Raw genomic sequence first — 57,524 nt, forward strand, 5'->3', positions numbered from 1 at the left:
GCGGTGGATCAGTCAGAGCATTCGGCACTGAAAGACCGCATTCGCGAGCAAGCCCGCTCCCACATTCAGATCTTCACATGCCAGGGACTCAGCGTTGTGCGCGAAGACGCTCGGCCGCACTGCGCAACAGTGCCTCGGTGCCGTCCCAGCCCAGGCAGCCATCGGTCACCGACACGCCGTATTTCATCGACGGGCTCAGCGGCTGGCAACCTTCGAACAGGTGGCTTTCGAGCATCATGCCGACCAGCGTGGTGTCGCCTTGCAGGCGCTGTTCCAGCACGTCGTTGAACACCGCCGGTTGACGCAGCGGGTCCTTGCCACTGTTGGCGTGGCTGCAATCGACCATGATGCGTGCCGCGACCTTGGACTTGGCCAGGTCGTGCTTCACCTGGGCCACGCTTTGCGCATCGTAGTTCGGCCCACGGTGGCCGCCACGCAGCACCAGGTGAGTATCTGGATTGCCCGGCGTCTGGATGATGGCCGGGTGGCCCTGGCTGTCGACGCCGAAGTGGCGGTGCGGGTGGGAGGCCGAGCGCATGGCGTCACAGGCAATGCCTACGCCGCCGTCGGTGCCGTTCTTGAAGCCCACGGGCATGCCCAGGCCGCTGGCCATTTCGCGGTGGATCTGGGATTCGGTGGTGCGTGCGCCGATTGCGACCCAACTGAGCAGGTCATCGAAGTAGCCGGCGGCCATGGGCTGCAGCAGCTCGGTGGCCACGGGCAGGCCCAGGCGCAGCATTTCGCGCATCAGGGTGCGGGACAGACCGAGGCCGGCGGCCATGTCATCGCTGCCATCCAGGTGCGGGTCGTACGCGAGGCCTTTCCAGCCGATGGTGGTGCGGGGCTTTTCGACGTAGGCGCGGATCACCAGCAGCATCTGGTCGCTGACTTCCAGCGCGAGCTTCTTCAGGTTGCGTGCGTATTCCATGGCCGATTCGGGATCGTGGATCGAGCACGGACCGACAATCACCAGCAAGCGGGAATCTTCGCCATTGAGGATGGCACGCACGGCTTGGCGATGAGCGTGGACTTGCTCGTTGAGGAACGGGCTGAGGGGCAACTGGTGCTTGAGCTCAAGGGAGCTGGGCAGGCGCTGGGTCAGGGTTTCATTGGCGCTGGTCAGGGCGGAAACGGGCAAAGCGGCGACGGAGGAGTTCATATTCAAGGCTTCCTGGGCAAGCGGCGGGTGATTCCCGCGCGCTTGGCCTACTGGGGTGTTCGACAATGGGCCGTATGGGCTGCGTGTGTTGGCTTGCCACCAAGGGGTGACCGATCGGAGGCGGCAGGCTGTCCCGAGCGGATCTGGCTAAATCGCCATGCGGTGCAGATGTCGTAGCGGTAATAGGTGGTGAAGTTCATGTCGTGATTCCTTTTAGTGTTCTTGCAAAAATTTCATGAAGACCTGAAAAAACAAAACCCCCGGTCGGGGAGCCGACCGGGGGTTAGATTTCTCTGGTAGGCGACCCCTTGAACAGTGGGCGCCGATTTCAGGTATCAGGCGCGCCAGTGGCTAAACCAATACCCAAAATAAAAGCTGGCAGTTGCGCTCGAACCGTTCACACGGGTAGCCGGCGCCGACCGCAAGGCGCTGGCAGCAGGGCAAACCTGAGTGTGGATGAGTGGCAACATGCGTGTGTCTCCAAATGATGGGGGGAGCTTACTTGAGGCACACAGGCGGTTTCAATCAGTAATTTCTATCGCGTGGGGGGACCGGCGGCTATCGGGCGAGATATGCTGATGACACCTTGATAGAAATTGCCTGGATGCGCCCATGACTGCCTTGACCCTTGCTGCTGCCCAATCCATATCCATCGCGGGTGACGTGCCGGCCAATATCGAACGGCATCTGGCGTTCATGCGTGCGGCGGCGCAGCAGGGTGTGCAGTTGCTGGTGTTCCCGGAACTGTCGCTGACGGGGTATGAACCTTCGCTGGCCGCAGCCTTGGCGATTGCGCCCGACGACCCTGTGCTGGCGCCGTTGCGTGCAACCGCCCGGGAGTTGGGCCTGACTGCCGTCGTGGGGATGCCGTTGCGGTTGACCCCTGAGGCAGGTGTGACGATTGGGGCATTGGTACTGGGGGCGGAGGGGTCCCTGGCGGTCTACACCAAGCAGCACCTGCATCCTGGCGAGGAGTCGGCGTTTGTCCCGGGGCAGGGCGGCGCGGCACTCCAATGGGGGGATGACCGGATTGCTCTTGCGGTCTGCGCGGACTTTTCCCACGCCAGTCACCCGCGGGCGGCGGCTGAGGCGGGGGCGAATATCTACGCAGCCGGTGTATTGATCAGCGAGGGCGGGTATGCAGCCGACAGCGCCTTGCTTCAAGGGTACGCCGCCGAACACGGCCTGCTGGTACTGATGGCCAACCATGGTGGCCCGTCGGGCGGCTGGGCCTGTGCCGGCCGCAGTGCCCTCTGGGCTGGAGAGGGGCATCTGCTTGCGACGGTGCCCGGTATCGGCGAGGCCTTGGTGATTGGACGTCGCGAGGGTGAGCACTGGGCTGGCAGTGTGGTGGCTGTCTAGATGGCCTTTCACCTGCGTGCGGCCACGGACCAGGATTTGCCCTTCGCCCGGACGCTGACCCATGAGGCCATGCGCCATTACTACAGACAGTACAGTCTGCTGTGGTCCGACGAAGGCTTTGACATCGCGTGGGCGGGGCGCGAGAACTGGCTGATCTGCCGGGATGACATCGTCATGGGGTTCATCAGCCTGAGTCGCGACAGCAAGGCGCTCTATATCCGCGAATTGCACATGCTCGAGCACTCGCGCAAACAGGGGGCGGGCAGTTGGGTGCTGGAGCAGATGGCGCTCAAGGCACGCGAGCAGGGGCGCGGGTTGCTGCGATTGACGGTCTTCAAGACCAATCCCGCGCGGCGCCTGTACCAGCGCCTGGGCTTGAGCATCGTAGGCGAAGAGGACTGCTTCTGGCGCATGGAGCGTGACTGTCAGGGCTCGTAGATGCCGTGATGCTGGCAAACTCTATATATATGACGCTTGCTGCTAGGTCTGCACCGTGGTTTTTTGCTAAGGTGTTCAGCAACCTATAAGACCATATCGCGAGGTGTCTGCTTGATTAGGGTGCTAGTAGTCGATGACCATGATCTCGTTCGTACAGGCATTACACGAATGCTGGCTGACATCGACGGCCTGCAAGTAGTCGGCCAGGCCGAATCGGGGGAAGAATCCCTGATCAAGGCCCGGGAGTTGAAACCCGATGTGGTGTTGATGGACGTCAAGATGCCCGGGATCGGCGGGTTGGGGGCGACCACCAAGTTGCTGCGCAGCCATCCGGACATCAAGGTCGTGGTGGTGACGGTGTGCGAGGAAGATCCTTTTCCGACACGGCTTCTGCAGGCTGGAGCCGCCGGTTACCTGACCAAGGGGGCGGGGCTGGCCGAGATGGTGCAAGCCATTCGCCTGGTGTTTGCCGGCCAGCGTTACATCAGCCCGCAGATTGCCCAGCAACTGGCGATCAAATCCTTCCAGCCCACCAGTGACTCGCCCTTCGATGCGCTGTCGGAGCGGGAAATCCAGATCGCCCTGATGATTGTCGGTTGCCAGAAAGTGCAGACCATCTCCGACAAGCTGTGCCTGTCACCCAAGACCGTCAATACCTACCGCTATCGCATTTTCGAGAAGCTCGCCATCAGCAGTGATGTTGAACTGACCCTGCTCGCAGTGCGCCACGGCATGGTGGACGCCAGCGCCTGACATGACCACGCCGTTTGATCCGAGTGCCTTTCTCTCGACCTGCAGTGGCCGCCCCGGCGTGTACCGCATGTTCGACAGCGAGGCCCGCCTGCTTTATGTGGGCAAAGCCAAGAACCTGAAGAACCGCCTGGCGAGCTACTTTCGCAAGACCGGTCTCGCGCCGAAAACCGCCGCACTGGTGGGGCGCATCGCCCAGGTCGAAACCACGATCACCGCCAACGAAACCGAGGCGCTGCTCCTTGAGCAGACGCTGATCAAGGAATGGCGGCCGCCCTATAACATCCTGCTGCGTGATGATAAGTCCTACCCCTATGTGTATTTGTCTGACGGCAACTTCCCGCGCCTGAGCATTCACCGCGGAGCGAAGAAGCTGAAGGGCAAGTATTTCGGCCCCTACCCGAGCGCCGGTGCGATCCGCGAAAGCCTGAGCCTGCTGCAAAAGACCTTTTTTGTGCGCCAGTGCGAAGACAGCTTCTACAAGAACCGCACCCGGCCTTGCCTGCAATACCAGATCAAACGTTGCAAGGCGCCCTGCGTGGGGTTGGTGGAGCCGGCGGAGTACGCCGAGGATGTGCGGCATTCGGTGATGTTTCTCGAAGGACGCAGCAATGCCCTCACCGATGAGCTCTCCAGTGCCATGGAGCAGGCCGCCAGTACCCTGGACTTCGAGCGGGCCGCCGAACTGCGGGACCAGATCTCATTGCTGCGCCGGGTGCAGGACCAGCAAAGCATGGAAGGCGGCAGCGGCGACGTGGATGTAATCGCGGCGTTCGTCAACCCGGGCGGGGCCTGTGTGCACCTGATCAGCGTGCGCGGCGGGCGAGTATTGGGCAGCAAGAACTTCTTCCCGCAGACCGGTATCGACGAAGACGTGGCCGAGGTCATGGCTGCGTTCCTGGGCCAGTACTACGTCAGCAGCCCCGAGCGCGACCTGCCGTCGGAACTGATCGTCAACGTAGTGCATGAAGACTTCCCCACGCTGATCGAGGCCATCCACGAACTGCGTGGCCGCGAGCTGGACATCAGCCACCGCGTGCGCGGCACCCGTGCCCGCTGGCAGCAACTGGCGGTGACCAACGCCGAGCAGGCCCTGGGCGCACGCTTGGCCAATCGACAGCACGTGGCTGCGCGCTTCGATGCCCTGGCTGAAGTCCTCAACCTGGATGAGCCGCCCCAGCGCCTGGAGTGCTATGACATCAGTCACTCCAGCGGCGAGGCCACGGTGGCGTCCTGCGTGGTGTTCGGGCCGGAAGGGCCGATCAAGTCCGATTACCGTCGCTATAACATCGAGGGAGTGACCGCAGGCGATGACTATGCGGCCATGCACCAGGCGCTGACCCGACGCTTCAGCAAACTGAAGGATGGCGAGGGCAAGTTGCCGGACATCCTGCTGGTGGACGGCGGCAAGGGCCAGTTGTCCATGGCCCGTGACGTGCTCAACGAACTGGCCGTGCCCGACCTGATCCTGCTCGGCGTGGCCAAGGGCACCACGCGCAAGGCCGGTTTCGAGACGTTGTATTTGAACGATGCCGCCCATGAGTTCACCTTGAAGGGCGACTCGCCCGCGCTGCACCTGATCCAGCAGATTCGCGATGAAGCCCACCGTTTCGCCATCACCGGTCACCGCGCCCGGCGCGGCAAAACCCGGCGAACCTCAACCCTGGAAGGGGTGGCGGGGGTCGGCCCGACACGGCGTCGCGACTTGCTTAAACATTTTGGTGGCTTGCAGGAGCTGTCCCGTGCCAGCATTGACGAAATAGCCAAAGCACCCGGTATCAGTAAAAAGCTCGCTGAGCTGATTTATGCGAACCTGCACAGCGAATAGAATGCCTTTCCACCTCGTAGCCAGTTGTGCCGATGAATATCCCTAATCTGATCACCGTTCTACGCGTCCTGCTTATTCCGATTTTCATTCTGTTGTTCTATTTGCCGTACGAATGGAGTTACGCCGCCTCAAGTTCCGTATTCGCCTTTGCGGCTGCCACCGACTGGCTCGACGGCTACCTGGCGCGCCGTCTGGAACAAAGCACGCCCTTCGGCGCGTTTCTTGACCCAGTGGCCGACAAACTCATGGTGGCAGTGGCTCTGGTCCTGCTGGTGCAGGAGCACGGCAACTTGTGGTTGACCTTGCCGGCGGCGGTGATCATCGGCCGTGAGATCGTTGTTTCGGCCCTGCGCGAATGGATGGCCGAAATCGGCGCTCGCGCCCATGTAGCCGTGTCCAATCTGGGCAAATGGAAAACCGCCGCACAAATGCTGGCGCTGGTGATTCTGCTGGCCAACCCGTCGGACTTTTCCTTCTGGGTATTGTTGGGCTACACCTTGCTGCTCATCGCCGCCGGCCTGACCCTATGGTCGATGCTCCAATATTTGCGTGCCGCCTGGCCCCATCTGCGCACTACGGTTGAAAAGAAATAAAACTTTTTTGAATCAAGGGGTTGACGGGTGGTGAGGATTCTATAGAATGCGCATCACCAAGACGCGGGAATAGCTCAGTTGGTAGAGCACGACCTTGCCAAGGTCGGGGTCGCGAGTTCGAGTCTCGTTTCCCGCTCCAAACATTAAAAAAAGCCACTCTAACGAGTGGCTTTTTTTTGCCTGAAATTTATCAAATAGACGCCAAGGCCAACGCCAGTCAGTTAAGCGCAGCACAGGATGGCGTCGTCTTTCCTTAACCGAATGGCATACCGTTTCTGACCCGCTTCCCGCCAGCCGTGTATCGAACAACGAGCTGTTTTCAAAGGCAGGCAAAGATTGATAGCCTATGGCCACTTTTTTTGAGTGCCCGTAATGTCTCGTTCTCATGACTTAAGGGTCGTGCTGGGCCTTGTTTTGATGCTGTCGAGCACGATCAGCCTGGCTGCCAATACGCCTTGCTCAGGCCGCAAGGGTGGAATTGCGGGCTGTGATGGTGATGTGTTCCTGTGTAACGACGGGTCCATCAGTGCCTCGAAAAAAAGTTGCACGGCCTACTTCGGCAATCGGCAGGCGCAGCCCGCGTTGCAACCACTGCAAGGCCTGACGGACAACTGCGGCTGCGGCAGTGGTACCTACTGCACCGGCCCGCGTGGCGGGGTTTACTGCCTCACGCCCTCCGGACAAAAAAGCTACCGGCGTCGTTGACTTCACGATGTGCGCGCGTTTATCGAATCCAGCCTGAGCCCCTGCCAGGTGCTCAGCCGCTGCGCGCAGGGAGTGAGTGCCAGCTCAAGGCTGACCGTCCTGGTCTCCAGAGGTGCCCAAGCCGATAGCCGGATGCGTTTTTGCCTGCATGTCAGCCCGGGCGAAGTCAATGAATGCCCTTAGCGAAGCAGGCATATGCCGACGGCTGGGATAGTACAAATGCAGGCCGGGATAAAAGGGGCACCACTGCGCCAGCACCTGAACCAGTCGGCCAGTCGCCAAGTGTTCCGCCACCATGTCCTCAAACACATAAGCCAGGCCCACGCCCTCCAGTGCCGGGCCGACCATCAGGCCCACGTCACTCAATGTCAGAGGCCCGTTGACTTCGATTTCCTGTGCGATCGCGCCACGCTCGAATTCCCAGCGATACATTGACCCGCTGGGGAATCGATGGCGAATGCAGGGGATGCCGTGCAAGTCCTCGGGTTTTTGAGGTGTGCCATGGCGTGAGAAAAACGCCGGAGCCCCGACCACCACCGAGCGCAGGTTCGGCCCTATCGGCAGCGACACCATATCGGCCTCCAGGCGATTGCCGAAACGCACCCCCGCATCAAAACCACCGGCTACGACGTCTACAAGTGCATCGCTTTCGATCAGGTCAAGTTTGATGTCCGGGTATTGCTTTAGAAACCGGCTTGCGATCGGCAGTACCACCAGCTCGCATGCCTGGCGTCCTGCGGTGATGCGCAGGTTGCCCGAGGGTTTGTCACGAAAGCTGTTGAGGTCCTCGAGTGCATCTTCAATGTCTCTGAAGGCGGGGCGCAGGCGGGTGTAGAGGCGTTCTCCGGCTTCAGTCAACGCAACGCTGCGCGTAGTGCGGTTGAACAGACGCACGCCAAGGCGATTCTCCAGCGCACGCAGCGAGTGGCTCAACGCCGACGGCGTGAGGCCCAGTTCCACGGCGGCACGGCTGAAATTGAGATGGACGGCAATGCACAGAAATATCGACAGGTCGGCGGTGGTGGGGGACTTCATTTGTGAATACCGTTCATAAGGTATAGAAGAATTGTTGGTATTATCACATGAGTCGCAGGGATTTAGAGTGGCATCAACTCAACGCGAGCCTCCGCAATAGTGCAGGAGCCGCTGACAGGAGGAGTTGATATGCGTACTTGGTTCATTACTGGCGCTTCCCGTGGTTTTGGCACGCTGATTGCGGAACACGCGCTGCGTGCAGGCGACGCCGTTATTGCGACTGCCCGTAAACCCCAGGACATCACTGACCGCTTGGGCGACCACCCCAACTTGCTCGTCGTTCGCCTGGATGTGACCCGCGAAGAAGAGGCGCACCGTGCGGTTGCAGAGGGCATCAAGCGTTTTGGTCGCATCGATGTCGCGGTCAACAACGCCGGGTTTGGCGTGCTGGGGGCGGTGGAAGAAACCAGTGCCGGCGAAACGGAGCGCCTCTTCGCGACCAATGTGTTCGGCGTGCTGAATGTCACCCGCGCAGTGCTGCCACATATGCGGCACCAGCGTAGCGGCCATATCATCAATATTTCTTCCATCGGCGGGTATCAGGCTTACATGGGCTGGGGTGTCTACGGCTCCACCAAGTTCGCGGTGGAAGGCATCACCGAAGCGCTTCACCAGGAGCTGGCGCCGCTGGGGATTCACGCAACCGTCGTCGAACCGGGTTTCTTCCGTACTGACTTTCTGGATGATCAGTCGCTGGTGAAGACGCAGCTGGAACTGGCTGACTACGATGAGACGGTGGGCGCAATGCGACAGTTTGCCGAGTCCGCCAACCATGCGCAGCCGGGTGATCCGGTGAAATTTGCCGAGGCTATCCTGGCGCTGGCCAATGCGCCAAAACCTCCGCAACGCCTGGCGCTGGGCAGCGACACGGTGGCGCGTATCCGGGAGAAACACCGTTTTGTGGAAGCGGAGCTGGCGCAATGGAGTGAGTTGGCGTTGTCCACCGACTTCAAGGAGTGATCGGCGCATTGGAAAAACGCCGATGAAACCGGGACTCACCGGCTTCATCGGCGGTCGATCAAGTGTAAGGCGTTTCCCAGCTCCGGTCTCCAGTACGCCATGGACTATGAACCGTTGGTTCATAGGTCATGGGCTTTTTCAGGGCTTATTCATCCCTAACCCTACCGGTAGAGTTCACAGCCAGCGTGCGTTAATCGCCAGCGCACAGCAGTGGGTGTCTGGTCCTTCAAGGCTGGCGCGCGCTTTTTCTTTTTTGCTTATGAAGATGCCCGGCCCATGTCGTTCGCGCCCGCTTTTTTTCCTGTCGCCTCGCCTGCGCGAAATGATCACTGAAGTGGCCATCACCGGCGCCGACTTACCGCGTTTGCTCCCTGGTCTGCTGCCGCGCCTGTGGGCATTCGCCTTGCGGATTTCGGGTGATCGGCATGACGCCGAAGACCTGGTCCAGCGCGCTTGTGTCCATGCCCTCGAGCGCTCCCATCACCTGCGTTCCGGTTCGTCGCCACTGCCCTGGATGTTTTCGATCATCCACTCGCTCTGGATCAGCGAGATTCGCTCGCGCAACGTGCGCCGCCGTTCCCGCGAAGACTGGACCGACAGCCTTGTCGACAGCATCGCTGACCCTTTGACGCCGCAGCCTGAAGACGACCTGATGCATCGGCAACTGATTGCTGCGGTGCATCAACTGCCCGATGGTCAGCGTGAAGTCATGCTGCTCGTGGCGGCGGAAGGCTTCAGCTACAAGGAGGCTGCGCAGATTCTGGAGGTGCCTCTGGGCACGGTCATGAGTCGGATGTCGCGCGCAAGACAGTCGATTGCCGTATTGCTGAAGGTCCAACGGAAGGTTGCCTGACCTGCGCCCTCAGTCACCCAATACCGTGCGGGCTTCCTGCAGGATCTCCTCGGAAAGCGCCGGATCATCCACCGCGCGGGCCAGGATGATCGCACCGACCATGGTCGTCATTTGGTGGATGGCGTGGCGCCGGGTGTTGCGTTTTTTCGCGGCAGCGAACGGGCGCGCCATGATTTCGATCATGCCTTTGACGTGACGGGTGAAGGCCGGTCGCGCCGTGGGCTCGCGCGCCACCTCCGCGCCCAGCGCCGCCATCAGGCAGCCGACGCCCAGGTTATCGCGGTGGGCGTCGGTCAAGTAATCCTGCACGTAGGCCTGCATCAGCCCGACGGAAGCCTTGGCATCTTGCATGCCGGCCAGCGCTTTGGACGACGCGTCGCTCAGGCTCTCGGCGATCAGCGCATCCTTCGATTCGAAGTGGTGATAAAACGTGCCGTGGGTCAGCCCCGTGGCTTTCATGATTTCACTGACACTCACCCCCGCGAAGCCGCGCTCGCGAAACAGGATCGAGGCCTGCTGGAGGATTTGTCGGTGCTTTTCGGCTGTTTCTTCAGGCGGATAGCGCATGTCGGCTCTCAGACCCCATGGAGATTATGTGCGATGGCGACGAGTCTACTCAGGGCGCTGTTCGATTGCATCCGGCTCAAAGCGTGCGCGACGCTTTGAGTCGGATGGCTGCGGTCAGCTCAACAGGGCGCGGTGCTCGGCGATAAACGCGGCAGGTGTTTGCAGCGGCCCGCCGATGATGGCCGTGCCGAGGGTGTCCAGGCCTTCCAGGCGTTTTTCCTGCTGGTCGATTCTGACTGCCTTGAAGTGGCTCAAGTAGGCGGGGTCGGTGTCCAGCCCCAGCAGCTTGACGAATGCTTCCGGTGAAACCTGCTCGAACAGAATCTCTTTGCCCAGGGTATCGGCGACGACACCGGCCAGTTCCCGGTGACTGTATTCGATCGGCCCGTTCAATACGTATGTCTGGTTGGCGTGGGTTTCAGGGTGGGTCAGCACCGCCGTGATGATTTTGCCGATATCGCTGGTGGCGATGGGCGCAAAACGGCTGTCGGCATCGAAGGGCGTAAGGTAGCGACCACTGCGAATCAATGGCGCGATGTAGAGCATCCACTGGGCGAAGAACGTGATGCGCAGGTGGGTGGTCGGCACGCCGGACCAGGTGAACACCTGCTCCGACAGCCAATGACTGAGGGTGGTCTGGCTGCGCGCGTCGGGCCGCGATTGCTTGTGGGACATATTGGCAATGATCTTCACGCCCGCTTCCTTCGCCGCCTGGGCAAACACAGCAGCGGCTTCAACCAGGCCATCGGCGATGGGGTACACGAAGTACGCGCCGTCGACGCCCTGCATCGCCGGGCGCAGCTCTTTGAGCTTCAGCGCATCACCGACAAACACCGTGGCGCCCAAGGCTTCCAGGCGCTGCGAACGCTCGTCTTCACGGTGCACAAACGCGTGCACGCGGTGGCCTTGTTCAAGCAGGTATTTGACCGTAACAGCACCGGTAGTGCCGGTTGCGCCTGAGACCAGGTAAGTGCTCATAAGCTTCTCCTGAGGTTTTTTGACCAATGAATATGGGGTTTAAGGCGGTAGGTTGAATAGGTTTCGACGCTGGCGTCGTAGCATTCAAGCAGTATCATTATACTGTTTGAATGGCTGAAGCATGATGGTCGTAATGTTTGAAGTCAACAGGTCTCGTACAACAAAAAAGTCTGCACGGTTGAGAGGAGCTGTTGCTGTGACAACCGAGCTTGCGGTGATAATCCAGCTTTTTTTGTAGTGAGCGGGCTTGTCGAATCGTCGCACCGCCCGCGCGGGTCTGCGCAGCAGACCCAACAAAGCCGCCGCGTTTTTCCAGGTAGATTGAGACAGCCGCTTTTGGGGCCGCTTCGCGCCCCGGCGCAGGACAAGCCTGCTCACCACAAGGTCAGCGGCGCTGATTTACCACAGCATGCCCGCTAGCCACAAAAAAGCCCGCTCACCCAGGCAGTCGGGGAGCGGGCTTGTTGGTTCAAGCGTTCTGCTACTTCGCCACAGGCATGGCGAAGTCAGCACCGTGGTCGATGCTTTCCGGCCAGCGTTGCATGATGGATTTCTGCTTGGTGTAGAACCGCACACCCTCCACGCCATAGGCATTCATGTCGCCGAACAGGCTCTTCTTCCAGCCGCCAAAACCATGCCAGGCCATCGGCACCGGGATCGGTACGTTGATGCCGACCATGCCCACCTGGATGCGCCGTGAGAAGTCACGCGCGGTATTGCCGTCCCGGGTAAAGCAACTGACGCCGTTGCCGAACTCGTGGGCGTTGACCAGGTTGACCGCTTCGTTGAAGTCCTTGACCCGCACGCAGGCGAGCACCGGGCCGAAGATTTCTTCGAGATAGATGCTCATGTCGGGAGTGACGTGATCGAATAGCGTGGCTCCCAGCCAGAAACCGTCCTGCAACTGCGCCTCTGCCGGCACGAAGTCACGCCCGTCGACCAGCAGTGTCGCGCCGGACGCCACGCCCTGGGCGATGCAGCCGTTGATACGGTCACGCGCCGCGCGGGACACGATGGGGCCCATTTCAGCCTTGAGGTCGCGACCGTCGGTGATGAACAGTTCGCGGGCGCGCCGGGTCAGTTCGGGGATGATTCTGTCGGCCACATTGCCCACCAGGACCGCCACCGAGATCGCCATGCAACGTTCACCGGCACTGCCGTAAGCCGCGCCGATCAGCGCATCCACGGTTTTTTCGATATCGGCATCGGGCATCACCACCATGTGGTTCTTTGCCCCGCCCAACGCCTGCACGCGTTTGCCGTGACGGGCGCCGGTTTCATAGATGTGCTGGGCAATCGGCGTGGAACCGACAAAGCTCACGGCTTTCACGTCCGGGTGTTCCATCAGCGCATCCACCGACTCCTTGTCACCCTGCACCACGTTGAACACGCCTTTGGGCAGGCCGGCTTCTCGCAGCAGTTCGGCCATCAGCAGCGACGCGCTCGGGTCGGTGGGGCTCGGCTTGAGCACGAAGGTATTACCGGCCGCGATGGCGACGGGGTACATCCACATGGGCACCATCACCGGGAAGTTGAACGGAGTGATACCGGCCACTACGCCCAAAGGCTGGCGCATCGTCCAGTTGTCGATACCTCGGGAGACCTGGTCGCTGTGCTCGCCCTTGAGCAATTGCGGGATGCCGCAAGCGAACTCGAGGATATCGATGCCACGCGCCACTTCACCCTGGGCGTCAGTGAAAACCTTGCCGTGTTCCGCCGTAATGATGCGCGCCAGGTCATCCTTGCGCTCCTCCAGCAAACGCAGGTACTGGAACAACACGCGGGCACGGCGGATGGGCGGGGTTTCGCTCCACGACTCGAACGCGGCCTGGGCGGCGGCGACGGCTTCGTCGACGGTCTGGCGGCTGGCCAGCGCGACCCGGCCGGTCACTTCGCCGGTCGCCGGGTTATACACGTCCTGGTAGCGGTCGTCGCGCAGGACCTGTTGGTCATTGATGTAGTGGGAAATGGTAGGCGTCATGGTCGTTGGCTCCAGTCAGAGGCAGATCCGGCGGCAGGCCCGGGAGTTCGGGGCAGGGACCCACGATAGTCTTCCTATTTGTTCTTAACGAGAGCAAAGTACCGAAATCATTGTCCAGCACAGAGAACAATCAATCGATGGAAAAGGTCGAGATCGAAGGGCTGTGGACCCACATCCACTGGCTGTCCGTGCTGGAAGAGCAGGGCACCTACACGGCGGCGGCAGCGCGTCTGGGCGTCAGCAAGTCGCTGGTCAGCCAGCGCATCAGCGACCTGGAAAAAGCCACCGGCACCCGGCTGGTCATCCGCACCACCCGCAGTGTGCGGCTCACCGAGCCGGGGCGGGCGTTGACCCGCGACGTCCGCGGCGCCTACGAACGCATCGCCCAAGGCTTCGCCCGGGCGCGTGACTCGGCCGGCGCCATTCGCGGCCTGATACGCCTGACCGCGCCCGTGGCCTTTGCGCGCCAGCAATTGGTGCCGCATCTGGCGGGCTTCCTGCACGAGCATCCGCAAGTGCGTGTGCAGCTGGATGTCTCCGACGCCCTGAGTTCCCTCGCCGCCGAAGGCTACGACCTCGCCGTGCGCCACAGCTTTCAGGTGCCCGACACCCACGTGGCCTGGAAGCTCTGCAATACCGGCTCGGTACTGGTGGCCACGCGGGATTACCTTGCGCGCCACGGCAACCCCGAATCCCCCGCCGATCTGGGCGGGCACAACTGCCTGTATTACCCGCGTGGCACCGACGCACCGGCCTGGACCTTCGAGCGCGCCAAGCGTGGCCAGCCCGAGCCGCAACGGCTGACGGTGCCGATCACCGGCAGCTTCGCCACCAACAACAGCGAAGCCTTGCGCGATTCAGCCCTCAACCACCTGGGCATCGCCTTGCTGCCCGACTTCAGCGCCCAGGCCGCACTGGCCGACGGACGCCTGATCCGCGTCCTGCCGGACTGGTCACTGACCGGCGCGTTCGCCGACGAAATCTACCTGATCCGACCTTATTCGCCCCACGTGCCCAAATCGGTCAGCGCCTTGGTGAACTACCTGCGCGAACGTTTGAACGAGGGGTTTGAGGTGCGATGATGGGCGCTGCTGGCATACGCAGGGAGATATCGACGTGAAGTACTACTGGCTAAGACAACAAATCGGCATCCCCGGTAAATGGGTGCTGGGGAATGTGCGGCATGTCGATAACTGGCATTTTCGCAACCCTCCGGTGAACTTCATGGAGCCGGGACGCTACACCCTGGACGTGCTGTCCGACGGGTTGGAAATGGACTATTCACTGGCCGGTTATGCCAGTGTCCCGGTGCTCAGTGCCAAGGCGGTTGCCGCGCTGGCCGGCTTGCCCGAGGTGGATGAACCCTACTACCACGTGGTCCTGGAGCCCGTGACGATCGAGGGCAAGGCGGTCGGGCAGGATTACTGCGTGATGGTGATTGAAACCCAGCTGGACTGCGTCCACGAGTCGCGTTCGGCGTGTGAGAAGTTTATTGAGAACGACCCCGTCAGGCCGGACCTGGCGGGTGAGTATCGAGGCTTCTTCAAAATGGTCGTCGACCCGACGCGCATCCAGGGGCAGCACATCTTCCGAGTGAAGAAATTCCTCGGGGCCATCATTGTCAGCGAAGAGGTCAAGCGCCGTTTCGAGCGCGCCGGCGTGACCGGCGCGCTGTTCGAATCGGTGAATGCCGAGGATTACCCGGCCGCGTAAGCGCAGGCGCGCGCTAAGCGTTCAACTGCACCCGTCGCAACCGGCCGCTCAAGGGCACGACCTGCTGGTCCGGCGTGGGCAGGGGGCGGCCCACCAGCCCCATGCCTTCGCTCACCAGCACCGCGTCCTGCACCCGGCACAGGTTCGACGGCGTGTCCAGGTCACGGGCCAGCACGCTGACCTGGCCGCTGCGCAGGTTGCAACTCAGCAATCGCCCGCTGAAGCGGGTAAAGCCCCCGTGCAGCGGCTCGCCGTTCCAGTCGGGCGGCAAGGGTTGTTGCAGGCGGTCGCAGAGCTCCAGCACCAGCAGGTTGCCGTCCGGGCCCCAGGCCAGTCCGGTCGGCAATTGCAGGCCATCGATGACCACGTCGATCTGCCCGCTAGCCGGCTGCACGCGAATCACCTGGCCGGCCTTGTCGACAAAATCGATGCCTTTGCGGGCCTGGTCAGCGTGCAACTCCCCGGAGAACAGGCTGATCAGCACCGCCTCCGTTGCGGGTTCATATACGAGGGTCACCGGTACGGCTTCCTGGCCCTGGGCCAGGTCCGGCAGCTGTATCAGCACGCGCTCGTTCCGGGCGTCGCTGAACTCCACCAGTTGGTTGGTATCCGGCTTGACCGCCAGCCAACTACGGCGGGTGGGGTGATAGCACAGCGCATTCAGGTTGCCCTGGCTGCGAAAGACCGGCTCGGGCGGGCTGTAACTCAAGTCGAGCAGCCGGGAGCCTTCGACATAGTCGGTCTGGCTGGCCAGGCAGCGCCCGTCACCGCAGGCGATGTCCGACAGCCCCATGATTTCGTCCCGGCGCATGCGCGCCTGCATGTTCATGGCGCGAAAGCCCTGGGCAAGGGGGCCACCGCTCAGGTAGGCCCCCGGGCGTTGCGGGTCGGGGTGCAGGCGGCTGATGCGGCCGCTGAACGTCTGGTCCGCCAGGCCGGAGCCGGCCTCCACCAGCAGCAGGCTGCCGTCGGCCAGGGCACAGACGCCACGCGGGTTGAGCAAGCCTTCGGCAATGAATGTGCTGGGGCACAGGGCCTCATCGGGTCGCGAAGGGATATGCAGGGTCATAGGGTCTCTCCGTGAGCAAAGGGCAGGCAACTACTGCTGCGGCGGTTGCCACGGCGTGCCGGTAAGGTAGGCCCGCAGGAGCGCGCGCTGGCTGGGCGACATCGAGCGCACCACCGGCATGAACAGCGTGGTGCCTTTGTAGGCATCCGAGGTGCGCGCCAGAATGGCGCTCTTGGCGGCCATGATCGCGTCGGGCTGGTTCAGCGGCACGTAGCGCGACATGGCCGGGAACGCCAGGTAGTGAAAGCGCAGCACGTTCGGGTACACCTGCTGCCAGCTCACGATGCTGCCCCTGGGGATGCCGAAGTCGGTCTGGGCGTACTTGCGGAAGTTGGTGAAGAACGCACCGGCTGCCACGCCATTGGCGGTGCAGGTCAGTTGGGTGAAACCGGCCTGGGCGTTACTGCCCGGCTTGAGGTTGACCGGGAAACTCACGCTTTGCTGGCCGGCCTTCACGGTCAAGGAGGGCGGAAAGGTGAGGAAGTCCCAGTACTTGGGCAATTTGTAGGTTTGCGGCGGGCCGGCCTGGAGGCTGACCTGGGTGTTCTGGGGCACCGGCCCGCCGAGGTAACGCACTTGCAGGGTGATCGACAGCCCCTGGGGGTAGTCTTCCAGGTACAGGTTGCGCGGGTCGGCGTACACCCGATAGGTCGATTCGATGGCTTTGAGCTGGGTGTTGGCCACGGTGTTGGGCGCGCTGATGGTCAGCGGTGTGGTCCTGACGGCCTGTTGCTGGCTGCCGTTGAGCGCCACGTCGACGATACCGCCGTACTTGTAGTAATCGACCAACGGGCTGCCGGTGGGATTGAGGGTGATCAGCGGCACGCTGCCGGCGGCAATGGTCACGGGGCCGTAGTTGGCGTTCGGGCCGATGGGGCTGGTGATATCGGTGCGCACTGCGCGGAAGGTCTGCTTGGGTATCACGTTGACCATGTCGAGGCTCAGCAGGCCGTTCTTGCCCAGCTCTACGTACGCCGCGTTGTCCGTGGCCTGGTTGACCAGTTGCCGGCCCGGCTGGCACGTCAGCGGTTCGCCGGGAAAGGCCGGCGCCAACGTGCCGATGACCCGCCCGATGCTCGGGTTGGGGGTGAATTTGCCGGCGGCGTAATCGGCGTCCAGTTGTGGGGTGGTCATGGTCGGGCACATCTCGAACATCACGAAGCGCAACACGATGCCGGTGGCGCCGGGTGCCTGGATGATCGACTTGAGCCCGGCGCTGTTCTTGTTCCAGCTGACGATGCTGCTCAGCGGGAAGGTCAGCTGGAACGTGCCGCTGGCGTGAAACGAGCCCGGTGCGTCCATTTTCTGCGGCTCCAGCACACGCCCGCTCACGTCGTAACTGCTGCACACCGCGTTGTTGCGGATCAGCAACTGGATATTGGTGTTGTCGCCAATTTGCAGGCCGCCGACGAAGATCTGCGTGGTGGTCGATGCAGTGGGGTCCAGGTCCACCATCATCGGGCCGGACACCGGACCCTGGCCGGTCACCGGGTCCACCGAGCCGAGCAGGTACACCGGCTGGCCGACCAGGTCGCCGGTGGTGCTGATATTGCCCGGGTTGCCCTGGGAACTGATCAGCGCGTTCTGCATATCCACCACGTGCTGGCCGTAATGGTTCCAGCCGCCGGCGGTGTAGTAGTTACCGGTGGGCGTGTTGATCATGTTGTTCAACTGGTCGTCGGTATACGACTGCGCGCCCGGTTCCAGGGTCGAGGTGGTCAGGTCGAAGAGCGGCCAATCCTTTTTGCCATTGAACGGAATGGTCGGCGAATTGTTCGGCACGCTGACGTCGGTGCGGATGCCGCCCCAGAAATTCAAGCGGGGTCCATTGAGAATGCTCATGGTCTATTCCTTGTCCGTGGCATGGGGGTTGACGGGGCTGTTGGCGAATTTGAACAGGTACGAGAAGTCCGACTTGAACGGGCTCTTCACCGGCGTCGCCATGGAATGGCAGTTCATGCAACTGCTGTTGGGCTGGATGTAGCTTTCCATGGTCACGTTGGCCGACAGCGCGGGTGTCGGCTGGCCCAGCGGGTTGCTCGGGTTGTTGGGCATCAGCGGACGCTGGGTGGTGATCAACTGGTAGTACTTCAACACGCTTTGCTGCACCCCGGGGTTGGCCTGGTAGTTGGCGTTCACCCACAGGGTGGCGTCGGCGATCGGCGTCACGCGGTTCAGCGGGTTGGGCGTCTGGAACGTGGTACCGGGCTTGGGCACGCAGACCAGTTGCGTGCCCTGGGTCTGCCAGTTGCACGGCGACTGGTTGAACGACGCCACGGGCGCCAGCGGGTTGTAGTAGGAGTAGTTCGTGCCGGAGACCGGCTGGTCGACCCACTGGCCATTGAGCTTGGCCTTGGGCGGCACGTTCTCGATCTGCTCGAAGGTCGACCAGATCCACTGCGGGTAGCCATTGACCTTGGTGATGATATGCAGCCCCACCAGGCCCAGGTACGCCTCACCGACCCCGATGGGCTGGCCCTGGCTATTGAAGCGCGCCACCCGCGCGAACTGGGTGAGGTAATGGCTGGCGTTGTCCTGGGGCGTGAGGATGCGCCAGCTGGACTTGATCTCGATGACCCCGTTGGGGAAGTTGATGTTGTTGGCCCTGGACACTACGTTCGCGTTGTAGAACTGATTGTTCACGATGTAGTTGTACGAGGCCTGGTTGGCCGAGATGTCGTAGTAGGTCGGGTTGCCCCGCTGATCGATCAGCCAGCCACCCACGGCCTGGTCGATCGAGTTGACCAGCGAGCTGTTCTTCAGCGCCGCAATGTTGATGATGCCCAGGCTCCTGGCGGTCAGCGGGGTGTTCCACGGCCCGGGGTTGGTGGCGTTGGGCAGGAATATTTCGCTGACGGTCTTGTAGGTCTGCCACACGGTATAACCCGGGGCGCCGAGCGGCTTGCTGCAATTGGGCACGCCGCGCTGGCGGTCCTGGGCGGGCCAGTTCAGGGCGATGAACATCTGCCAGCTGTACTGATCGAACTGGTCCTGGCTGGCATTGGCGGCTGGCGCAGTACTGGGCGGTTGGCAATTGAGCCCGGCGGCCAGGGTGGCCGGCTCGGGCGCTTCGCGGGCCTGGCTGGACAAGCTGGCCAGGCCCAGCAACAACAGGGAAAAACGCATCAGGGTGTGCATGGCGATCCCTCCTTGGGGTCAGGGTTTGCGCTGCATGAGCTTGTTCCACTGGGCTTTCTGGCCGTTGGCCTGTGAGGCCGGCGGCTCGAACAGTTGGCACGGCGGCGGGTTCGAAGGGCACATCGCGGCCACCTGGTTCCAGGTTTTCGCCGGGTCGGGTCTGGCGATGCGAAAGTTGGTGTAGTTCTGGCTCACGATGGGCGCATTGGCGACGCTGGTGTCCCCCGAAAAGAAGAACGACTGCGGCAGTCGGTAGGGTGGTTGCCCCGTGGCTTTCTTGTTGAAGGCATACCCGAACAGAATCGGCCCCGCCGGTGAGTCCAGGTCCAGGGCATACGCCTGCACACTGGCGCCGAGGTTCTGGCTGCGCGTGGCGCTGTAGGGCAGGTGCTGGATGAAGTCCTGGCGAGGCGGGTGGTTCATCGGCGAAAACATGCAGCAGGCCGGCATGTCTTTCGGACGGTCCTGCGGGTAGGTGAGGAAATACGCCTTGTTGCCCAGGGACACGAACGAGCAGGTGTAGTTGTTGTTCTTGATCGGGAAGATCGGCAGGCAGTACTTCTCGTAGTGCTCCATCATTGCGCCGAAACCGTCGCCATCCGCCGGAATATAAGTGGTGTCGTAATAGCTGGTGCCCCGCGACACGGTGTAGTCCGCAGGTTTCAGGGTGGACGGCGGGCTGCTGTAGGGCGGCGGGTTGTTCTCGTAGTTGTGCATTACCCGGTACATGGTCCAGTCGCTGATCCATTGCGCGGGAAAGAACGGGTCGGACGGCTCGCCCGGCAAGCGCTTGGCGATGCAATTGCCATTCTGTTCATTGCAGCCCAGGGTGTTGTGCACCCCGTTGGTGAAGTACACGGCGCCGCTGTCGTCCCCGGCGAAAGCGCCGGGGCTGAGCAGCAGGATCAACAGCAACAGTCGGCTCAAGAGGCTGATGTTCATGTGACACTCCTGTGTGAACCGAGTGGCGGGTACGCCACCCGGTAGTCCTGTGTGTGGCTCAGTTGTAATCGCTCATCGTCAGTTCCACGGGCGGGTAGTTACGCTTCACCAGCGCCTGCGCCCACAGCTCCAGCACCGCTCGGCGGCTTTGTGGCATGTCGCGGGTAATGGGCATCGCCAGGGTGCTTTCCTCCTGGTATTCCTTGCTGATCAGCACGATCAACTGGTCGATGGCACCTTCGATGCGCGGCAGGGAGTTGAGCGGCATGTACTTGCTCATGATCGGGTAGAGGTAATAGAACGGCTGGAAGATTTTCGGGTAGATGAACGTCTCCCAGATCACTTCACCCGCATCGTCCTGCTGACAGATCTTGTTCCAGGCGTCGACGAAATCCTGCTGCATCTGCGGTTCCTGTGGCAGTACCCGCAGCGGGGCGAGGAAGTCGGTGTAGGCCTGCGACAGCTTGAAGCTGAACGGAATAGCGCTTTCCTGTGCGCTGTCCGGCACGAAGAAACGCAAGGTCGGGAAGCCGGGTGCGACGGCCTTGACCTTCAGCAGTGCGATACCGTTGGCGTCGGTCTGGATCTGCGCCACGCTGTACTGCACGCGGCTATACGGTGAGTCCCGCAGGGTGCCTTCCATTGGCACGGCATTATCGAACGACAGGCACGGGCGCAGAGCGACCGAGCCGGGTGTGGTCAGGTACTGCAGGTAGTTCACCGGTTTGCCAGTGTCAGTGGCTTGGGCGGCGCGCGTCGCGGTCAATCGGCGTCCCGTCCCCTCGGTCACGTCGCGCTGCAGGGGCGCGGTGTCGTCGAATTGCGGCAGGCTGGCGGTGTTGTCGGCCCGATGGTCAGGGTGATCGGTGAACAGCACAAAGTCGACCGGCTGGCTGGGTGCCAGGTAGTAATCGGTGGTGCACATCATGTAGGCGTTGCCATATTCGGCCACGTGCAACACGGTACCGGCCGGCGCCGGCAGGCCGTCGTATTGCACCATGATCTGCAACGTCTTGCTGTCACCCACGTCGATGAAGCTTGCGCTCTCGACCACTTCGGCGGTCCACATCTGCTGGGTGGCGGCCTGCACCGCCGGGCTGCCTTGCCGTTGCAACTCCAGGGCGCCGGCTTGCAATTGTTGTTGCGCGTCGGCGCTCAGGGGCAGGTCCAGGATGCCGGAGCGTTTGTCGAACGCAGCCTGCTGATATTCCTTGAAGCCGAAGCTGGCCAGCGGCGTGAACTGACCGCCATTGCGGATGCCCAGCTGATAGGTGCCGGCATCGAATTTTTCGCCCACCGGGATCGCGGCGCTCTTGTCGAGGGGGTAGCACGGGAAGGTGTTGCCCAGGTCCAGCGACAAGGTATCGCCATGGGTCTGTGCCGAGATCACGCCCAGGGTCATGTCCGGCGTCTGCACGCCGGGTCGGCTTAGCGGCACAGCGTTGGTGGGCACCAGGCGCCGTCCTGCGGGAGCGGTGGGGAACTCGTGGTCCAGCCACAGGCCCAGGGTACCGACGGTACGGCTGTAGGCCGGGTTGAAGAAAATACTGCCGACATTGTCCAGGCCCTTCTGGTACATCGTCTGTACGTTGGCCAGGTCCAGCGGGGCGGTGGAGCGGGTGTTGATGGGCGGATAGTCGTTGAAGATGCCGTTCTTGTCGTAGCAGGTCAGGTAGGTGGAAAAGCGGAACATCAGGCCCTGGGCGTTCTGTTGCTCCATCTGTTCCTGAAGGTTCTGCAACAAGGCCGAATTGCCGATGGCCCAGGTCAGGTGGTCTTTGGGGAAGCAGGTTTGCCAGGTGGTGGTCACATAGACCAGCCCCCCAAGGTTGGCCCAATTGAAGTTCAGGAAACGGTCGAGCATGCGGTACTGACGCTTGGCGACCAGGCCGCACTGGTCGTTGCCCAGTACCAGCTTGTCGAAGTACAGCGCCGTGAACGTGTTCTGCCAGGGGCTCACGTCGACGAAGCGCGCCGGGGTCGGGCCGGGGCCGCCGAAAGGGTTGCCGAGCAGGTTGTAGCCCTGGTTGATCAGGGCATCCTGGTCCACATACCCACCCGTGGGAAGCTCGCCGCCGACGATGACCGATTGGGTTTGCTGGTAGCTCACGGTGCCGCAGGCGTTGTCGCCGAACAGGTTCCATTCCCCCGGGATCATGATCGGCGGATTCTGCTGCACATTACCCGGTACCTGGGTGACGTAGTCGGGCGCCTCGTGCAGCACCCGGGGAGTGATCGCCCAGGGCATCAGGTTGTCAGCGGCATTCTGCGGCGTGATGTTGTAGTACTTGAGGAATCGCCAGTTCATCTCCATCTTCACCGCGTCGTAGAGCGGGTACATGTCGTTGTTGTTGCCGGTCGGCGGGTTCCAGAACATATGGCCGCCCAGGTAGATACGCGGGAAATTCAATACGCTCATGTGAAGCTCCTTAGCGTTGCCACTGGGCGCGTTTGAGCGACCAGACAAAATCCAGTTTTTTATAGCCAACGAAATCGCTGGCCGGCAGCTCGGCGGTGGGGTAGGCAATGCCGCCGTCTTTCTTCAGGGCGAAGTTGAAATAGCCCTGCTTCGGGGAGTACGCGGCGGTACCGTGGCAGGCGAAACACGACGACTCGTTCTGGAACGCCGACTCCAGCTGGGAGTTGGCGAGCAAGGTCGGGTTGGTGTTCGATTGCACGCCGATCAGCTCGTATTGCGCCAGGTTCGGGAATTGCGCCTGGAAAGTGGCGTTCACCGGTTGCGCCGCCGCCGTGGGCCCGGTGCTGTTGCTCATGGGCGTGGGCGGAATCGCATTGGTCACGGTGTACTTGCCGTTGTTGCGGTTTTCGAAGGTGGTCCACACCCAGTCCGGGTTGAGCTTGTTGATCACGTGCAGGCCGCTCAACGCCGCATAACCCACCACATAATCAGTGCCTTTCTGGTAGTAGGTCTGGGCGATGTAATAACCGTCCTGCTCCAGCTGTTGCTGATAGGTCTTGTCGTCGCCGATCCACAGCCAGGCCGCCTTGAGTTCCCAGGCGGTGGACGGGAAGTTCAGGTCGCTGGTGAGGGCCGCCTGTCCGTTCACGTTGTAGACCTTCTGCTGCACGATGTAGTTGAAGGTGTCTTCGCCCATCAGCAGTTGAAAGCGTACCGCCTGGCCTTGTTCGGCCTGGGGCACCTGGCCGCCCATTTCCAGGATCAGCCCGTCCACCTGTTGGGTGGCGTTGAGGTTGTGAAACAGCCGGCTGGTGTCCATGCCCAGCTTTGTGGCCTCGGTCAGCACTGCGGCGGGCACGGGCGTGCGCTGGGCGTAAGGCAAGGGTTGGGCACCTTTGGCCAGGTAGACCTGATCCGAGGGTTTCAAGGTCTCCCAAACCCGGTCCGGGCTTTGCGCCGCTGCCGGCTGGTTAAGGCAGGCGAACCAGTTCCAGGCCAGGGTCTCCGGGCTTTGGGTGAAGGTGGTGCGGGTCTTGTCGACGTTGCCTCCAAATTGCAGGAAACCCGTGCAGTCGAAGGGTGTGGGGGCCTGGGCATGGGCGAATCCGGCCCATGCACTCAGAACAGTGATAGAGATGGCGCGCCGCATGGAAGCTCCTTGGCATTGGCCGGTGAGGTCGATGGATGCCCCAGGAAATGTTCCAGGAGCAGCTGTTTCACCGCCGTCGCCGCCAGGGTGGGCGGTAACGGCAGATCACAATTGGTGATCAGCAGCGGGCCGGTCTGCGCGCTGTCGGGCAGGCGGCCATGGCTGCCACGGACCAGGCGGGTGTCCAGCGGTATCAGGTCCATGTAGTAGCGAAAGCCGAGTTTCTTTTGCAGCAGGCGACGCGCCACTTTCAGCAGCGGAAACCGGATGGCCGGGTCGATGAACAGCTCGACCGGGTCGTATCCGGGCTTGCGGTGGATGTCCACGGTGCGCGCAAAGTCCGGCGCCTTGCGGTCATCCAGCCAGTAGTAGTAATCGAACCAGCAGCCCTTGGCGGCCACGGCCACCAGCTCGCCGCTGCGCGGATGGTCGAGTTGCCAGGCGCGCTGCTCCACCGTATCGAGCACCTGTTCGATGCCCGGCTGACGCTGCAACAGTGCCTTGACGCGCGGGATATCCCGGGCCTGTTTCACATACACATGGGCGATCTGATGGTCGGCCACCGCAAAGGCGACGCTGGCGCCGGGGTCGAGCAGTTCCCAGCTCAGGGACTGACGCACCTGCAACAGGCCTTCGGCGCGCAGGATGCGGTTGATCGAAACCGATCGGTCGACCGCTTCGATGCCATATTCGGAGAGCAACATGACCGCCGCGCCCTGCGCTTCGGCAAACGCCAGCAAACGCCCGACTTCATGGTCGATCGCCCGCACCTCGTCCGGGATCGACGGGTGATCGGGCCCCACGCGTTGCAGGCTGTAGTCCAGGTGGGGCAGGTAGATCAATTGCAGGTGTGGCCGGTTGATGCGGAATTCGGCCATGGCGCAATCGACAATCCAGCGGCTGGACGCAATGCCCGCCGAGGGCCCCCAGAAACCCGGGAACGGGAACTCGCCGATCTGCGCTTCGATCTGCTCATGCAGCCCGACCGGAGACGAATACAGCCCGAACTGCTTGCGTCCGTCGGCCGGGTAGTGCGGGCGCGGCGTGATGGAAGCGTCCACGTCGGCGTACATGTTGTACCACCAGAACAACTGGCTGCAGCGAAAGCCCGGGATCTCGCGCTTGAGCGTGTGCCAGACCTTTTCACCCTGGATCAGCGCATTGGGTTGCAGCCAGAAACGTACTTCGGCCTGATCGCGAAAGTACCAGCCGTTGCCGACAATGCCGTGGGCCGACGGCGGCGTGCCGGTGAGGATCGACGCCTGCACCGACGAGGTGACGGCGGGGAACACCGGTTGCAGGCTGGCCATTTTAGCGGTCTTGAGCAACGCGTTGATGTGCGGTGTTGCCTCGCCCAGCAACGATGGGGTCAGCCCCACCACATTGATCAGCAGCAGCGGTTGCTCAGAGGGCATCGGCGTACGCCTCCCGCGCCAGGCGGTGCAGCAGGTTGCGTTGGCGCAGCTGGTCTTCGACCCAATCCAGTTCGGCGGCGATGCCTTCCAGTTGCGCCAGCGCGTTGGCCGGACGCAGTTTCTCGGGCAGCACGCCCCAACTGTAGGTTTCCACCTCCAGCACCGGGCGGAAATCGCCATGGGCCGCCAGGTAATCGAAGGTTTGCGCGAGGGCCACCTGGCTGCCGCTGAGTTCGGGCAACAGCAGGTGTTCGCTGAACAGCGGAATATGGAAATGAATGCGCAGCTCGCGAAACCCCGCGCAGTCGGCGAGGGCGGCGGGCAGATCCGGCCACGCTACCACGCGGCCCTGGGCATCCAGGGCCTTGACCTGATGCAGGTACGTGGCTTCGACGAAGGTGCGCAAGGTGTCGAGTACCTGCGCCCGGCGCGCATCGTCCTGCAACGGCAGGCGGCAGATCATGGCGTTGGACAGCTGGATCTTGCCCACCGGCACCCGCGCTGCACGCAGGCGGCCCAGGGACTGATAACAATCCTCGAACATCACCGCCTGGTGGCACACATCAAAACACAGCGCCAGGTAGCGGTGGTTGGGGTCGCGGCTACGCCGGTGCTGAAAAAACGCGATGGCCTGGTCGGTGGTTTCCAGCACGCAGTCGGGTTCCATTTCCAGGCAGAACACGATCTGCTTGCCGGTTTCCCGGTGCAGTTGCTCAAGGGCTGCGGTGAGCTGGTCAAGGTGTGCGTCGGCCAGTGCCTGGCGTGCCGGCGTCCATGTCGCGGCGTAGCCCAGCGGCACGCTGGAAATCACTCCGCGCGCGCAGCCTGCGGGCAAGGCGTGGGCGAGGACCCGCGCCAGGTCCAGGCTGTAGGTCAACCGCTGCGGGTCGGCCCAGTCGGGCAGGTAGACCTCGGCTTTCACCGCGCCCTGGTGGAATTCACCATAGGGAAACCCGTTCAGCGAGGTCAGGCGCAGCCCGCTGCGGTGCAACAGCTCGATGAACGCCGCGCGCGCCGCCGGCTGCTGCAACTCGGTGGCCGCACGTGCGCAGATCCACAGGCCGCTGTCCTGTTCGTCCAGCCCCCGCAGGCGGCGCACACCCTGGAAGTGCTGTTCGATGGACGCGCGCAGCCCGGCCAGATCGCGGGTCGGGTGCACGTTGCTGCAATAGCCGACTTGCGCTGCCGCCCACTGGGTGCCGGCACTCATTTGACCACCGGTTCCTGGCCGCGCAGGGCCGAGTTTTCCTGCCACTGCTTGCGCTGGTCGATCGGCAACGGGGTGCTGACCAGGGCCTTGTCCAGCTGGCCGCTCTGGGCGAAGAAGTCCACCGGGTTGTGGAACAGCACCTGCTCGACCTGGGCCTGGGTAAAGCCGGCAGCGAGCATGGCCTGGCCGGTTTTGGGGACCTTGAGCGGGTCGCTGATGCCCCAATCCGCCGCACTGTTGACCACCATTTTTTCGCTGCCGTACTGCTGGAGCAGCGCGACCATGCGTTGCTCGGACATCTTGGTATTCGGGTAGATCGAGTGACCGCGCCAGCAGTCGCTGTCGAGCACCAGCGGCAGGGTCAGTTCGTTGAGGTGGTCGATGATCACCAGGTTTTCGGCAATCCCCACTTCACGGATCACCGCCAGGGTGCGCTTGGTGCCGCCGATCTTGTCGCGGTGCGGCGTATGCACCAGCACCGGCAGTTGGAATTGCTTGGCCAGCTCAAGCTGGGCGGCGAGGAAACGATCCTCCTCGGGGGTGATGTCGTCGTAGCCGATTTCACCCACTGCCACCACGCCGTCCTTCACCAGGTAGCGTGGCAGGATCTCCAGCACTTCATGGGCGATGGACAGGTCATTGGCCTCCTTGGGGTTGAGGCCGATGGTGCAGAAGTGATGGATACCGAACATGCTCGCGCGAAACCGCTCCCAGCCCAGCAAGGTGTCGAAGTAGTCGACGAAACTGCCGACGCTGGTACGGGCCTGACCCTGCCAGAACGCCGGTTCGATCACCCCGGTGATGCCGGCGGCCGCCATGTTCTGGTAGTCGTCGGTGGTACGGCTGACCATGTGGATATGCGGATCGAAGTACTTGGGCATGGTGAATCCTCGTCAAGGGAAGACAGGCGTGATGCATCAGTTCAGGTAGGCGTGCCACTCCGGCGGCAGGCGCAAGTTGCCCAGGCGCTGGCGTTGCGCCGGGCTGAGCAGGGGGAACGCGATGACGTTGGGCAGGCCCGGAGACACAGGCCGGTCGGCGGCGAGTTGTTCACTCAACAGATCCAGCGCCAGTTGGTTGAGGGTGACGCCGTGGCGTTGTTCGAGGCCGATCACACGCCCTACATCCAGGCCCATGCCGAGGGCCTTGAGCACCAGTTGGTGAAACGCCCGCTCGGCGTAATGCCGGGATGGGTAGGCCGTGTCGAGGGCCAGGGCGGCGAACACCTGGGGGTTACTGGTGCGTCCGGCCTGCAACGCCAGCTCCACGCATTTGCCATCGCTGTCGAGCCAGTCGAGGGCGGCGAGGGTGGCGATCTTTTCCTGGTCGTCGCCCCACAGAAACAGCTGGCGTAGCAACGCTGGGCGCGTCTCGGCGGCGTGCTGGTCCAGCACCTGGGCCAACAGCAAGCCCCGAGCCAGCGCGACCGCCGCCGTCGGCAACCGGCGCTTGCATTGGCCGCTCAACAGCGCGGCGGTGTTGGCGTCCGGCTGCTTGGCCAGTTGCTGTTGCGCTTGTTGCCACCAGTGCAACTCGTGGGCTGCCAGTTGTTGGCCCAGACGTTGATGGAGTTCGGCGAGGCAATCCTGGCGCATGTTCATGTCGGTTTGATCCAGCGCTGAAAGTGAGGGAGCAGGAAAAACACCAGCACGCACAACAGGCTGCCCAGCGGTTGGTTGGCCACGGCCAGTACCAGCGCGTCGAACAGCGGCAGTGCCGCGAGGCCCGCGCCGATAAATGCGCGCACCTGGCGCTGGCGGGGACGGGCCAGGTGATGCCAGTAATGCCAGCCGAGCCAGCCGATCCACAGCAGCAACACGGGCCAGAACCACAGGTTGGTCGAATGGATCGCCAGCACCAGCGGGCTGAGCATCAGCAGCAGCGGCAGGCGGCTGAGCAACTGGTTGTTGTGCTCGTGACGAGCGAGGTAAGTGAGCCCGCTGATATACACCCCCAGCAACAGCGCACACAGCCAGATCGGCTCCGGGGGCAACGCCAGACTGGCGGCGGCGGTGAGGTACAGCGCCGACCGGCACGCGCCCATCAGCCACACGCTGTGGGCGTATTTCTTGTGCAGCAGGTTGTAGCCGAGGATGCAGCCCACCAGCAGGGCGACGCTGGCGAGCAACCAGTGGGGGTCATCGATCAGCCGACTGAGGCCGAGCACCGCGAGTGCGGCCAGTGCCAGCAACAGCGCGGTGGCCAGGCCCACTTGCTGGCGGCTGACCAGGCCCAGGATGATCGGGCGCGGGTTGTGGTGCTGCCGGTCCCAGTCGGCGTCGATCAGGTCGTTGAGCAGCATGCCGGCCAGGTACAGCAACGACAGCGTGACGAGCAGCAATACCCACACCAGCGACGACGGTGGCGCCAGCGCGCCGGCGCTGCTGGCGAGCAGGGCCGCGGCCAGGGTATTGGTCCACACCGTGGGCAGGTTGGACACCCGGCCCAGGGTCAGCCAGGTTTTCAGGTGCCGGGGTGTCTGGCTCATTTGGCAAAACCCTCGTCCAGGGACAGGCTTGCGTCGCGGTAGCCGATGAGTCGGAGCAGTGCCCGTTCCATGCGCGCATCGTCGATGGCATGCAGGTCCACCGACTGGCCGATGCGGTTGAGCATCGGGATCGACAACTGCCCGCCCAGGTGCTGGCGGAACTCCTCCAGCCCGATCAGCACTTGGGAGCGGCCTTGGGCGTCTTTCAAGCCCAGCTCCGGCGGGCACAGGTTGAAACCGAGCGTGTGCAACAGCTGGATCAGCCGTTCGCAGTCGGTATCGCTCAACAAGCCCTGGGCATTGGCGTACAACCCGTCCAGGGCCATGCCCACCGCGACTGCTTCGCCGTGGCGCAGACGATGGTGGCTGAGGTTTTCCAGTTTGTGCGCGGCCCAGTGTCCGTAGTCCAGAGGACGACCGTTGCCCCGCTCGAAGGGGTCGCCGGCGCCGGTGATATGCCCCAGGTGCAGTTCGGCGCAACGGCGAATCGCGTAGCGACTGGCGGCGTGATCGAAGCGGGCGAGGTCGTCGGCGTGCTGCTCCATCCACTCGAAGAACGCCTGGTCCTTGATCAACGCGACTTTCACCGCCTCGGCCAGCCCGGCGATCTGGTCGCGGCGGGTCAGGCTGGTGAGCAACTGGAAGTCATTGATGACCGCCGTGGCCGGGCAGAAGGTGCCCAGCAGGTTTTTCTGGCCGAAGGCGTTGATGCCGTTTTTCACGCCGATACCGGCGTCGTTCTGCGCCAGCACGGTGGTGGGAATGCGGATCAGGCGAATGCCCCGGTGAAAGGTGGCGCAGGCGTAACCGACCGCATCCAGCACCGCGCCGCCGCCCAGGGCCAGCACATAGCAATGCCGGTCCAGGCCGTGTTGCAGCAAGTCGTTGTAGAGCTGTTGCAGCACCTGTGCCGTTTTGCTCGACTCGCCGGCGGGGACGGCAATGGGCGCGGTTTGCAGGTGCAGGTCGGTGTGGGCGGTGAAATACGCGTCGATCTGTTCCAGCAACTGCGGATTGCTGAGCAGCAACTGTTCATCGGCGAAGGCCATCACTGTTACCGGGCCGTGTTGCTGCGTGGTGAGTTGGCGATGCAGGCAGGGGTTGAGCGGGTCGAACAGGTGATCGGTGAACAGCACCGGGTAGTCATAGTTGACCGCGAAACGTCCACGCAAAGATTGCTCGGTGCCGCGTTTGCGCAAGGCCTTGAACAGGCTGTAGCCGGCGATGAACAGCGCCGGCAGCACCATGCTCGCGAGCAGGGTCACCAGCAGCGCGTTCTGTTCGACCAGGAACGTGCCAATCGTGGTGTAGGCCAGCGCCAGCCCGGCGTTGGCCAGGGTGGTCACCAGCAGAAAGGCGCGCAGCGGGTAACGTTGCATCCCGGCGGCGACCACCGAGGTTTCTGCCAGCACGGGTATGCCGCGCAGGCAGATCAACGACAGCGTACCCAGGCGGTACGCCAACTGTCCGGGCTGGCGCTGGTGCAGACCCAGTCGGCCGGACAGCAGGCGAAAATACCCGGCGCCCAGCGCATATCCGAGCCCGGCACCCAGGCACAACCCGATAAAGATCACCAGGTAACCGCCCAGGCTGCCCAGCATCGCCACCGCCAGCAGTGCGACCAGGCTCGACGGCACGGGCAATACCACATCCAGCGCGAGCAAGGCGATCAGCAGCAGGGCCAGGTTGAATGTCTGGGTGGGGGTGGCGGGCTGGTAGAAATCCAGGTGGGTGAGAAACGCTTGAATCTGTTGTTCGAACAACACAAAGCTGGCGATCACCAGCCCGGCGAAACACAACAACGACAGCCAGAAGTGCCCGGCCGGACCTTTTTGCGTGAACACGCGATACCACTGGCTGCGTTTCATCGAGCATCCCTTCTGAAGATAAAGACTGAGTTCCGTTTCAGTACTTAAAGCGAGATCGGGTGTTTTTCAGCGCGACAGAATCCTCCGCCGGAATGACCGGTGTTAAGTGCCCTTGAGTTCACGTGTTAAAGGTATTCATGAACGTAGCCGGTTGTGGTTTTTTTGCAAGTTCGCGCGGTTGCATCTGACTGAAGACAGACTTCGACCAATGAAATCGGGCGGATGAGGCGGTGGGGGAGGCGGATGTTTACTGCGTAATTACAATTAGTTGTATGGCTTTTTGCGTGGCGTCAATAACCCGTTGAGGCGCGGTCTGCAAGTAACAAGTTGGCCGGAAAGTACCTGGCAAGTGCCGTTACTCATTCAATGCCATATGACATATGGCTATATGCCATTTGCGGGAATTAGTTGTCGAGAACGATTCCGGATAAGTGGCGCTGGCGCATTCACAAGTTACCCTTCAACGGGGTCGCAGGTTTGGCGCTGCAATCGCTACTCAGGCCTCGTGTGATAAACCGTGTGGCGGGTGGGCATTGTTTAATCCGCCTTCAAAGCCTTTGCGGGAAGTCGATATGGCGTTGCCAGGGGGCGCGGGTTTTTATGGGGGCCGGTATCGGTATCCCAAAATAACTCGAAAATCCGGCCTGCCTTCCGGGACGGCCCGGATGGAGACGCCCATGAGACTTCTAACATCCGTGACGGTTGCCGCTCTTTTGTCGCTGCACACCGCCCTGTCATACGCTGCGATCGACGCCGCACCAGCCGGGCCCAAAGGCAGGATTTTGCTGGTGGCCTCCAGCGCCAACGTCCTCACCTTCAAGGAGGGCACACCGCACCCGACCGGCTACTTTGTCGACGAGCTGGCCGTACCGGCCCAAGCCTTTATCAAGGCCGGCTACGAAGTGGTGGTGGCCACGCCGGACGGTAACACTCCGGCCCTCGACGGGCGCTCGATTTCCAAGGAGTTCTTCAACAATGACGCGGCGCAGCTCGACCAGGCCCTGCGTTTTGTACTCACCAGCCCGGCGATGCAAAAACCGCAAACCCTGAGTCGTGTGGTGAAGGCCGGCCTGGACGGGTTCGATGCCCTTTACCTGCCCGGGGGCCAGGCGCCCATGGTTGATCTGATGCAGGACAAGGACCTCGGCACCGCGTTGCGCTACTTTCACGACCATCAGAAAGTCACGGCGCTGTTGTGCCACGCCCCCATCGCCCTCAGCGCCGCCACTCGCGATCCGGTGGCGTTTCGCAAGGCCATGGTGGCCGGCGACCTGGCCCGCGCCACGGCCCTCGCAGTGGCCTGGCCCTATGCCGGTTACCACATGACGGTACTGTCCAACGCCGAGGAAATCCCCACCGAAGCCGACATCGGCGGGCACTTGCAGTTCTACATGGCGGATGCATTGCAAGCCGCCGGTGCCCGCGTAACGGCGGCACCAATCTGGCAACCCTACGTCGTGTCCGACCGCGAGCTGATCACCGGCCAGAACCCGTTTTCGGATCATCAATTGGCCGAGGCGGTGCTGGCGGCGCTGGACAAGCAGGCCCGGCAGAAGACCGCTGTGCGTTGATGGGCCGAATCAAACCGCCACTCGTTCGAGTGGTGGTTTGTGGTGCGGTGATATCGCGCTCCTGACGGCATCACGCGATTCAGTCATAGGGCATCGTCATAAAATTTGCGGGTTGGAAACCATACCCTTGCAGGAAAGTTGAAATATCGGAGATTTGTTGAGGGGTAAGCGCAGGTGTCAACGAGATGACATTGAACACCTGAACGCCACCTGCGAAACAATGCCACTCGACCAGTGCGAAGTCGTCCGCCCAAACGTAGCGTGACGGGATGTTGATACCCCCGAATCCAAAAGGAGCGGCCCCGGGGCTCGGAGCAACGATATTGACGATCAAATCAGTGGCAATCAGGTTCAAGGGAATGGCTTGCACCTCGTACCATTTGCCGGAGGGTTTGGGGCCATACACGTCGACGGTGCCCACTGCCAGGGAAAACAGCGCAAACAGGCTTGGGAATGTCACCCTGGGCTGAGTAGCCAACAGCTGGGATTGCTCTGTGGCGGGGGTGCCACCATTCACCTTCTGGTAAACCCAGCGGTAGTAGGCGGCGTTTCCAAAGGGCAGATAAACCCTGAAACCCTGGGGCAAGCCTTTCAACGTGTTGACGATATGGGAGAGAGAAGCGATGGGCGGAGGGGGCGTGCAAGCCCCGTCACTGATAGCCGGGTCATTCCAGGCAAGGGGTTGGGCCGATACGAATGAAGTCATGGCGACAGCGAAAAGGCCGGCGAGCAAGCGGCGCATATTCATGTTTACCTCTGCGACCAACAGGACTGGTCTGCGAGATTAGCGGATCAGTGAATAGCTGTGACCTGTCAAAATTGACAGGTCATTGGTGCTTTTTCCAGACGGTGGCAGGGCTGACCGGAGGAGGGAACAACTTTTTCACCCAGCTCGGCCTGATGGTTCTGGTGGGGTGTCGGTCAGGAACGCGATCCTGATCGTCGAGTTTGCCCACACCCTGGCGCTCGAGTAACCGCGGGACATGTGCAATCTTTGCCGCGACCCGCCATTCGCCGCTGGACTTGCACCGCACAGACTAGGGAGAATGGTTTTTTGTGGCGTAAATGGAAGCTCCCATGACCGACAGTGCCCAGCGTGCCGCCAGCGACATCGACCTGATGACGGAAGTGGCCATGCTTTATTACCTCGACAACATCACACAGGAAGCCATCGCCAAGCGCTTCGACCTGTCCCGGGTCAAGGTCAGCCGGCTGCTCAAGCGCGCTCGTGATGAAGGGGTGGTGGAAGTACGGGTGTTGCAGCATCCGGCCTTGAATACGGAGCTGGAGCAGGCGCTGGTGTCGCGGTTCCAGCTGGACCGGGCACTGATCGCGGTCGATCACGCAGACCCCGACACCCAGCGCTCGGCGGTGGCCAGCCTGGTGGCCAACTACCTGAACCGCACGCTCGGCGATGGCATGATCGTCGCGGTCGGCATGGGCCGCAACGTCGGCGCCGTGGCCGACAACGTGTTTTTGCCGGTCACGCGCAACTGCACCTTTGTCTGCGCCATCGGCGGTTCGCTCAAGGCCGGCGAATACATGAACCCCGACCACATCTGCCGCCGCCTCGCGCTGCGCTTCGGCGCCGAAAGCGAAACCCTCTATGCCCCGGCACTGGTGGCCAACCACGAGTTGCACGGCATCCTGATGAACAACGACACCGTGCGCTCGACCCTCGACCGCGCTCGCCGCGCCGATATCGCCTTGATCGGCATCGGCGACATGAGCGAGAACAGCAACATGGTGCGAATGGGCTGGTTCTCGCCCCAGGAAATCGCCCAGGCGCGGGTGTCCGGCACGGTCGGCGACATGATGGGCTACGACTTCATCGACATTCACGGGCAGCCGGCGGTGAACGCCATACAGGGGCGGGTGATTGGCCTCACCGTGCCGGAGTTGGTGCGCATTCCCGATGTGGTGGCGATCGCCAGCGAGAACACCAAGGCGGCTGCCACGCTGGGGGCCTTGCGCTCAGGCGTGATCAACACCCTGGCGACGACGGTGTCGAACGCCTACACGATCCTTGCCCTGGATGACGCCACGCGCCGTTAGGGTCGCGACCTGAAGCTGTTCGGTTGAACGCCCGCAATGGTCATTGCCGACTGAAATTTTTTCAGCGGCGGCAGGAGGCTTTTTGTGGTGAGCAGGCTTGTCCTGCGCTGGGGCGCGAAGCGGCCCTGAGGCTTGAGAACCCGATTTACCTGTAGAAACGCGGGGGTCTTGTTGGGGCTGCTGCGCAGCCCGGCGCGGGACAAGCCCGCTCACTACAAGGACATCCGCGATTATGCTATCAGCCGGGCCTCGATTGATTCGGCGAGGTCGGTGAGGATCAGGCAGCAGGAGACCGCGCCGGCATCCAGCACCCCCAGGGAGCGCTCCCCAAGGCGGCTGGCGCGGCCGATTTTCGCCACCAGGTCGCGGGTGGAATCGCGGCCTTGGGACGCGGCGCTCTTCATCTGGCGCAAGGCTTCGCGGAATGACGCGCCGCCGGCCTGGGCCTGTTCAAAGGCCTCGACCGCCGGTATCAGCGTGTCCATCAGGCACTTGTCGCCCACGCCCGCATCACTGATGTCCTGCAATGAGGTGAGGCCGCCGCGCAGCAGCCTGGCGAAGGTCGCCGCGTCGATGGTGTCGCGGCCTCGCACTTCGTCGGCCATGCCGATGAACAGGCTGCCGTACAGTGGGCCCATCGAGCCGCCGATGCCTTCCATCAGCGCCAGGGTCAGCTCGTCCAGCGCGTCGGCCAGGGACAGCTCACGGCCCTCCAGGCTTTTGCCGCAGCGGGAGAACCCCTTGGCCATGTTGATGCCGTGGTCACCGTCGCCAATGGCGCCGTCCACTTCACTGAGGTACTCGCGGTTGGCAACGATGACCGCCACCAGGCTGGTGACGATGGCGCTGCCGGTGTTGCCGGGAAAATGCTCGCTCATGCTTTACTCCGCCTGGGTCATGCCGATGGAACGGCAAGGTTGGTCGATCAGGGTGGTCAGTTCGGCGTCCAGGCCGAGCAGGGTCAGGGTCACGCCCATCATTTCCAGGGATGTGAAGTAATTGCCCACGTAGCACCGGTGGATGCGCAGGCCCTTGGCACGCAGTTGGCGTTCGACCTCGGCATAGAAAATGTACAGCTCCATCACCGGCGTGGCGCCGAGGCCTGAGACCAGCACCACCACGCTCTCATCCTGGGTGAAGTCGCGGTCGGCCAGGATCGGCGCGAGCATGCGCTCGGCCATGGCGGCGGCGGATTCCACCGGCACCACTTCGATGCCCGGCTCGCCATGGTGGCCGATGCCCAGTTCCATCAGGCCATCGGCGATCTGGAAGTTCGGTTTGCCCACCGCCGGAATGGTGCAGGGCGTCAGACCCACGCCGATGGAGCGGCAATGGTCCACGGCTTTCTGCGCCACGCGGATCACGCCGTCGAGGTCGTAACCCTGGGCGGCGGCGGCACCCCCGATTTTCCACATGAAGATTTCACCGGCCACGCCGCGTCGCTTGGCGATATCCGCCGGTGGCGCAGAGGCCACATCGTCGTTGGCCACCACGGTGCGAATGTTCATGGCTTTGCTGGCGGCCATTTTCATCGCCAGCTTCACGTTCATGTTGTCGCCGGCATAGTTGCCGTACAGGCATGCCACGCCCGCGCCCTGGTCGGCGGCGCGGAAGGCGTCGAAGAAACTCTTGGCGGTGGGTGAGGAGAAAATCTCGCCGACGGCCACCGCGTCCACCAAGCCGGGACCGACATAGCCCAGAAACGCCGGCTCATGCCCCGAGCCACCACCGGTGACAATGCCGACCTGGCCGGCGGGCGATGGCGTGCGTTTGCGAATGACCCGTGGGTTGCTCTCGTACTGCGCCAGTTCCGGGTGCGCCACGAGGATGCCGGTGAGCATGTCCTCGACCACCAGGTCCGGATCGTTGATGACTCGATTCATAGGGCGTTTCCTTGTTCTTATTCGTCTGGAATCGGATTACTGAATGCTGTAGCCGCCGTCGATCACCACGTTTTCCCCGGTGATCATCCGGGCCGCATCGCTGACCAGATACAGCACCAGGCCGGCGATTTCTTCCGGCTGGGCGAAGCGCCCCACCGGGATCTGCAATTTTGCCTTTTCGCCCAGCTCACCCGCCCAGGCCTGCTTGCCCAGGGCGGTCTCGACGATAGTGGGGGAGACGGCGTTGACGTTGATACCGTGGGCGGCCCATTCCATGGCCAGCACCTTGGTCATACCGACCACCGCGGCCTTGCTGGCGCAGTAGGCTACATGGCGATCAAGGCCAATCACCGCCGCTTGAGAGGCCAGGTTGACGATGCGCCCGCCGCCGTGTTCGATCATGTGTCGGGCACAGGCCTGGGCCACGAAGAAACTGGCCTTGAGGTTGATATCCAGCGTGGTGTCCCAGGCGCTTTCGCTGACCTCCAGCGCCTTGTCCAGCAGTGCCACGCCGGCACTGTTGATAAGGTAATCGATGTGCCCGAGCGTGGCGGCGGCCTGGTCCACGGCGGTTTGTACCGATGTCAGCTGACGCAGGTCGGCCACCACGCCCAGGTGGCCGGTGCCGAGGCTGGCAGCCACTTCGACCACTGCCGGATCGCGGTCGAGCAAGGCCACCCGGGCGCCACGCTCCACCAGCAAATTGGCACAGGCCAGGCCGATGCCGGCGGCGCCGCCGGTGATCACGGCGCAGCGGCCGGTGAGGTCGAACGCCTGGTTCCAGAAATTGGGCATTGCACACACTCCACTTAGCGTTTTTTCTTGCGCCAGACGTCGATCAGCACCGCGAGCACGATGATCAACCCCTTCGCCACTTGTTGGTAATACGAAGACACCCCGAGCAGGTTCAAGCCGTTGTTGATCACGCCGATCAGCAGCGCGCCGAACAGCGTGCCGACAATGCTGCCGGTGCCGCCGGACAGGCTGGTGCCGCCGATCACCACAGCGGCAATCGCGTCCAGCTCATACGACACGCCGGCCTGGGGTAGGGCCGACGTGGTCCGTGCGGCCAGCACCACGCCCGCCAACCCCGCCAACAGGCCGGAAATCACATACACCGAAAACGTCACCTTGCGCACACCGATACCGGAGGTGCGCGCGCTCTTTTCATTGCCGCCCACCGCGTACACGTAGCGACCATAGGTGGTGTAGCGCAGCACCATCCAGAAGATCAGCGCGACCACTGCAAAGATAATGATCGGCACGCCGATGGGGCCGAGTTTGCCGATGCCCATGGCCAGGAACGCATCCGGCAGGTCGGTGACCGGGCTGCCGTCGTTGAGGATAAACGTCATGCCCCGCGCCACGCTGAGCATGCCAAGGGTGGCAACGAACGGCGGAATACTCAGGTTGGCGACCATGAAGCCGTTGACCACGCCCAGCATGGCACCGGCGAACATGCCCGCGCTCACCGCCGCCAGCAGGCCGTAGCCCTGGGTGGCGACCAGGGCGCTGCACAGTCCGGCAAAGGCCAGGATCGATCCCACCGACAGGTCGATGCCCTTGGTGAGAATCACATAGGTCATGCCCACGGCGAGAATGCCGTTGATGGAGGTCTGGCGCAGGATGTCCATCCAGTTGCGCCAGGTCATGAAGTATTCGCTGGAAAACGCCATCACCACGCACAGCAGGATAAACACCAGCGGCAGGCCGAAGCGGTCGAGGGACAGGCGCAGGCGGTTGCGCGGCGCGGCAGTGACGGGTGCGGCAAGGACTTTACTGTTCATGAGGCAAGACTCAACAAGGCTTCCTGGGAAAGGGCGGTGTCGGTGCTGACGGTCACCAGCCGGCCCCCCTTGAACACCGCGATGCGGTCACTCAGGTGCAGCAGTTCCGGCGCTTCGGACGAGACCACGATGGCCGCGCCGCCGGCCCGCACGAACTCATCGAGCAGGTGATAGATCTCCTGTTTGGCGCCTTCATCGATGCCGCGCGTGGGCTCGTCGCACAACAGGCAGATGGGCTGGGTCGACAGGCATTTGGCGAGCACTACTTTCTGCTGGTTGCCACCGCTCATGGACTCCACCGGCAGGTCCAGGGACGAGACCTTGATGTGCAGGCGCTTGACCATGCTCTGCGCCAGGGCCTGTTCCTTGCGCGCATTGATCACTGACCAGTTCGACAGCTGTTTGTACGCCGACAGCGCGATGTTCGCCAGGATGCTGCCGCTGAGCACCAGGCCACTGTCCTTGCGGTCTTCGGTGACCAGCGACAGGCCGGCGCGGATCGCCGCCGCCGGGGTGCCGGTGGGCAGCGGGTGGCCTTGCAGGGTGGCGCTGCCGGCATCCGGCAGGGTGAGGCCGTACAGGCAGTTGAGAAATTCGCTGCGGCCCGAGCCCATCAGCCCATAGATGCCCAGGATTTCGCCCTGGCGCAGGTGCAGGCTGATGTCGTGGAATTCGCCGTTGCGGCTCAGGCCGCTGACCTCCAGGCAGGTGGTGGCGGCGCATTCACGCCCGACCTTGTGGTCGATGCGTTGCAGCTCCTGGCCGACGATGCCGCGCACCAGGTGAGCGCGGTCGATATCGGCCATGCGCCCGCTTTCCACAAAGGCGCCGTCGCGGAAGATGCTGTAGTCGTCGGCGATCTGCGCCAGCTCGCTGAGGCGATGGGACACGTAGATGATGCCGGCGCCACGGGCGGTGAGGCGGCGGATGGCCCTGAACAGGGTCTCGCGCTCGCCGATGGCCGAGGTGGGCTCGTCCATGATCATCACCTGGCAGTCATGGCTGAAGGCTTTGGCGATTTCCACCAGTTGGATCTGCGCCACGCTCAGGCGGTGCATGGGGCTGGTGGCGTCGACGTCGAACTCCAGGCTTTGCAGCAACTCGCGGGTACGCCGGTTCAGTTCCTTGCTGTCGACGATGCAGCCGGCGCGGCGCGGCTCGCGGCCCAGCCAGATATTTTCGGCCACCGTCATGTAGGGAATGGGTTCCAGCTCCTGGGTGATCATCGCCACGCCAGCGGCGAGCGCCGCGCCGGGACGGTCGAACTGCACCGGCTGGCCGTTGAGCAGGATGGTGCCGGCGTCACGCTGGGTGATGCCCATCAGGATACTGAGGAAAGTCGATTTGCCGGCCCCATTGCCGCCGCACAGGGCATGCACACTGCCGGCCCGCAGGGAAAGGCGCCCGTCGCGCAGGGCGGGAACCCCCGCATAAGCTTTGGAAACATGTTCAGCCTGGAGCAGTAATGGCGTGGCCATCGGTGTGTCCTCTTGCTGATTTTCTTATTAGGTATTTTTATCCAATAACCTGATCATATGATCGGATAGTGATCATATGTTTAAACTGCTTGAGCCGGTTTTGTCAATGGTCTGGCGCGATGCCTGCCGCTCGTTTTGTCGATTTTATGTGGGCCTGCCTTTAAATAAGCCTTGACAGCGACCTGTCCGCCATTCGCTAATGTTTGTGCATATTTTCATATAGTGATCATATGATCAAAAAGAATGGCGGCGGAGGAGCAGTGATGGGTGCACAAACAACGTTTTCGGTAGCCGTCGGATGCGATGAGGCGGGCTTCGAACTCAAGGAAATGCTCAAGCGGTACATCGAAACCCTGGGTTATGCAGTGCAGGATTTTGGCTGCCATTCCACCAGCCCGGTGCTCTACCCGGATATCGCCGTGGCCGTGGCCACGGCGGTGGAGGCGGGCGAGCAGCGCCTGGGCGTGCTGATTTGCGGCACGGGTATCGGCATGGCGATTTCCGCCAACAAGATCAAGGGCGTGCGCGCGGCCCAGGCCCACGACACCTATTCGGCCGAGCGCGCGCGCAAGAGCAACGATGCGCAGATTCTGTCCATCGGTGCACGGGTGATCGGGCCCGAGCTGGCCAAGAGCATCGTCAAAGTGTTTCTGGAGTCGGAGTTCGAAGCGGAGCGCTCCGGCAAGAAAGTCGAGCGCATTGCTGCGCTCGAGCAGGCGAACAGAGGGTTGCCGTCAGGTGATTGAGCCGGTTCAGAACACGGCTTTGACTTGCAAGCCCGGCACCAGCGCGTTGTCGATGTGGTTACTGGAAAACGCCCCCGGTTCGATGATGTATTGCACATCCGGGCGCAGGGTCAGCCAGGGTGTGGCCTGATAGCCGTAGCTGAGTTCGATCAGTTGTTCGGCATTGTTCAGGTTGGGGTAGTCGTTGCCGGCATTGAGCGCGGCCAGTTCCTGGGCCTCGCGGCTGCGCGGGTTGGGCACGGCCCGGCCATAACCCAGGGCCAGGGTGTCGCGGGGGCGGCCTGCGAACGGCGTGTACAGCACCACGCCGGCGCCATACCACTTGCTGAACGGCGAGGCCGCTTCACTGGCCGCCGAGTATTGGCCGAAGGCATGCAGCACGCGGCCTGCGGATGACGCCGAAGCCCATATCGCCTGATCGATCAGCAAGTAGTGACCGCTGCGTCCGCTGACCTCCTTGTTGCTGCCGATGCGTTTTGCGTCGGAGCTGTCGTAGTAATAGCCCAGCTTGTATTCCCCTGGCAGGCTGCCCGCGTGCTTGTAGATCAGCTCGATGGGCACCACGGTGCCGGTGGTGCGCTTGGGGCTCAGTGTCCAGGCGCGGCTGGAATTGCCGTTGCTGTCCGGGTCGACGTTGAAGGCCGCCACGCGCACTTGCCAGTTCGGCGAAAAGTCGTATTTCACCCGTGCACCCAGGCGCGCATTCGGGTAGTTGGTCCAGCCGCTGCCGCCGGACATGTTCAGCGGATGCCCGCAGAAACCGGCGTTCATGAAGTTGCACAGAATGCCGCTGTCCAGGCCGCCCAGGTCATTGCCCATGGCCATGTAGCCGAGCTTCAGGTTGAGCGCCGGGGTGAACAGGGTGCGCTCATAGCTCAGTTCGGTGAGGCGGGTGTAGAGGCCGCCGTAGTTTTCCTGGATCGGCAGGCGGTTGCCTACCAGGTCCTCGGACGCGCTGTTGCCGCGACGGTCGTTGAGGGTGATCTGGATGCGGTCGCCATGGTTGAAACCGTAGAGTTTGCCCAGGTCGAACTGCACGCCGAGCTTGAGGTTCTGCGAGTAGCGCGCCGAACGGTGCTGGCCACCGTGGGCGTTGTAGGCGGTTTCGCCGCTGTAGTCGCCGGTAAAGCGGATGCCTTGTTCGTCGAGTTCACGGCGCAGGCCGCCCCAGTCGCCGGTCAGGGTGGTGTCGCTGGCGCAAGCGGGCAGGGCGACGCCAAAGGCGAGGCCGAGCAACAGGCGCCCAAGGGGAAGAGAAGAAGAGGGGGTCATGCGGGTTATTCCAAAGCCGAAGGCGCGGTGCGTGCGCACCGCGCTTGAAGGGGGTTATGGCAATGCGTAAGCGATCACAAAGTCGCCACGGTCCGTGGACTGGCGTGCGCCGCCGGCGGTGATGACGATGTACTGCTTGCCGGTCTTGGGCGACACGTAGGTCATCGGGCCGCCCTGGCTGCCGACGGGCAGGCGGGCCTTCCAGATTTCATCGCCGTTGCCGCTGTTGAACGCGCGCAGGTAGAAGTCCTGGGTGCCGGCGATAAAGATCAGGCCGCCCTGGGTCGACAGTGTGCCGCCGAGTGTGGGCAGGCCGATCTTGATCGGCAGGTGCATGCGGATGCCCAAGGGACCGGTGTCTTCCACGGTGCCCACCGGCACTTGCCAGGCGATTTTCTGGGTCTTCATGTCGATGGCGGTGAGGGTGCCGAAGGGCGGCGCCTGGCACGGAATGCCGGCCACCGACAGGAAGCGGTTTTTGTTCACCGCATACGGCGTGCCCTTGAGGGGTACGGCGCCCATGCCGGTGTTCAGGGCTTCGCCACCGGACGAGGCCTGGGCCTTGTTCTGCGACGGGATCATCTGGATCCACAGGCCCAGGCGCATGTCGTTGACGAAGATGAAGCCGTGCACCGGGTCAGTGGAGAGGCTGCCCCAGTTCATGCCGCCGAGCGAGCCGGGGAAGCTCAGGGATTTGTCGGTGCCCGGCGCGGTGTACAGGCCGTCGTAGCGCATGCCCTTGAAGTCGATGCGGCAGAGCAACTGGTCGTACGGCGTGGCGCCCCACATGTCCGACTCGCTCAGGGTCTGTGCGCCGATCTGCGGCATGCCGACCGATTTCGGCTGGGTTGGCGAGTAGGGTTCGTTGGGGATGTTCGCGGCCTTGACCGGCACTTCCCGCACATCGGTCAGCGGCTTGCCGGTGGCGCGGTCGAGCACATAGATCTGCCCGGCCTTGGTGCCGATCACCACCGCCGGCACCGCCTTGTTGCCGCCCGGTGGCGTGAAGTCGATCAGGCTGGGCTGCATCGGCAGGTCGAAGTCCCACAGGTCATTGTGGACCGTCTGGTACACCCATTTTTCCGCGCCGGTGGAGGCGTCCAGGGCCAGCACCGAAGCGCCGTATTTGTGATTGAGCCGGGTGCGTTCCACGCCGTAGATGTCGGTGGACGAGCTGCCCATCGGCAGAAACACGGTGTTCATCTGCGGGTCGTAGGACATCGGCGCCCAACTGTTCGGTGTGCTGCGCACGTAAGTGCTGCCATCAGCCGGGGCATTTTTGTCCGCTGGGTTGCCTGGGTCGAACGCCCAGCGCATTTGGCCGGTGATCACGTCGAAGCCGCGAATCACGCCGCCGGGCATGTCGGTCTGTACGTTATCGGCGACGCGGCCACCCACCACCACGGTGGTGCCGGCCATCAGTGGTGCCGAGGACAACTGGTAGTAGCTGTCCGGCACATTGCCCAGGCCGGCTTTCAAGTCGACTTGGCCGTGGGTACCGAAGTCTTCGCAGAATTGGCCGGTGTCGGCATCCACGGCAATCAGGCGGGCATCGATGGTGTTGGTCAGCAAGCGGCGCTGGCACTGTGCGCCGGTCGGCACGCTGGCGGCCATGATCGGCGAGCTGTTGGGCTGGGTCGGCTGGGCGATCGGCGCGGTGGCGTCGAAGTAGGCCATGCCACGGCAACGCTGCCATACCGCCGATTGAGCGTTGATGGCGTTCTTCCACAGCTCTTTGCCGGTGTCGGCGTCGAGGGCGATCAGGTTGTTATGGGGCGTGCAGATGAACACTTTGTTGCCGATCTGCAACGGCGTCAGCTGGTCTTCGGCGCCGTTGCCGTCGCTGATGGCCACGTCGCCGGTGTGGTAGGTCCAGGCCACCTTGAGCTGGTTGACGGTGTCGCGGTTGATCTGGTCCAGCGCCGCGAAACGGCTGCCGCCTTCGGTGTTGCCGTAGTGCGCCCAGTCTTTCTGTGCGTTGGCCGGGTTCACGGCGGTCAGGCCAGGGCCGCTGCCGGTGGGGCGCACGCTGGGGTGGGCGATAAACATATTGCCTGCCGCCACCGCGACGCCGACCGCCAGTACGGCGGCAATCCCATAAGCGCCGCGCGCAGGCCGGTTGACCAGCAGCGGATAGACCAGCGCCACCACCAGACCGATGGCGGCGAACATGAACAGGCGCGAAAACAGTGGCCAGAACACCAGGCCCGCATCGGCGACGGCCCAGAGCGCCGTACCCACCAGAAACACCGCGAACAGCCACGCGCCCGCCGGTTGGCGCCGCGCAATCAAGGCGCCCGACAACGCCATCGCCGCGCCGCCGATCAGGAAGTACCAGGAACCGCCCAGGCTGACCAGTTTGATGCCGCCAGCGGCCAGCACGAGGCCGAGCAGGGCGATGATCACGCCCAGGCCCAGCAGTAAGAATCCAGAGGCGCCAGTCGCGCGCGTTGCTCGTTTCATATCGATAAATGCTCGAAGGTGAGAGGGCAAAGACGCGATTTTAGCAAGATAAGTAACTGGTTAGTACATTTAGCTCCGCAATAGACTATTACGGATACTGCGATGATAGGGTGTGGCTAAACGTCGCCTGAACCCGCAAGGACGACCCTGCGGGTTGGAACTGGCAAATGCGTACCTCGGCCGTGGGCGGGACTGAGATTCTCCAGAAGCCCACGGCGTAACCCGGCGTTCTGGCCTGGTTGCTCCAGAAACGTCGCCACACCGGCCACGCAGTCCAGAGCCCCAGGCGTGTGTCAGAACTTGAACCGGCCCACCAGCCCCTTGAGCTGACCCGAAATATCCGTCAACCGGCCTGAACCGGTCTGCGCCGAGTGGGCGAAGCTTTCGACCAGTTGTGCATCGGCATGGATCTGCGCGATGTGCCGGTTGATCTCTTCGGCCACCTGGTGCTGCTCCTCGGCGGCCGTGGCGATCTGGGTGTTCTGGTCGCGGATCGAGTCCACCGACCCACGGATCTTGTCGAAGCTGTCCCGGGCCTGCTGGATGCGCTCCACGCTGGTGTGCGACACCTGCAAGCTGCCCTGCATCTGTTGGGTGACTTCCTGGGTGCGGCGGGCGAGATTGCCCAACAGGTTATCGATCTCGCCGGTGGAGTCGGCGGTGCGGCGGGCCAGGGCGCGCACTTCGTCGGCGACCACCGCAAACCCGCGGCCCTGGTCGCCGGCGCGGGCGGCTTCGATGGCGGCGTTGAGGGCCAGCAGGTTGGTCTGCTCGGCGATGGAGCGAATGGTGTCGAGGATGGTGTTGATGTTTTTGCTGTCCTGCTCCAACTGCTGCATGGTCTGGGTCGAGCGTTGCAGGTCTTCGCTGAGCTTGAGCACGCTGCCGGTGGCCTCGCCGATATGCTGCTGGCCGTCGTGCACGTCACGGTAGCCTTCGTCGGCACTGGACGCGGCGGCGCTGCAGGAGCGGGCCACTTCGTTGGCGGTGGCGACCATCTCGTTGAACGCGGTGCTCACCAATTCCACCGCTTCGCGCTGGCGGCCGGCCGCCTGGTTCATGTTGCGCGCGACGTCGCTGGTATCGGCGGCGGCGGTTTGCAGGTCGGAAGAGGCATTGCCGATGCGCTGCACCAGTTGGGCGATCATGCTCAGGAACTGGTTGAACCAGCCCGCCAGGCTGGCGGTTTCGTCCTTGCCCTGGACCTGGAGTTGACGGGTGAGGTCGCCTTCACCTTCGGCGATTTCCTGCAAGCCGTCGGCAACCCCGCGAATCGGGCGCACGATCATCCGCGCAAAGCTCGCCCCGACGATGGCGAACACCAGCGCCAGCGCTGCGGCAATGGCGACGATCAGCCAGGTCAGGTTCGACGCCTGGGCCATCACTTCATCGCGCTTGATCAGGCCGATAAAGCGCCAGCCCAGGCCCTTGGAACTGACCACGTTGGCCATGTAGGCCACGCCGTTGATCTCGACCTGGGTCACGCCATCGCCGCCCTTGGCCAGCGCGGCGTAGTCAGGGCCCAGTTCGGCCAGGGGCTTGAAGTTGTGCTTGGCGTCGCTGGGGTCCACCAGCACGTTGCCGTTGGCTTCCACCAGCATGAGGTAGCCGCTGTCGCCCAGCTTGATGTTGCGCACCAGTTCGGTGAGTTGCTTGAGCGAAACGTCCAGCCCGACCACGCCCAGCAACTTGCCGTTGGCATCGTTCACCGTGTGTACGGTGCCGATCAGCGTGACGTCATCCGGTGCCCAGTAATAAGCGCCGGTGCGCACGGTCGTACCGGGTGCGGCCACGGCGGCCTGGTACCAGGGGCGAACGCGCGGGTCGTAGTTGGTCAGTTTGGTGTCGTCGGGCCAGCTGGCGTAGCCGCCATCGCTCAGCCCCAGGGACAGGTAGGCGGTGCTGGGGTGGCTCTTGGCAAAGCGATCGAAGATATCCAGCAGCTGATGGTTGGTTGGCGTCAGGGGAATTTGCTGCGCGTCGGCGCCGGCGTAGCTCTTCAGGTCCTTGGCGGCCACGATGCGTGGGTCCTTGGCCACAAAATCGACGTTCTGGCTGATGCCGTCGAAGAACTGCTGCATGCCGTTGTCGATCTGGCGGATCTCGCGGCCACTGCTATCGAGGAAGTTGGCCACGGCGCCTTCGCGCAGGTTGAGCACGACGAGTACGGCGACCAGCACGACAGGCAGGCACGCGATGCCCGCAAATGCCCAGGTCAGCTTCTGCTTGATATTCATGACTTCTCCCGCGGGTATTTATAGTTTTGGCAAGGAAAAAAAGGCTAGCGGTTAACGTCGCATGTGTTGTTATGAGGCGGTGCGGCCCATGCGTACATTCAGGTATCGACCGGGGCGACGGGCACTTTAGGGTGCAAAGAACCGGCAGACGAGCGGTCAACCGATCCGGTCGCCGCCCAGCGCATCGCGTTGCATCGACTGCAGGTTTTTCTCGATGGTTTCGCAGAGGGTTTCCATCTGGATCTGGTGCTCGCTGGAGTGAAACGGGCTTTGCAGGTCGGTGCCGATGCGTTCGATGGCCAGCAGCATGAACCCCACCACCGTGGACGCCAGCGGCGTGAACCAACCCAGGGATTCCACCAGGCCTACGGGTACGATCAGGCAGAACAGCGAGATGAACAGTCGCGGAAAATACACATAAGGGTAGGGCAGCGGTGTGTTGGCGATGCGTTCCATGCCGCCCTGGGCGTTGGACAGGTCCACCAGCGTCGACTCCAGCCGCGCCAGGCGGATGCTGTCCAGGTGACCGGCCTGGTATTCCCGCGCCAGCAGGGCGGCCGAGCCGGTGACGATATCGTTGGCAAAGTTGTTGGTGGCGCCGTTGCGCGCGAACTCTTCAGCGGGAATGAATGCGCGCACTTCTTCGGGACACGGCTCGCCCTTGAGGTGCGCTGCCAGGCAGTTCACATAGGCCACATGGCGGCGCAGCAGCGTGGCCTTGACCGGGTTGACCTCGCCGCCGGTGTCGTCCAGCAAGGTCAGCACCTGACGGGCGAAGCTGCGTGAATTGTTGACCATCGCCCCCCACAACGTGCGGGCTTCCCACCAGCGGTTGTAGGCGCTGCTGTTGCGGAAACTGATCAGCACCACCAGCGCCGAACCCAGTAACGTGAGGGGCATCAGCGGCAGGTTGATCTTGGCGTTGAGAAACAGCATGAAATCCACCGTGACGGCGATATCCCACAGCAACAGCCAGAACAGGGCCCAGCCTACGTAGCCCAGGGTTTTGATGATCAGGCGGTATTTTTCGACGATGGTGGCTTTCAAACGAGGACCTCGCAATAGGCGGTAAGCAACAGTGCCTAAGCTCGGACGCGGGTTTGGGGGCAAAGGTTCGTTTGCAAGGCAGCCCGCCGGAGCAGGCTGGCGCAGGCCGGGTTATTTCTTGTCGAGCAAACGAATGAGGGTGTCCACGGGTGTTGCAAACGGAATGTCAGTGCCGGTCGCCGGTTGCGTGGCCCTGAAGATGCTTTCGAGGATTATTTTACGGTCGGCGTCGGCGGTCAGTTTTTCCTCCAGCATCAGCGACAGGTAGGTCTCGATGAAGATCACCCGTTCGTTGGCATCCAGCGCGCAATGGGAGTGGGTGTTGTATTGGCGCAAGGCCAGGCGGATCAGCACGCTGCACAAGGCCAGCAACAAAGCCGCGCCCACCAGGTTGGTGAGGGTCGTGGCCAGTTCGAGGCCACCGGCGCTGGCGGTGTCGACGATGATGGTCTTGGCGACGGGTTCGGTTTTGGCGGCGTCGGCCAGTGCCTTGTCGACGGCGGCAGTGGTCGGCGTTGCAGCTTGTGCGGGAGCGCTGGCCACGTTGTGCGGGGCCGTGTCCCGGGACATGTTGGCGATGCCGCCCATGGCGTAGTAACCAAACACGATGGCCACGGTCAGGACCATTGAACCGATGACCAGCTTGAGGCTGGAAGCCTTGCTCTGCTTGTGGTCGGCAGCTCGTTTTTTCCAGTACTCCACCGCTTTGGACAGGTCGACCTGGCTGGTGTACAGCTCTTTGGCGTTGACCAAGTGTTGCTCGGCGGCATGAATCGAGCTGGAGGCATCGGCCTTGAGGGTTTTCAGCGTGGCATGGAATTTCCTCAGGCGGTTGACCATCAGCTTCCTGGCCTTGATGGCCTTGGCTTTCTGGGTGTCTTCCAGCGTGTTGATGCGGGCTTTTGTCTCTTTGTCGAGTACGTCCAGTTTGTTCAACTGGCTGGTGATCGAGTGAGCGCGAATGGAGAGTTCCATGAGTCGGTCACGGGCTTCCTTGCTGTCCGAGTCTTCGGAAAATGCTTGAATCCCGGCGGCATGCCCGGCGATTTGCTGGGCCATGGATTTTTCGTAGGCGAAGTTTTCGTCTCGTAAGAGGTCCTGAATCATCGGTACTTTGCCGATCAGTTGGCGCGGGTCGGGCGCGAGAAAGATCAGGGCAAAGGTCGCCGTGATATCGCCGAATTTCTCCCGCGTGTTCTTGATCAACTGGCCAGTACGGGTCTCTTCATCGAGATAGATAAGGGAGGGCGTCTTTGTCCCGTCAGGCGACATGCTTTGAGGATCATGGCGGTAGAAGTCAACGATGGGATCATGAACAAGCGCCTCGAACAGTTCAGGGTTGTAGCTGGACAATTCGGGGCAGTGTTTTACCCATTGAAATCTGGGGTTCAGCCAGTCGAGTTGGGCAAGGATTCGTCTGGTCGATTCAGGGCTATTAGAAAAGGGGGAAAGAGCCATCTTTACTGTGCGCCATTCCATTGATGATTGAGTGATGGCACTTTAGCACTGACGACCGCCTCAGGTCTCACCGCAGTGGGCTATCCCGGCAGGCCAGACGCTTCATACAACGCCCGATAAGCCTTTACCAATTGCTCCAGACTGAACGCCAGGTTGCGCCCACTGGGGTTGGGCAGCACCCATACCCCAGCACCGCCGAAAGACTGCGGCTGCAAGCCCCAGGCAATCTCGCGCCGGCCCGACAACGCGCTGTAGCCGGCCTTGCCCAGGAAGGCCACGAAGCGTGGCTGGCAGCGTCGGATTTTCTGTTCGAACGCCGCTGCGGCCTGCGTGAACTCATGCCGCGCCAACTCGCCTGCGCTCGCCGTCGGGCGCTCCACCACGGTGGTCAGGCCGCATCCGTAGTGCAGCAGTGTGGGGCCGTCCTCCGGGCGGATTTCATGGGGAGTGAACCCGGCCAGGTGCAAGGTGCGCCAGAAGCGATTGCTGCGATTGGCAAAGTGCTGGCCGAGGGCGGCGGAGCCTTTGCCGGGGTTGATGCCGCAGAACACCACGGCCAGGTGGTCGGTGAGGATGTCGTCGAGGCGGTCGTTCATGTCGGCTCTACCTGCAAGTGGTTGAGCAGCCACGCCGTGAAACTGCGCGCCAGCGGGTCGTGCTCGCTGTCGCGGTGGGTCAGCAACGCCCAGCTCGGGCCGCGAATCGTCGCCTCGACCAGCGGCGTGAGCAATCCGTCTTTTTGCGCCTGACGGCTCAGCAGCTGGCTCACCAATCCAATCCCCAGGCCGGTACACACGGCATCGAGCAACAGGCCGGGATCGGAAAAATTCAACCCCTGATCCTGTTGACCCACGTCGACCCCGGCCTCCACCGCCCAATGGCTCCAGTCCATTTCCCGTTCACCGTGCAGGGTGGTGCGCTGCGCAGCGGGCGTGTCCAGCAGGCGTGGATGGCAGGCCGGGAACAGACGGTCGGCATGCAGCACCTTGAAGCTGCATTCGGCCTGGGAGCTGATGTCGTCGCGCACGGCCAGGTCGATGGTCTGGCTGGCCATGTCGGGCACTTCGTCGGTGCTGAAGATCCACAGGTCAACCTCCGGGTGTTGCCGGCGAAAATCCGCAAGCCGTGGCAACAGCCAATGACGCGCGAAGGTCGGGGTGGTGTTGAGTACCAGTTGATTGGGTTTGCGGTATTGCCCCAGGCGCCGTACGCCCACGGCCAATTGCTGCAACAGGGCCTGGGTGGTGCTGAGGAAATCATGCCCGGCGTCGGTCAGGCTCACGCTGCGCCCGCTGCGGAAAAACAGCGGCTGTTCCAGGTACGCCTCCAGGCTGCGGATCTGCTGGCTGATCGCCGATTGGGTCAGGTGCAGTTCCTCGGCGGCCTTGTGGAAGCTGCCCAGCCGGGCCGCAGCTTCAAAGCCGCGCAGGGTGCCGAGGGGCGGCCAGTGGTGGAGCATGCTGATAAGTTCCTCTAATCAGTTTTGTGCAAAATCCATCGTTTGTCCGGCGTTTTAACCCGCCATAGCATGTACGCCAAGACTCCGTGGGCAGTTTTCACTGAACACAATGACTTAATTGATGGGGACTTGTCATGCAGCAGAATGCAATGCAAAGCAATGGTTGGTGGATGCCTGCGGAGTGGGCCCGGCATGCGGCGACCTGGATGGTCTGGCCGCATAACCGCGCCTTGTGGGAAACCACCTGGGGCGTGACCCTGGCCCAGGTGCAGCAGGATTTCGCGCGGGTCGCCAATGCGATCGCCCGCTTCGAACCGGTGAAAATGGTGGTCGATCCGTCCGCCGTTGCCGGTGCCAGGGCCTTATGCGCGCCCGGCATCGAACTGATCGAACTGGCCGTCAACGACAGCTGGTGCCGTGATTCCGGCCCGACTTTTGTCTGCCACCCGCAACAGGGACTGGCGGGTGTGAGCTGGCGCTTCAATGCCTGGGGCGGCAAGTCGGCCCATGACCTGGACGAAAGCCTGGCACGCCGGGCGCTCAATCACCTGGGGCTGGAGTGCTTCGGTACGCCCCTGAGTAACGAAGGCGGGGCGATCCATGTGGACGGCGAGGGCACGTTGATCACCACCGAGTCCGTGTTGCTCAACCCCAACCGCAACCCCGGTGTGACCAAGGCCGAGATGGAGGCGATTTTTGCGCGGCTGCTGGGCATCCAGAAGACCATTTGGCTGCCCGGCGACCCAGGCTACGTCACCGGCGACATGACCGACGGCCATGTCGATGGGGTCTGTGCATTCGCCCGTCCCGGTGTGCTGCTGGTCGATGCGACCCATGATCAGCGCTCTGTCTACGCCGAAGTGGTGCGGGAAAACCGCCGCGCCCTGGAACTGGCCACCGACGCCCATGGCCGGCGCTTCGAGCTGATTGAATTGTATGAAGCCACCGACGCGGTCGACACCGAAGCCGAGGTGTTCTGCGCGTCCTACACCAACTTCTACATTGCCAACGGCGCAATCATCATGCCGGCCTATGGCGTTGCCGCCGACCAGGTGGCGGCCGACGTTTTGGCCGGGGCGTTCCCGGGGCGTGAGGTCGTGCCGGTGCAGATCAACCACCTGGCCCATGGCGGTGGCGGCGTGCACTGCATCACCCAACAACAACCTGCGTGGGTGAAGCCATGAGCCTTTTGACCATTGCGACAACCCAGATGCCCTGCACCTGGGACCTGCCGGGCAACCTCGATCGCGCCGAGCAGTTGGTGCGGGAGGCGGCGGCGCAAGGTGCCCAGGTGATTCTGTTGCAGGAACTGTTCGCCACGCCGTACTTCTGCATCGAGCAGCACCACAAACATCTGGCATTGGCCGAGGAGTACCCGCACAGCGGCGTGCTCCAGCGCTTCGCCGCGTTGGCCAGGGAACTGAGCGTGGTGTTGCCCTTGAGCTGGTTCGAAAAAGCCGGCAACGCCTTCTTCAACTCCCTGAGCGTGGCGGATGCCGACGGACGATTGCTCGGCGTATACCGCAAGACGCATATCCCGAATGCCATCGGCTATCAGGAGAAAGAGTATTTCAGCCCCGGCGACACCGGTTTTCGCGTGTGGGACACCGCCTTCGGGCGCCTGGGCGTGGGCATCTGCTGGGACCAGTGGTTTCCCGAAACCGCCCGCTGCCTGGCGTTGCAGGGGGCCGAAGTGCTGCTGTTTCCCACAGCCATCGGCTCGGAACCCGGCTCTGCCACCCTCGATTCCCGCGACCATTGGCAGATGACCATGCGCGGTCACGCGGCGGCGAACCTGCTGCCGGTGGTGGCGGCCAATCGCGTCGGGCGCGAGGTGGCGACTACCGACCCCGCCCTGCACATGGACTTCTATGGCTCGTCGTTCATCTGCAACCACAAGGGCAAGCTGCTGGCCGAAGCCGACCGCGACAGTACCGGCGTGCTTGTGCACCGCCTGGACCTGGCCGCCATGCGCGAAGACCGCCTGACCTGGGGCATCTTCCGCGACCGTCGCCCGGAGATGTACGCCGGCCTGCTCACCCTGGATGGACGCCCCTCATGAAACGCCTATTGAGTTGTGTGCTGATGCTCGCGAGTGCCGGCGCCCTGGCCGAAGACAAAACCCTGAGGCTCTATAACTGGGCCGACTATTTTGCCGCCGATACCCTGGCGAAGTTCACGGCCGAGACCGGTATCCAGGTGATCTACGACGTGATGGACGGCAGCGAAACCCTGGAGGCCAAGTTGATGACCGGCGGCAGCGGCTATGACTTGATCTTTCCGGGCGACACCGTGGCCGAGCGCCTGATGCGCGCCGGCGCCCTGCAACCGCTGGACCCCGCCCGGCTCACGGCACTCGACGACATCGAACCGGGTTTGCAGAAGCTGCGCACTCACTATGCCCACTCGAACAAGGCCACGGTGCCCTACACCTGGGGCACCATCGGCCTGACCTACAACACCCGGCAGATCGAACAGCGACTGCCGAATGCGCCGGTCAACAGCCTCGACCTGTTGTTCAAGCCGGAGCTGGCGGCCAAGTTTGCCGATTGCGGTATCTCGCTGATCGACTCGCCGGACGAAGTGCTGGCGGTGGTTCTCAACTACCTGGGCCGCGACCCGCGCAGCGCCAAGCGTGAAGACCTGGCCGCCGCCAGCGAGCTGTTGCTCAAGGTGCGTCCATTTATCCGCAAGTTCCAGTCGCAGCCGGTGACCGACCTGGTCAACGGCAACCTGTGCCTGTCCCTCGGCTACAGCGGCGACATGACCCAGGCTCAGCGCGCCGCCGATGCCGCCGGCAAAGCGGTGACGTTCGGTTATCACATCCCCCGTGAAGGCACCACGGTGTGGATGGACACGCTGGCCATCCCGGTCGACGCGCGGCACCCGGACTACGCCTATGCGTTCATCAACTTTGTGATGCGCCCGGAAAACATGGCCGCCATCACCAACCTCACCGGCTACCCCACGTCCAATGCCAAGGCACGGCCCGCCGTGGAAGCGAGCCTGCGCGACAACCCCGATATCTACCCGGATGAGGCCACCTTCGACCGGTTGATCGCCGGCAAGGACATCCCCCAGGCGGACATGCGTGCGCGTATGCGGGTGTGGACTAAATTCAAGACACAGCAATGAACGATGCTTTTTGTGGTGAGCTTTTTTTGTGATGAATGGTTTTTGTGTTCGCAAGCTTTTTTGTGATGAATGTTTTTTGGTGTTCACAAGTTTTTTTGTGATGAATGTTTTTTGGTGTTCACAAGTTTTTTTGTGATGAATGGTTTTTTGTGTTCACAAGCTTTTTTGTGGTGAGCGGGCTTGTCCCGCGCTGGAGTGCGTAGCGCTCCCGTTTTTTGGGGTTGCTACGCAACCCAGCGCGGGACAAGCCCGCTCACCACAGAAGCCCGCTCACCACAGAAAATCCAGTCACTCCAATCAACCCCCTTTTGATCCAGCCCCTAGCAAGAGAACACCATGCCAACCCGTCGCACCTTCCTCAAACACGCCAGCGTGGTCTGCGCCATGACCCTTCTTTCGACCCCGGTACGCGCCGCCGTCAAAGGCCGTTTCTACATGCCCGACGAGGGCGAAACACATCGCCAGGCGTTTATCGCCTTTGGTGCCCAGGACGCCATCTGGGAGGACTTCACCGCCGACGTGCAAGCCGCTCTGGGCCGGATCGCCCGTGCGATTGCCGAGCACGAGCCGGTCACGGTGTTTTGCCGCGAGGACGAGCGCGGTCTGGCGGAGCAGCACTGCGGCACGCGCAATATCACCTTTGTGGAAACCGAGCTGGATGACATCTGGATGCGCGACACCGGCGCCAATTTCGTCATCGATGGCACGGGGGGCGAGGGCGCGGTGGATTTCAATTTCAATGGCTGGGGCGACAAGCAGCAGCACGCCGACGATGCGTTGCTGGCCGGGCAGGTCGCCGAACACACCGGGGTGCGTCACCTGCGCAGCGAACTGGTGGGCGAGGGCGGTGCCATCGAGGTGGACGGCCTGGGCACCGGGATCATGACCGAGAGCAGTTGGATCAACCGCAATCGCAACCCCGACTGGACCAAGGCCGAGGTCGAGGCCGAACTCAAGGAGCGCCTGGGTCTGCGCAAAATCATTTGGTTGCCGGGCATCAAGGGCAAGGACATCACCGACGCCCATGTGGATTTCTACGCACGCTTTGTCTCACCCGGCGTGGTGCTGGCCAACCTGGATACCGACCCGGCGTCCTACGATCACAAGGTCACCCTGGCGCACCTGGAGATCCTCAAAAAGGCTACCGACGCCGATGGCCGCCCATTGCAGGTGCACACCGTGTCGCCGCCGCTCAACCCGCGCAACAGCAAATTCAGTCGGGGCAACCCGGACTTCGCCGCGGGCTATATCAATTACTTCGTGATCAACGGCGCGGTGATCGCGCCCGAATTCGGCGACCCGGTGGCCGACCGCAAGGCGCTGGAGCTGCTGTCCCGGTTGTACCCGGGGCGCAAGGTGGTGCAACTGAACATCGACGCGATTGCAGCGGGCGGCGGCGGCATCCACTGCGTGACCAGCCATCAGCCGCTGGCCTGATCGTCCTTGGCCAGCAGCACTTGGGCAAAGTCATCGGAGGCAATGAAATCGAGGGTCTGGCGCAACTGTCGGGCCGCATCCTGGCCGAACGCCTGATCGAAGCGTTCGGCCATTTTTTTCGAGATGCGCTTGGCCGCCGCGTGGGTGCGCAAGCCTTCTTCTGTGAGCAGCACGCGGCGGCTGCGGCGGTCCAGTTCGTCCACCTGCAACGCCACCAGGCCATCGCGCACCAGCGGCTTGAGGGTGTGGCCGAGGGCGGACAGGTCCATCACCAGGCTTTGCGCCAACTCGCCCATCCTGGGGGTGCCGCCGGCCCTGTCGATGTGGTTGAGCACCGCCCACTGGGTTGCCTTGAGCCCGCAGGACGCGAACGCCTCGTCATAGATCTGGCCCAGGCGGCGTGATGTGCGGCGCACGGCACCGTTCACGCAGGTGCTGGGGCTCTCGGTGCAAGGTGCAGCAGATTTCACGGGCGATACTCTCTGAAACAAAAAAACGACGGGATGATTATGCCTGCGAAGCCTCTCAGGACAAGGCTTTTCAGACCGAAGATGAATACTGAGACAGCTTGAAACAAAATAGTTGCGTATGCCTCTAAAATCGATATCGTGGCATATGCCTCTTTGTGACCGGGACGTCGTTGCAGTGGTTTCCCTCGGGTTGCACGTGGGGTGAGGCGGGAACATGGCAAGGCGCCGTCCCGGGCGGCCTGCCGGCTTGATCGTTCAACTCCCTGTCTGGATCCCACCCTATGCTGAGCCTTGTGCGCATCGCATTGCGGCGCCCTTATACCTTTCTGGTCTTGGCCATTTTCATCCTGATCATCGGCCCGCTCGCCGCCTGGCGAACGCCCACCGACATCTTTCCGGAGATCCGTATCCCGGTCATCGCCGTGATCTGGCAGTACACCGGCCTGCCGCCCGACCAGATGGCCGGGCGTGTCACCTCGCCGTTCGAGCGGGTACTGACCACCACCGTGAACGACATCCGCCATATCGAAGCGCAGTCGCTGACGGGCTACGGGATCGTGAAGATCTTCTTCCAGCCCGGGGTCAACATCAGCACCGCCAACGCCCAGGTGACGTCGGTGTCCCAGGCGATCCTGCGGCAATTGCCGCCCGGCACCGTGCCGCCGCTGGTGCTCAACTACAGCGCTTCCACCGTGCCGATCGTGCAACTGGCGCTGTCGGGGGCGGGCCTGAGCGAGCAGCGCCTGGGCGACATCGGCCTGAACCAGGTGCGCCTGATGCTCACCAGTGTGCCCGGCGCGGCCTTGCCATACCCGTTCGGCGGCAAGAGCCGCCAGGTGCAGATCGACCTCGATTCGGCGCGCATGCAGGCGCGCGGGTTGTCGGCGCAGGACGTCGCCACCGCCCTGGCCACCCAGAACCTGATCACCCCGGTGGGCACCCAGAAGATCGGCAGCTACGAGTTCAACCTGCAACTCAACAATGCGCCGTCGGACTTCCACGACCTGGAAAACCTGCCGATCAAGACCGCCGACGGCACCACGGTGCTGATCCGCGATGTGGCCACCGTGCGCGACGGCAACCCGCCGCAAAGCAACATCGTGCACGTCAACGGCAACCGCTCGGTGCTGCTGCCGGTGCTCAAGACCGGTTCGGCATCGCCCCTGGGCGTGATCGCCGGCATCAAGGACAAACTGGCGGACAACAAAGCCGCCTTGCCGCCCAACCTGAACATCGACCTGATCGGCGACCAGTCGCTGTTCGTGCGCTCGGCCATCAGCGGCGTGGCCCGTGAAGGCTTGATCGCGGCGGCGCTGACCAGCCTGATGATCCTGCTGTTCCTCGGCAGCTGGCGCTCGACGGTGATCATCGCCACCTCGATTCCCCTGGCCATTCTGGCGTCGATTGCCACCCTGTCGGCGCTGGGCGAAACCCTCAACATCATGACCCTTGGCGGCCTGGCCCTGGCGGTGGGCATCCTGGTGGACGACGCCACGGTGACCATCGAGAACATCAACTGGCACCTGGAACAGGGCAAGCCGGTGGAAACCGCGATCCTCGACGGTGCCGCGCAGATCGTCACCCCGGCGTTCGTGTCGTTGCTGTGTATCTGCATCGTGTTCGTGCCGATGTTCTTCCTCGACGGCGTGGCGCGGTTCCTGTTCGTGCCCATGGCCGAAGCGGTGATCTTCGCCATGATCGCCTCGTTCATCCTGTCGCGGACCCTGGTGCCAACGCTCGCCAACTACCTGCTCAAACCCCACGTGCACGGCGAAGACGGGCATGCGCCGTCGCGCAACCCGCTGGTGATGTTCCAGCGCGGTTTCGAGCGGCGTTTCGAAGCCTTTCGCAGCCATTACCACAGCGTGCTCGACAGTGCCTTGCACCATCGCCGCACGGTGGTGATCGGCCTGCTGGCGTTCGTGGCGCTGTCGTTCGCGCTGGTGCCGTTTTTGGGCCGCAACTTCTTCCCTGAGGTCGATTCCGGCCTGATCCTGCTGCACGTGCGCGCGCCGGTGGGTACGCGGGTGGAAAGCAATGCGCACCTGATCGCCGGGATCGAAGACGCGATCCGCCGCAAGATCCCCGCACAAGAGCTCAAGGCGCTGGTGGATAACATCGGCCTGTCCATCAGCGGTATCAACGTGGTGTACAACAACACCGGCACCGTGGGCTCCCAGGACAGTGACATCCAGATCAGCCTGAACGAAGGCCATCGCCCGACCGCCGAGTACATGCGCGAACTGCGTGAAAGCCTGCCCCGGGAGTTCCCGAGTGCGGTGTTTTCGTTCCCGGCCTCGGACATCGTCGGGCAGATCCTCAACTTCGGCTCGTCGGCACCCATCGATCTGCAAATCACCGGCAACAACCTGGCGGCCAATTTCACCTATGCCAGCACCTTGCTG

The 57,524-nt window shown here is 62.7% G+C and carries 48 protein-coding genes, 1 tRNA gene and 2 pseudogenes (1 of these 51 running past the window's edge); 19 read left to right on the plus strand and 32 right to left on the minus strand.

The features are described from left to right. Window positions 1-88: 88 nt before the first annotated feature. Window positions 89-1,159 (minus strand): 3-deoxy-7-phosphoheptulonate synthase, encoded by a 1,071-nt coding sequence (locus ACW9IB_RS13650; RefSeq protein WP_457414032.1) that lies wholly within the window; start codon window positions 1,157-1,159, stop codon window positions 89-91. Between the two features lie 612 nt (window positions 1,160-1,771). Here ACW9IB_RS13650 and ACW9IB_RS13655 point away from each other — a divergent pair. The 7 genes from ACW9IB_RS13655 to ACW9IB_RS13685 all read left to right on the plus strand — a co-directional run bounded on the left by ACW9IB_RS13655 (window position 1,772) and on the right by ACW9IB_RS13685 (window position 6,835). Next, the gene (locus tag ACW9IB_RS13655) at window positions 1,772-2,521 is read left to right on the plus strand and encodes a carbon-nitrogen hydrolase family protein (protein ID WP_457414033.1); all 750 of its coding nucleotides are present in this window, start codon (window positions 1,772-1,774) and stop codon (window positions 2,519-2,521) included. Continuing rightward, entirely contained in the window at window positions 2,522-2,959 is a 438-nt protein-coding gene (locus tag ACW9IB_RS13660) for a GNAT family N-acetyltransferase (RefSeq protein WP_457366863.1), read from the plus strand. A 111-nt stretch (window positions 2,960-3,070) separates the two neighbouring features. Then, window positions 3,071-3,712 (plus strand): response regulator transcription factor GacA, encoded by a 642-nt coding sequence (gene gacA / locus ACW9IB_RS13665; RefSeq protein ID WP_003190387.1) that lies wholly within the window; start codon window positions 3,071-3,073, stop codon window positions 3,710-3,712. A 1-nt stretch (window position 3,713) separates the two neighbouring features. Further along, the gene (gene uvrC, locus ACW9IB_RS13670) at window positions 3,714-5,537 is read left to right on the plus strand and encodes an excinuclease ABC subunit UvrC (RefSeq protein ID WP_457414034.1); all 1,824 of its coding nucleotides are present in this window, start codon (window positions 3,714-3,716) and stop codon (window positions 5,535-5,537) included. A gap of 32 nt (window positions 5,538-5,569) precedes the next feature. After that, a complete protein-coding gene (gene pgsA, locus ACW9IB_RS13675; protein WP_457366861.1) occupies window positions 5,570-6,130 on the plus strand; it encodes a CDP-diacylglycerol--glycerol-3-phosphate 3-phosphatidyltransferase in 561 nt (186 codons plus the stop codon). A gap of 63 nt (window positions 6,131-6,193) precedes the next feature. Continuing rightward, window positions 6,194-6,269: transfer RNA gene (locus ACW9IB_RS13680), tRNA-Gly, on the plus strand. Between the two features lie 278 nt (window positions 6,270-6,547). After that, entirely contained in the window at window positions 6,548-6,835 is a 288-nt protein-coding gene (locus ACW9IB_RS13685) for a YdcA family protein (RefSeq protein WP_457414112.1), read from the plus strand. A gap of 84 nt (window positions 6,836-6,919) precedes the next feature. On the opposite strand, the gene ACW9IB_RS13690 is transcribed toward ACW9IB_RS13685, so the two are convergent. After that, window positions 6,920-7,870 (minus strand): LysR family transcriptional regulator, encoded by a 951-nt coding sequence (locus tag ACW9IB_RS13690; protein WP_457414035.1) that lies wholly within the window; start codon window positions 7,868-7,870, stop codon window positions 6,920-6,922. 129 nt (window positions 7,871-7,999) lie between these two features. Here ACW9IB_RS13690 and ACW9IB_RS13695 point away from each other — a divergent pair, with 129 nt between their 5' ends. Then, complete coding sequence (locus ACW9IB_RS13695; protein WP_457414037.1) at window positions 8,000-8,830, plus strand: oxidoreductase; 831 nt, start codon at window positions 8,000-8,002, stop codon at window positions 8,828-8,830. A gap of 322 nt (window positions 8,831-9,152) precedes the next feature. Next, a complete protein-coding gene (locus tag ACW9IB_RS13700; RefSeq protein WP_457414038.1) occupies window positions 9,153-9,683 on the plus strand; it encodes an RNA polymerase sigma factor in 531 nt (176 codons plus the stop codon). Between the two features lie 9 nt (window positions 9,684-9,692). Here ACW9IB_RS13700 and ACW9IB_RS13705 read toward each other — a convergent pair whose 3' ends face one another. The 3 genes from ACW9IB_RS13705 to ACW9IB_RS13715 form a co-directional block, all read right to left on the minus strand. Next, on the minus strand, window positions 9,693-10,250 hold the full coding sequence (locus ACW9IB_RS13705) for a TetR/AcrR family transcriptional regulator (RefSeq protein ID WP_457414039.1): 558 nt from the start codon (window positions 10,248-10,250) through the stop codon (window positions 9,693-9,695). 114 nt (window positions 10,251-10,364) lie between these two features. Beyond that, window positions 10,365-11,228: an NmrA family NAD(P)-binding protein gene (locus ACW9IB_RS13710; protein WP_457414040.1), complete on the minus strand. Its 864-nt coding sequence runs from the start codon at window positions 11,226-11,228 to the stop codon at window positions 10,365-10,367. Between the two features lie 481 nt (window positions 11,229-11,709). After that, window positions 11,710-13,209: a CoA-acylating methylmalonate-semialdehyde dehydrogenase gene (locus ACW9IB_RS13715; RefSeq protein ID WP_457414041.1), complete on the minus strand. Its 1,500-nt coding sequence runs from the start codon at window positions 13,207-13,209 to the stop codon at window positions 11,710-11,712. Between the two features lie 137 nt (window positions 13,210-13,346). Here ACW9IB_RS13715 and ACW9IB_RS13720 point away from each other — a divergent pair, with 137 nt between their 5' ends. Beyond that, a complete protein-coding gene (locus ACW9IB_RS13720; RefSeq protein WP_457366854.1) occupies window positions 13,347-14,291 on the plus strand; it encodes a LysR family transcriptional regulator in 945 nt (314 codons plus the stop codon). 34 nt (window positions 14,292-14,325) lie between these two features. After that, window positions 14,326-14,922: an imm11 family protein gene (locus tag ACW9IB_RS13725; RefSeq protein ID WP_457414042.1), complete on the plus strand. Its 597-nt coding sequence runs from the start codon at window positions 14,326-14,328 to the stop codon at window positions 14,920-14,922. A gap of 13 nt (window positions 14,923-14,935) precedes the next feature. Here the strand turns inward: ACW9IB_RS13725 and ACW9IB_RS13730 are convergent, their stop codons facing one another. Genes ACW9IB_RS13730 through ACW9IB_RS13785 form a run of 12 tightly spaced genes read right to left on the minus strand, consistent with a single transcriptional unit; the run spans window position 14,936 to window position 30,621 of the window. Continuing rightward, window positions 14,936-15,991, minus strand: a complete 1,056-nt coding sequence (locus ACW9IB_RS13730; protein WP_457414043.1) for a hypothetical protein — start codon at window positions 15,989-15,991, stop codon at window positions 14,936-14,938. 30 nt (window positions 15,992-16,021) lie between these two features. Next, a complete protein-coding gene (locus ACW9IB_RS13735) occupies window positions 16,022-17,833 on the minus strand; it encodes a hypothetical protein (RefSeq protein WP_457414044.1) in 1,812 nt (603 codons plus the stop codon). A 3-nt stretch (window positions 17,834-17,836) separates the two neighbouring features. Beyond that, window positions 17,837-19,129: a hypothetical protein gene (locus tag ACW9IB_RS13740; protein WP_457414045.1), complete on the minus strand. Its 1,293-nt coding sequence runs from the start codon at window positions 19,127-19,129 to the stop codon at window positions 17,837-17,839. Between the two features lie 18 nt (window positions 19,130-19,147). Then, complete coding sequence (locus tag ACW9IB_RS13745; RefSeq protein WP_457414047.1) at window positions 19,148-20,071, minus strand: hypothetical protein; 924 nt, start codon at window positions 20,069-20,071, stop codon at window positions 19,148-19,150. A 58-nt stretch (window positions 20,072-20,129) separates the two neighbouring features. Then, on the minus strand, window positions 20,130-22,490 hold the full coding sequence (locus ACW9IB_RS13750; protein WP_457414048.1) for a hypothetical protein: 2,361 nt from the start codon (window positions 22,488-22,490) through the stop codon (window positions 20,130-20,132). Between the two features lie 10 nt (window positions 22,491-22,500). After that, window positions 22,501-23,640, minus strand: a complete 1,140-nt coding sequence (locus ACW9IB_RS13755; RefSeq protein WP_457414049.1) for a hypothetical protein — start codon at window positions 23,638-23,640, stop codon at window positions 22,501-22,503. Continuing rightward, window positions 23,610-25,055, minus strand: a complete 1,446-nt coding sequence (locus ACW9IB_RS13760; RefSeq protein ID WP_457414050.1) for an alkaline phosphatase family protein — start codon at window positions 25,053-25,055, stop codon at window positions 23,610-23,612. The genes ACW9IB_RS13755 and ACW9IB_RS13760 overlap by 31 nt, the downstream gene beginning before the upstream one ends. Beyond that, window positions 25,045-26,265, minus strand: coding sequence for a metabolite traffic protein EboE (eboE, locus tag ACW9IB_RS13765; protein ID WP_457414052.1), 1,221 nt, complete (start codon window positions 26,263-26,265; stop codon window positions 25,045-25,047). The genes ACW9IB_RS13760 and eboE overlap by 11 nt, the downstream gene beginning before the upstream one ends. Beyond that, the gene (locus tag ACW9IB_RS13770; protein WP_457414054.1) at window positions 26,262-27,146 is read right to left on the minus strand and encodes a TatD family hydrolase; all 885 of its coding nucleotides are present in this window, start codon (window positions 27,144-27,146) and stop codon (window positions 26,262-26,264) included. The genes eboE and ACW9IB_RS13770 overlap by 4 nt, the downstream gene beginning before the upstream one ends. A 36-nt stretch (window positions 27,147-27,182) precedes the next feature. After that, window positions 27,183-27,866, minus strand: coding sequence for an EboA domain-containing protein (locus ACW9IB_RS13775; protein ID WP_457414055.1), 684 nt, complete (start codon window positions 27,864-27,866; stop codon window positions 27,183-27,185). Continuing rightward, window positions 27,863-28,753: a UbiA family prenyltransferase gene (locus ACW9IB_RS13780; protein WP_457414058.1), complete on the minus strand. Its 891-nt coding sequence runs from the start codon at window positions 28,751-28,753 to the stop codon at window positions 27,863-27,865. The genes ACW9IB_RS13775 and ACW9IB_RS13780 overlap by 4 nt, the downstream gene beginning before the upstream one ends. Continuing rightward, window positions 28,750-30,621, minus strand: a complete 1,872-nt coding sequence (locus tag ACW9IB_RS13785) for a 3-dehydroquinate synthase (protein WP_457414060.1) — start codon at window positions 30,619-30,621, stop codon at window positions 28,750-28,752. Before ACW9IB_RS13785 ends, ACW9IB_RS13780 begins: the two co-directional genes overlap by 4 nt. A 677-nt stretch (window positions 30,622-31,298) precedes the next feature. Between ACW9IB_RS13785 and ACW9IB_RS13790 the strand changes: the two genes are divergently transcribed. Then, entirely contained in the window at window positions 31,299-32,192 is an 894-nt protein-coding gene (locus ACW9IB_RS13790) for a type 1 glutamine amidotransferase domain-containing protein (RefSeq protein ID WP_457414062.1), read from the plus strand. Between the two features lie 79 nt (window positions 32,193-32,271). Here the strand turns inward: ACW9IB_RS13790 and ACW9IB_RS13795 are convergent, their stop codons facing one another. Next, window positions 32,272-32,940, minus strand: coding sequence for a hypothetical protein (locus ACW9IB_RS13795; protein WP_457414063.1), 669 nt, complete (start codon window positions 32,938-32,940; stop codon window positions 32,272-32,274). Between the two features lie 329 nt (window positions 32,941-33,269). On the opposite strand from ACW9IB_RS13795, the gene ACW9IB_RS13800 reads away from it, so the two are divergent. After that, window positions 33,270-34,247, plus strand: coding sequence for a sugar-binding transcriptional regulator (locus ACW9IB_RS13800; protein ID WP_457366839.1), 978 nt, complete (start codon window positions 33,270-33,272; stop codon window positions 34,245-34,247). Between the two features lie 230 nt (window positions 34,248-34,477). Here ACW9IB_RS13800 and dhaL read toward each other — a convergent pair whose 3' ends face one another. The 5 genes from dhaL to ACW9IB_RS13825 are packed head-to-tail and all read right to left on the minus strand — an operon-like array spanning window position 34,478 to window position 39,395. Next, the gene (dhaL, locus tag ACW9IB_RS13805; protein ID WP_457414065.1) at window positions 34,478-35,125 is read right to left on the minus strand and encodes a dihydroxyacetone kinase subunit DhaL; all 648 of its coding nucleotides are present in this window, start codon (window positions 35,123-35,125) and stop codon (window positions 34,478-34,480) included. A 3-nt stretch (window positions 35,126-35,128) separates the two neighbouring features. Continuing rightward, on the minus strand, window positions 35,129-36,130 hold the full coding sequence (locus ACW9IB_RS13810) for a dihydroxyacetone kinase subunit DhaK (RefSeq protein ID WP_457414067.1): 1,002 nt from the start codon (window positions 36,128-36,130) through the stop codon (window positions 35,129-35,131). A 36-nt stretch (window positions 36,131-36,166) separates the two neighbouring features. Continuing rightward, on the minus strand, window positions 36,167-36,925 hold the full coding sequence (locus ACW9IB_RS13815; RefSeq protein ID WP_457414068.1) for an SDR family oxidoreductase: 759 nt from the start codon (window positions 36,923-36,925) through the stop codon (window positions 36,167-36,169). Window positions 36,926-36,939: 14 nt separating this feature from the next. Beyond that, a complete protein-coding gene (locus tag ACW9IB_RS13820) occupies window positions 36,940-37,917 on the minus strand; it encodes an ABC transporter permease (RefSeq protein WP_457414070.1) in 978 nt (325 codons plus the stop codon). Next, entirely contained in the window at window positions 37,914-39,395 is a 1,482-nt protein-coding gene (locus ACW9IB_RS13825; RefSeq protein WP_457414071.1) for a sugar ABC transporter ATP-binding protein, read from the minus strand. Before ACW9IB_RS13825 ends, ACW9IB_RS13820 begins: the two co-directional genes overlap by 4 nt. A gap of 263 nt (window positions 39,396-39,658) precedes the next feature. Between ACW9IB_RS13825 and rpiB the strand changes: the two genes are divergently transcribed. Further along, on the plus strand, window positions 39,659-40,141 hold the full coding sequence (gene rpiB / locus ACW9IB_RS13830) for a ribose 5-phosphate isomerase B (RefSeq protein WP_457366833.1): 483 nt from the start codon (window positions 39,659-39,661) through the stop codon (window positions 40,139-40,141). 6 nt (window positions 40,142-40,147) lie between these two features. Here the strand turns inward: rpiB and ACW9IB_RS13835 are convergent, their stop codons facing one another. The 8 genes and pseudogenes from ACW9IB_RS13835 to ACW9IB_RS13870 all read right to left on the minus strand — a co-directional run bounded on the left by ACW9IB_RS13835 (window position 40,148) and on the right by ACW9IB_RS13870 (window position 50,077). Continuing rightward, window positions 40,148-41,413, minus strand: a complete 1,266-nt coding sequence (locus tag ACW9IB_RS13835; RefSeq protein ID WP_457414073.1) for a carbohydrate porin — start codon at window positions 41,411-41,413, stop codon at window positions 40,148-40,150. A 54-nt stretch (window positions 41,414-41,467) separates the two neighbouring features. After that, complete coding sequence (locus ACW9IB_RS13840; protein WP_457414074.1) at window positions 41,468-43,876, minus strand: glucose/quinate/shikimate family membrane-bound PQQ-dependent dehydrogenase; 2,409 nt, start codon at window positions 43,874-43,876, stop codon at window positions 41,468-41,470. Window positions 43,877-44,169: 293 nt separating this feature from the next. Next, a pseudogene (locus ACW9IB_RS13845) lies at window positions 44,170-44,712 on the minus strand (methyl-accepting chemotaxis protein); the annotation flags it as partial. 321 nt (window positions 44,713-45,033) lie between these two features. Then, window positions 45,034-46,113 (minus strand): annotated as a pseudogene (locus ACW9IB_RS13850) (HAMP domain-containing protein); the annotation flags it as partial. Between the two features lie 156 nt (window positions 46,114-46,269). Next, window positions 46,270-47,160, minus strand: coding sequence for a bestrophin family protein (locus ACW9IB_RS13855; RefSeq protein ID WP_457414075.1), 891 nt, complete (start codon window positions 47,158-47,160; stop codon window positions 46,270-46,272). 111 nt (window positions 47,161-47,271) lie between these two features. After that, window positions 47,272-48,432 carry a hypothetical protein gene (locus tag ACW9IB_RS13860; protein WP_457414076.1) on the minus strand — a complete coding sequence of 387 codons (1,161 nt, stop codon included), beginning with the start codon at window positions 48,430-48,432 and terminating at the stop codon, window positions 47,272-47,274. A gap of 266 nt (window positions 48,433-48,698) precedes the next feature. Further along, window positions 48,699-49,214, minus strand: coding sequence for a G/U mismatch-specific DNA glycosylase (mug, locus tag ACW9IB_RS13865; RefSeq protein WP_457414077.1), 516 nt, complete (start codon window positions 49,212-49,214; stop codon window positions 48,699-48,701). Beyond that, window positions 49,211-50,077, minus strand: a complete 867-nt coding sequence (locus ACW9IB_RS13870; protein WP_457414078.1) for a LysR substrate-binding domain-containing protein — start codon at window positions 50,075-50,077, stop codon at window positions 49,211-49,213. The genes mug and ACW9IB_RS13870 overlap by 4 nt, the downstream gene beginning before the upstream one ends. A gap of 134 nt (window positions 50,078-50,211) precedes the next feature. Here ACW9IB_RS13870 and ACW9IB_RS13875 point away from each other — a divergent pair, with 134 nt between their 5' ends. The 4 genes from ACW9IB_RS13875 (at window position 50,212) to ACW9IB_RS13890 (ending at window position 54,649) form a co-directional block, all read left to right on the plus strand. Continuing rightward, on the plus strand, window positions 50,212-51,261 hold the full coding sequence (locus ACW9IB_RS13875) for an agmatine deiminase family protein (protein WP_457366826.1): 1,050 nt from the start codon (window positions 50,212-50,214) through the stop codon (window positions 51,259-51,261). After that, window positions 51,258-52,139 carry an N-carbamoylputrescine amidase gene (aguB, locus tag ACW9IB_RS13880; protein ID WP_457414080.1) on the plus strand — a complete coding sequence of 294 codons (882 nt, stop codon included), beginning with the start codon at window positions 51,258-51,260 and terminating at the stop codon, window positions 52,137-52,139. The genes ACW9IB_RS13875 and aguB overlap by 4 nt, the downstream gene beginning before the upstream one ends. Further along, window positions 52,136-53,212 (plus strand): extracellular solute-binding protein, encoded by a 1,077-nt coding sequence (locus ACW9IB_RS13885; protein WP_457414081.1) that lies wholly within the window; start codon window positions 52,136-52,138, stop codon window positions 53,210-53,212. Before aguB ends, ACW9IB_RS13885 begins: the two co-directional genes overlap by 4 nt. Window positions 53,213-53,548: 336 nt before the next feature. Further along, window positions 53,549-54,649: an agmatine deiminase family protein gene (locus ACW9IB_RS13890; RefSeq protein WP_457414083.1), complete on the plus strand. Its 1,101-nt coding sequence runs from the start codon at window positions 53,549-53,551 to the stop codon at window positions 54,647-54,649. Here ACW9IB_RS13890 and ACW9IB_RS13895 read toward each other — a convergent pair. Next, window positions 54,634-55,119, minus strand: a complete 486-nt coding sequence (locus ACW9IB_RS13895) for a MarR family winged helix-turn-helix transcriptional regulator (RefSeq protein ID WP_457368148.1) — start codon at window positions 55,117-55,119, stop codon at window positions 54,634-54,636. The genes ACW9IB_RS13890 and ACW9IB_RS13895 overlap by 16 nt on opposite strands. Before the next feature lie 281 nt (window positions 55,120-55,400). On the opposite strand from ACW9IB_RS13895, the gene ACW9IB_RS13900 reads away from it, so the two are divergent. Next, a protein-coding gene (locus ACW9IB_RS13900; protein ID WP_457414084.1) for an efflux RND transporter permease subunit crosses the window boundary here: on the plus strand, window positions 55,401-57,524 show its 5' portion. Its footprint extends 1,056 nt past the window's final position; 2,124 of the gene's 3,180 nt are visible here — the first part of the coding sequence; its start codon is at window positions 55,401-55,403; its stop codon lies off the right edge, out of view.

This window comes from Pseudomonas sp. SDO524_S393 (assembly GCF_054071875.1).

Coding starts and splice junctions, on each gene's coding strand:
- ACW9IB_RS13770 (WP_457414054.1), bottom strand. CDS start 27,146: ATGCCCAAGTACTTCGATCCGCATATCCACATGGTCAGCCGTACCACC.
- ACW9IB_RS13745 (WP_457414047.1), bottom strand. CDS start 20,071: ATGAACATCAGCCTCTTGAGCCGACTGTTGCTGTTGATCCTGCTGCTC.
- ACW9IB_RS13740 (WP_457414045.1), bottom strand. CDS start 19,129: ATGCACACCCTGATGCGTTTTTCCCTGTTGTTGCTGGGCCTGGCCAGC.
- ACW9IB_RS13715 (WP_457414041.1), bottom strand. CDS start 13,209: ATGACGCCTACCATTTCCCACTACATCAATGACCAACAGGTCCTGCGC.
- ACW9IB_RS13820 (WP_457414070.1), bottom strand. CDS start 37,917: ATGAACAGTAAAGTCCTTGCCGCACCCGTCACTGCCGCGCCGCGCAAC.
- ACW9IB_RS13785 (WP_457414060.1), bottom strand. CDS start 30,621: ATGAAACGCAGCCAGTGGTATCGCGTGTTCACGCAAAAAGGTCCGGCC.
- rpiB (WP_457366833.1), top strand. CDS start 39,659: ATGGGTGCACAAACAACGTTTTCGGTAGCCGTCGGATGCGATGAGGCG.
- ACW9IB_RS13780 (WP_457414058.1), bottom strand. CDS start 28,753: ATGAGCCAGACACCCCGGCACCTGAAAACCTGGCTGACCCTGGGCCGG.
- ACW9IB_RS13700 (WP_457414038.1), top strand. CDS start 9,153: ATGATCACTGAAGTGGCCATCACCGGCGCCGACTTACCGCGTTTGCTC.
- ACW9IB_RS13885 (WP_457414081.1), top strand. CDS start 52,136: ATGAAACGCCTATTGAGTTGTGTGCTGATGCTCGCGAGTGCCGGCGCC.
- ACW9IB_RS13755 (WP_457414049.1), bottom strand. CDS start 23,640: ATGCGGCGCGCCATCTCTATCACTGTTCTGAGTGCATGGGCCGGATTC.
- ACW9IB_RS13795 (WP_457414063.1), bottom strand. CDS start 32,940: ATGAATATGCGCCGCTTGCTCGCCGGCCTTTTCGCTGTCGCCATGACT.
- ACW9IB_RS13685 (WP_457414112.1), top strand. CDS start 6,548: ATGCTGTCGAGCACGATCAGCCTGGCTGCCAATACGCCTTGCTCAGGC.
- ACW9IB_RS13870 (WP_457414078.1), bottom strand. CDS start 50,077: ATGCTCCACCACTGGCCGCCCCTCGGCACCCTGCGCGGCTTTGAAGCT.
- aguB (WP_457414080.1), top strand. CDS start 51,258: ATGAGCCTTTTGACCATTGCGACAACCCAGATGCCCTGCACCTGGGAC.
- ACW9IB_RS13810 (WP_457414067.1), bottom strand. CDS start 36,130: ATGAATCGAGTCATCAACGATCCGGACCTGGTGGTCGAGGACATGCTC.
- dhaL (WP_457414065.1), bottom strand. CDS start 35,125: ATGAGCGAGCATTTTCCCGGCAACACCGGCAGCGCCATCGTCACCAGC.
- ACW9IB_RS13710 (WP_457414040.1), bottom strand. CDS start 11,228: ATGAGCACTTACCTGGTCTCAGGCGCAACCGGCACTACCGGTGCTGTT.
- ACW9IB_RS13655 (WP_457414033.1), top strand. CDS start 1,772: ATGACTGCCTTGACCCTTGCTGCTGCCCAATCCATATCCATCGCGGGT.
- ACW9IB_RS13760 (WP_457414050.1), bottom strand. CDS start 25,055: ATGCCCTCTGAGCAACCGCTGCTGCTGATCAATGTGGTGGGGCTGACC.
- uvrC (WP_457414034.1), top strand. CDS start 3,714: ATGACCACGCCGTTTGATCCGAGTGCCTTTCTCTCGACCTGCAGTGGC.
- ACW9IB_RS13720 (WP_457366854.1), top strand. CDS start 13,347: ATGGAAAAGGTCGAGATCGAAGGGCTGTGGACCCACATCCACTGGCTG.
- mug (WP_457414077.1), bottom strand. CDS start 49,214: ATGAACGACCGCCTCGACGACATCCTCACCGACCACCTGGCCGTGGTG.
- ACW9IB_RS13735 (WP_457414044.1), bottom strand. CDS start 17,833: ATGAGCATTCTCAATGGACCCCGCTTGAATTTCTGGGGCGGCATCCGC.
- ACW9IB_RS13890 (WP_457414083.1), top strand. CDS start 53,549: ATGCCAACCCGTCGCACCTTCCTCAAACACGCCAGCGTGGTCTGCGCC.
- ACW9IB_RS13695 (WP_457414037.1), top strand. CDS start 8,000: ATGCGTACTTGGTTCATTACTGGCGCTTCCCGTGGTTTTGGCACGCTG.
- ACW9IB_RS13730 (WP_457414043.1), bottom strand. CDS start 15,991: ATGACCCTGCATATCCCTTCGCGACCCGATGAGGCCCTGTGCCCCAGC.
- ACW9IB_RS13705 (WP_457414039.1), bottom strand. CDS start 10,250: ATGCGCTATCCGCCTGAAGAAACAGCCGAAAAGCACCGACAAATCCTC.
- ACW9IB_RS13690 (WP_457414035.1), bottom strand. CDS start 7,870: ATGAAGTCCCCCACCACCGCCGACCTGTCGATATTTCTGTGCATTGCC.
- ACW9IB_RS13860 (WP_457414076.1), bottom strand. CDS start 48,432: ATGTCGCCTGACGGGACAAAGACGCCCTCCCTTATCTATCTCGATGAA.
- ACW9IB_RS13750 (WP_457414048.1), bottom strand. CDS start 22,490: ATGAGCGTATTGAATTTCCCGCGTATCTACCTGGGCGGCCATATGTTC.
- ACW9IB_RS13815 (WP_457414068.1), bottom strand. CDS start 36,925: ATGCCCAATTTCTGGAACCAGGCGTTCGACCTCACCGGCCGCTGCGCC.
- ACW9IB_RS13775 (WP_457414055.1), bottom strand. CDS start 27,866: ATGAACATGCGCCAGGATTGCCTCGCCGAACTCCATCAACGTCTGGGC.
- ACW9IB_RS13800 (WP_457366839.1), top strand. CDS start 33,270: ATGACCGACAGTGCCCAGCGTGCCGCCAGCGACATCGACCTGATGACG.
- ACW9IB_RS13840 (WP_457414074.1), bottom strand. CDS start 43,876: ATGAAACGAGCAACGCGCGCGACTGGCGCCTCTGGATTCTTACTGCTG.
- ACW9IB_RS13660 (WP_457366863.1), top strand. CDS start 2,522: ATGGCCTTTCACCTGCGTGCGGCCACGGACCAGGATTTGCCCTTCGCC.
- eboE (WP_457414052.1), bottom strand. CDS start 26,265: ATGAGTGCCGGCACCCAGTGGGCGGCAGCGCAAGTCGGCTATTGCAGC.
- pgsA (WP_457366861.1), top strand. CDS start 5,570: ATGAATATCCCTAATCTGATCACCGTTCTACGCGTCCTGCTTATTCCG.
- ACW9IB_RS13825 (WP_457414071.1), bottom strand. CDS start 39,395: ATGGCCACGCCATTACTGCTCCAGGCTGAACATGTTTCCAAAGCTTAT.
- ACW9IB_RS13790 (WP_457414062.1), top strand. CDS start 31,299: ATGAGACTTCTAACATCCGTGACGGTTGCCGCTCTTTTGTCGCTGCAC.
- ACW9IB_RS13650 (WP_457414032.1), bottom strand. CDS start 1,159: ATGAACTCCTCCGTCGCCGCTTTGCCCGTTTCCGCCCTGACCAGCGCC.
- ACW9IB_RS13835 (WP_457414073.1), bottom strand. CDS start 41,413: ATGACCCCCTCTTCTTCTCTTCCCCTTGGGCGCCTGTTGCTCGGCCTC.
- ACW9IB_RS13875 (WP_457366826.1), top strand. CDS start 50,212: ATGCAGCAGAATGCAATGCAAAGCAATGGTTGGTGGATGCCTGCGGAG.